This is a genomic window from Parafrankia sp. EUN1f (assembly GCF_000177675.1).
GTDB lineage: Bacteria > Actinomycetota > Actinomycetes > Frankiales > Frankiaceae > Parafrankia.
Genome location: NZ_ADGX01000034.1, coordinates 1 through 56,643, shown reverse-complemented (window position 1 = coordinate 56,643; position 56,643 = coordinate 1). Strand labels below are relative to the sequence as shown.

Annotated in this window: 51 protein-coding genes and 3 pseudogenes (1 of these 54 only partly in view); 39 read left to right on the top strand and 15 right to left on the bottom strand. The window is 69.9% G+C overall.

Annotated features, from left to right (window positions below; all coding sequences use genetic code 11):
- Nucleotides 1-668: the 5' portion of an acyl-CoA dehydrogenase family protein gene (locus FREUN1FDRAFT_RS12995; RefSeq protein WP_006540512.1), read on the bottom strand. The gene continues 544 nt to the left of window position 1, outside the view; only the first 668 of its 1,212 coding nucleotides appear in the window; the start codon lies at nt 666-668; the stop codon falls past the left edge of the window.
- A gap of 165 nt (nt 669-833) precedes the next feature.
- Between FREUN1FDRAFT_RS12995 and FREUN1FDRAFT_RS12990 the strand changes: the two genes are divergently transcribed.
- From FREUN1FDRAFT_RS12990 to FREUN1FDRAFT_RS12980, 3 genes are all read left to right on the top strand, one after another.
- Complete coding sequence (locus FREUN1FDRAFT_RS12990) at nt 834-1,778, top strand: alpha/beta fold hydrolase (protein ID WP_006540511.1); 945 nt, start codon at nt 834-836, stop codon at nt 1,776-1,778.
- A gap of 83 nt (nt 1,779-1,861) precedes the next feature.
- Nucleotides 1,862-2,530 (top strand): hypothetical protein, encoded by a 669-nt coding sequence (locus tag FREUN1FDRAFT_RS12985; RefSeq protein ID WP_035951431.1) that lies wholly within the window; start codon nt 1,862-1,864, stop codon nt 2,528-2,530.
- A gap of 347 nt (nt 2,531-2,877) precedes the next feature.
- Entirely contained in the window at nt 2,878-5,484 is a 2,607-nt protein-coding gene (locus FREUN1FDRAFT_RS12980) for an ATP-binding domain-containing protein (protein ID WP_006540509.1), read from the top strand.
- On the opposite strand, the gene FREUN1FDRAFT_RS12975 is transcribed toward FREUN1FDRAFT_RS12980, so the two are convergent.
- A complete protein-coding gene (locus tag FREUN1FDRAFT_RS12975; protein WP_369809792.1) occupies nt 5,453-7,723 on the bottom strand; it encodes an ATP-binding cassette domain-containing protein in 2,271 nt (756 codons plus the stop codon). The two genes, FREUN1FDRAFT_RS12980 and FREUN1FDRAFT_RS12975, sit on opposite strands and share 32 nt — an antisense overlap.
- A 419-nt stretch (nt 7,724-8,142) precedes the next feature.
- On the opposite strand from FREUN1FDRAFT_RS12975, the gene FREUN1FDRAFT_RS12970 reads away from it, so the two are divergent.
- The 4 genes from FREUN1FDRAFT_RS12970 to FREUN1FDRAFT_RS12955 all read left to right on the top strand — a co-directional run bounded on the left by FREUN1FDRAFT_RS12970 (nt 8,143) and on the right by FREUN1FDRAFT_RS12955 (nt 12,421).
- On the top strand, nt 8,143-9,423 hold the full coding sequence (locus FREUN1FDRAFT_RS12970; RefSeq protein ID WP_006540507.1) for an ABC transporter substrate-binding protein: 1,281 nt from the start codon (nt 8,143-8,145) through the stop codon (nt 9,421-9,423).
- A 442-nt stretch (nt 9,424-9,865) separates the two neighbouring features.
- Nucleotides 9,866-10,465 carry a molybdopterin-dependent oxidoreductase gene (locus FREUN1FDRAFT_RS12965; protein WP_006540506.1) on the top strand — a complete coding sequence of 200 codons (600 nt, stop codon included), beginning with the start codon at nt 9,866-9,868 and terminating at the stop codon, nt 10,463-10,465.
- Nucleotides 10,435-11,226 (top strand): ferredoxin reductase, encoded by a 792-nt coding sequence (locus FREUN1FDRAFT_RS12960; RefSeq protein ID WP_006540505.1) that lies wholly within the window; start codon nt 10,435-10,437, stop codon nt 11,224-11,226. Before FREUN1FDRAFT_RS12965 ends, FREUN1FDRAFT_RS12960 begins: the two co-directional genes overlap by 31 nt.
- A 115-nt stretch (nt 11,227-11,341) precedes the next feature.
- Nucleotides 11,342-12,421 carry an acetamidase/formamidase family protein gene (locus tag FREUN1FDRAFT_RS12955; protein ID WP_006540504.1) on the top strand — a complete coding sequence of 360 codons (1,080 nt, stop codon included), beginning with the start codon at nt 11,342-11,344 and terminating at the stop codon, nt 12,419-12,421.
- Between the two features lie 403 nt (nt 12,422-12,824).
- Here FREUN1FDRAFT_RS12955 and FREUN1FDRAFT_RS12950 read toward each other — a convergent pair whose 3' ends face one another.
- From FREUN1FDRAFT_RS12950 to idi, 3 genes are all read right to left on the bottom strand, one after another.
- The gene (locus FREUN1FDRAFT_RS12950; protein ID WP_006540503.1) at nt 12,825-14,021 is read right to left on the bottom strand and encodes an acyl-CoA dehydrogenase family protein; all 1,197 of its coding nucleotides are present in this window, start codon (nt 14,019-14,021) and stop codon (nt 12,825-12,827) included.
- Nucleotides 14,022-14,164: 143 nt separating this feature from the next.
- Entirely contained in the window at nt 14,165-14,635 is a 471-nt protein-coding gene (locus FREUN1FDRAFT_RS12945; RefSeq protein WP_006540502.1) for an acyl-CoA dehydrogenase family protein, read from the bottom strand.
- 579 nt (nt 14,636-15,214) lie between these two features.
- The gene (gene idi, locus FREUN1FDRAFT_RS12940) at nt 15,215-15,865 is read right to left on the bottom strand and encodes an isopentenyl-diphosphate Delta-isomerase (protein WP_050795852.1); all 651 of its coding nucleotides are present in this window, start codon (nt 15,863-15,865) and stop codon (nt 15,215-15,217) included.
- Nucleotides 15,866-16,531: 666 nt separating this feature from the next.
- Between idi and FREUN1FDRAFT_RS12935 the strand changes: the two genes are divergently transcribed.
- Entirely contained in the window at nt 16,532-17,695 is a 1,164-nt protein-coding gene (locus FREUN1FDRAFT_RS12935; protein ID WP_006540500.1) for an alkaline phosphatase PhoX, read from the top strand.
- Nucleotides 17,696-17,915: 220 nt separating this feature from the next.
- Nucleotides 17,916-18,788 (top strand): hypothetical protein, encoded by an 873-nt coding sequence (locus FREUN1FDRAFT_RS12930; RefSeq protein WP_006540499.1) that lies wholly within the window; start codon nt 17,916-17,918, stop codon nt 18,786-18,788.
- A gap of 78 nt (nt 18,789-18,866) precedes the next feature.
- On the opposite strand, the gene FREUN1FDRAFT_RS12925 is transcribed toward FREUN1FDRAFT_RS12930, so the two are convergent.
- Nucleotides 18,867-19,748, bottom strand: coding sequence for an LLM class F420-dependent oxidoreductase (locus FREUN1FDRAFT_RS12925; RefSeq protein WP_006540498.1), 882 nt, complete (start codon nt 19,746-19,748; stop codon nt 18,867-18,869).
- Nucleotides 19,749-19,848: 100 nt separating this feature from the next.
- Nucleotides 19,849-19,971, bottom strand: a pseudogene (locus FREUN1FDRAFT_RS43760) (aldo/keto reductase); the annotation flags it as partial.
- A 206-nt stretch (nt 19,972-20,177) separates the two neighbouring features.
- Here FREUN1FDRAFT_RS43760 and FREUN1FDRAFT_RS12920 point away from each other — a divergent pair.
- The 6 genes and pseudogenes from FREUN1FDRAFT_RS12920 to FREUN1FDRAFT_RS12905 all read left to right on the top strand — a co-directional run bounded on the left by FREUN1FDRAFT_RS12920 (nt 20,178) and on the right by FREUN1FDRAFT_RS12905 (nt 24,147).
- Complete coding sequence (locus FREUN1FDRAFT_RS12920) at nt 20,178-21,089, top strand: helix-turn-helix domain-containing protein (RefSeq protein WP_006540496.1); 912 nt, start codon at nt 20,178-20,180, stop codon at nt 21,087-21,089.
- A gap of 168 nt (nt 21,090-21,257) precedes the next feature.
- Nucleotides 21,258-22,355, top strand: a complete 1,098-nt coding sequence (locus tag FREUN1FDRAFT_RS12915; RefSeq protein ID WP_006540495.1) for a phosphotransferase — start codon at nt 21,258-21,260, stop codon at nt 22,353-22,355.
- Between the two features lie 551 nt (nt 22,356-22,906).
- Entirely contained in the window at nt 22,907-23,173 is a 267-nt protein-coding gene (locus FREUN1FDRAFT_RS41410; protein ID WP_006540494.1) for a hypothetical protein, read from the top strand.
- Nucleotides 23,128-23,343 (top strand): annotated as a pseudogene (locus FREUN1FDRAFT_RS46225) (5'/3'-nucleotidase SurE); the annotation flags it as partial. The gene FREUN1FDRAFT_RS41410 and the pseudogene FREUN1FDRAFT_RS46225, both read left to right, overlap by 46 nt.
- 59 nt (nt 23,344-23,402) lie before the next feature.
- The gene (locus FREUN1FDRAFT_RS46220) at nt 23,403-23,564 is read left to right on the top strand and encodes a hypothetical protein (protein ID WP_232295172.1); all 162 of its coding nucleotides are present in this window, start codon (nt 23,403-23,405) and stop codon (nt 23,562-23,564) included.
- Between the two features lie 82 nt (nt 23,565-23,646).
- On the top strand, nt 23,647-24,147 hold the full coding sequence (locus FREUN1FDRAFT_RS12905) for a hemerythrin domain-containing protein (protein WP_006540493.1): 501 nt from the start codon (nt 23,647-23,649) through the stop codon (nt 24,145-24,147).
- 35 nt (nt 24,148-24,182) lie between these two features.
- On the opposite strand, the gene FREUN1FDRAFT_RS12900 is transcribed toward FREUN1FDRAFT_RS12905, so the two are convergent.
- Both FREUN1FDRAFT_RS12900 and FREUN1FDRAFT_RS41405 read right to left on the bottom strand, forming a co-directional pair.
- Nucleotides 24,183-25,463 carry a PP2C family protein-serine/threonine phosphatase gene (locus FREUN1FDRAFT_RS12900; RefSeq protein ID WP_232295169.1) on the bottom strand — a complete coding sequence of 427 codons (1,281 nt, stop codon included), beginning with the start codon at nt 25,461-25,463 and terminating at the stop codon, nt 24,183-24,185.
- Between the two features lie 73 nt (nt 25,464-25,536).
- A pseudogene (locus FREUN1FDRAFT_RS41405) lies at nt 25,537-25,800 on the bottom strand (LLM class flavin-dependent oxidoreductase); the annotation flags it as partial.
- Nucleotides 25,801-26,130: 330 nt separating this feature from the next.
- On the opposite strand from FREUN1FDRAFT_RS41405, the gene FREUN1FDRAFT_RS12895 reads away from it, so the two are divergent.
- Complete coding sequence (locus FREUN1FDRAFT_RS12895; protein WP_157474719.1) at nt 26,131-26,649, top strand: hypothetical protein; 519 nt, start codon at nt 26,131-26,133, stop codon at nt 26,647-26,649.
- 342 nt (nt 26,650-26,991) lie between these two features.
- On the opposite strand, the gene FREUN1FDRAFT_RS39745 is transcribed toward FREUN1FDRAFT_RS12895, so the two are convergent.
- Nucleotides 26,992-27,342: a CBS domain-containing protein gene (locus FREUN1FDRAFT_RS39745; protein ID WP_006540489.1), complete on the bottom strand. Its 351-nt coding sequence runs from the start codon at nt 27,340-27,342 to the stop codon at nt 26,992-26,994.
- Between the two features lie 246 nt (nt 27,343-27,588).
- Between FREUN1FDRAFT_RS39745 and FREUN1FDRAFT_RS12885 the strand changes: the two genes are divergently transcribed.
- Complete coding sequence (locus FREUN1FDRAFT_RS12885) at nt 27,589-29,376, top strand: thiamine pyrophosphate-requiring protein (RefSeq protein WP_006540488.1); 1,788 nt, start codon at nt 27,589-27,591, stop codon at nt 29,374-29,376.
- A 171-nt stretch (nt 29,377-29,547) separates the two neighbouring features.
- Here the strand turns inward: FREUN1FDRAFT_RS12885 and FREUN1FDRAFT_RS12880 are convergent, their stop codons facing one another.
- Entirely contained in the window at nt 29,548-30,003 is a 456-nt protein-coding gene (locus FREUN1FDRAFT_RS12880; protein WP_006540487.1) for a ChaB family protein, read from the bottom strand.
- Nucleotides 30,004-30,083: 80 nt separating this feature from the next.
- On the opposite strand from FREUN1FDRAFT_RS12880, the gene gvpO reads away from it, so the two are divergent.
- The 11 genes from gvpO (at nt 30,084) to FREUN1FDRAFT_RS12825 (ending at nt 38,385) form a co-directional block, all read left to right on the top strand.
- Nucleotides 30,084-30,545, top strand: coding sequence for a gas vesicle protein GvpO (gene gvpO, locus FREUN1FDRAFT_RS47990; protein WP_369809791.1), 462 nt, complete (start codon nt 30,084-30,086; stop codon nt 30,543-30,545).
- Between the two features lie 87 nt (nt 30,546-30,632).
- A complete protein-coding gene (gene gvpJ / locus FREUN1FDRAFT_RS12870; RefSeq protein WP_006540485.1) occupies nt 30,633-31,154 on the top strand; it encodes a gas vesicle protein GvpJ in 522 nt (173 codons plus the stop codon).
- Complete coding sequence (locus tag FREUN1FDRAFT_RS12865; RefSeq protein ID WP_006540484.1) at nt 31,135-32,517, top strand: GvpL/GvpF family gas vesicle protein; 1,383 nt, start codon at nt 31,135-31,137, stop codon at nt 32,515-32,517. The genes gvpJ and FREUN1FDRAFT_RS12865 overlap by 20 nt, the downstream gene beginning before the upstream one ends.
- Entirely contained in the window at nt 32,510-32,908 is a 399-nt protein-coding gene (locus FREUN1FDRAFT_RS39740) for a gas vesicle protein (RefSeq protein ID WP_050795848.1), read from the top strand. Before FREUN1FDRAFT_RS12865 ends, FREUN1FDRAFT_RS39740 begins: the two co-directional genes overlap by 8 nt.
- Nucleotides 32,905-33,297 carry a gas vesicle protein K gene (locus FREUN1FDRAFT_RS12855; protein WP_006540482.1) on the top strand — a complete coding sequence of 131 codons (393 nt, stop codon included), beginning with the start codon at nt 32,905-32,907 and terminating at the stop codon, nt 33,295-33,297. Before FREUN1FDRAFT_RS39740 ends, FREUN1FDRAFT_RS12855 begins: the two co-directional genes overlap by 4 nt.
- On the top strand, nt 33,294-33,728 hold the full coding sequence (locus tag FREUN1FDRAFT_RS12850) for a gas vesicle structural protein GvpA (RefSeq protein ID WP_006540481.1): 435 nt from the start codon (nt 33,294-33,296) through the stop codon (nt 33,726-33,728). The genes FREUN1FDRAFT_RS12855 and FREUN1FDRAFT_RS12850 overlap by 4 nt, the downstream gene beginning before the upstream one ends.
- A gap of 3 nt (nt 33,729-33,731) precedes the next feature.
- Nucleotides 33,732-34,619, top strand: a complete 888-nt coding sequence (locus FREUN1FDRAFT_RS12845; protein WP_006540480.1) for a GvpL/GvpF family gas vesicle protein — start codon at nt 33,732-33,734, stop codon at nt 34,617-34,619.
- A 56-nt stretch (nt 34,620-34,675) separates the two neighbouring features.
- Nucleotides 34,676-35,305, top strand: coding sequence for a hypothetical protein (locus tag FREUN1FDRAFT_RS12840; protein WP_006540479.1), 630 nt, complete (start codon nt 34,676-34,678; stop codon nt 35,303-35,305).
- A complete protein-coding gene (locus FREUN1FDRAFT_RS12835; protein ID WP_006540478.1) occupies nt 35,302-36,300 on the top strand; it encodes an SRPBCC family protein in 999 nt (332 codons plus the stop codon). Before FREUN1FDRAFT_RS12840 ends, FREUN1FDRAFT_RS12835 begins: the two co-directional genes overlap by 4 nt.
- Before the next feature lie 96 nt (nt 36,301-36,396).
- Nucleotides 36,397-37,176, top strand: a complete 780-nt coding sequence (locus FREUN1FDRAFT_RS12830; protein ID WP_006540477.1) for a hypothetical protein — start codon at nt 36,397-36,399, stop codon at nt 37,174-37,176.
- Nucleotides 37,177-37,446: 270 nt separating this feature from the next.
- Nucleotides 37,447-38,385: an iron-containing redox enzyme family protein gene (locus FREUN1FDRAFT_RS12825; RefSeq protein ID WP_006540476.1), complete on the top strand. Its 939-nt coding sequence runs from the start codon at nt 37,447-37,449 to the stop codon at nt 38,383-38,385.
- Between the two features lie 18 nt (nt 38,386-38,403).
- On the opposite strand, the gene FREUN1FDRAFT_RS12820 is transcribed toward FREUN1FDRAFT_RS12825, so the two are convergent.
- Complete coding sequence (locus FREUN1FDRAFT_RS12820) at nt 38,404-41,067, bottom strand: ATP-binding cassette domain-containing protein (RefSeq protein ID WP_232295168.1); 2,664 nt, start codon at nt 41,065-41,067, stop codon at nt 38,404-38,406.
- A 247-nt stretch (nt 41,068-41,314) separates the two neighbouring features.
- Here FREUN1FDRAFT_RS12820 and FREUN1FDRAFT_RS12815 point away from each other — a divergent pair, with 247 nt between their 5' ends.
- Both FREUN1FDRAFT_RS12815 and FREUN1FDRAFT_RS12810 read left to right on the top strand, forming a co-directional pair.
- Nucleotides 41,315-42,091, top strand: a complete 777-nt coding sequence (locus tag FREUN1FDRAFT_RS12815) for an ABC transporter ATP-binding protein (protein WP_006540474.1) — start codon at nt 41,315-41,317, stop codon at nt 42,089-42,091.
- 89 nt (nt 42,092-42,180) lie between these two features.
- Nucleotides 42,181-43,389, top strand: coding sequence for an ABC transporter substrate-binding protein (locus FREUN1FDRAFT_RS12810; RefSeq protein WP_006540472.1), 1,209 nt, complete (start codon nt 42,181-42,183; stop codon nt 43,387-43,389).
- A 163-nt stretch (nt 43,390-43,552) separates the two neighbouring features.
- On the opposite strand, the gene FREUN1FDRAFT_RS47665 is transcribed toward FREUN1FDRAFT_RS12810, so the two are convergent.
- Nucleotides 43,553-44,428 carry an expansin EXLX1 family cellulose-binding protein gene (locus FREUN1FDRAFT_RS47665; RefSeq protein ID WP_304412144.1) on the bottom strand — a complete coding sequence of 292 codons (876 nt, stop codon included), beginning with the start codon at nt 44,426-44,428 and terminating at the stop codon, nt 43,553-43,555.
- 751 nt (nt 44,429-45,179) lie between these two features.
- Here FREUN1FDRAFT_RS47665 and FREUN1FDRAFT_RS41395 point away from each other — a divergent pair.
- The 7 genes from FREUN1FDRAFT_RS41395 to FREUN1FDRAFT_RS12775 all read left to right on the top strand — a co-directional run bounded on the left by FREUN1FDRAFT_RS41395 (nt 45,180) and on the right by FREUN1FDRAFT_RS12775 (nt 52,750).
- Complete coding sequence (locus FREUN1FDRAFT_RS41395) at nt 45,180-46,088, top strand: protein NO VEIN domain-containing protein (RefSeq protein WP_006540470.1); 909 nt, start codon at nt 45,180-45,182, stop codon at nt 46,086-46,088.
- 426 nt (nt 46,089-46,514) lie between these two features.
- Nucleotides 46,515-47,480 (top strand): STM4015 family protein, encoded by a 966-nt coding sequence (locus FREUN1FDRAFT_RS12800; protein WP_006540469.1) that lies wholly within the window; start codon nt 46,515-46,517, stop codon nt 47,478-47,480.
- Nucleotides 47,477-48,562, top strand: a complete 1,086-nt coding sequence (locus FREUN1FDRAFT_RS12795) for an STM4014 family protein (RefSeq protein ID WP_006540468.1) — start codon at nt 47,477-47,479, stop codon at nt 48,560-48,562. Before FREUN1FDRAFT_RS12800 ends, FREUN1FDRAFT_RS12795 begins: the two co-directional genes overlap by 4 nt.
- A gap of 21 nt (nt 48,563-48,583) precedes the next feature.
- A complete protein-coding gene (locus FREUN1FDRAFT_RS12790; protein ID WP_006540467.1) occupies nt 48,584-49,402 on the top strand; it encodes an STM4013/SEN3800 family hydrolase in 819 nt (272 codons plus the stop codon).
- A complete protein-coding gene (locus FREUN1FDRAFT_RS12785) occupies nt 49,399-50,715 on the top strand; it encodes an STM4012 family radical SAM protein (protein WP_006540466.1) in 1,317 nt (438 codons plus the stop codon). Before FREUN1FDRAFT_RS12790 ends, FREUN1FDRAFT_RS12785 begins: the two co-directional genes overlap by 4 nt.
- Nucleotides 50,715-51,575: an STM4011 family radical SAM protein gene (locus FREUN1FDRAFT_RS12780; RefSeq protein WP_006540465.1), complete on the top strand. Its 861-nt coding sequence runs from the start codon at nt 50,715-50,717 to the stop codon at nt 51,573-51,575. The genes FREUN1FDRAFT_RS12785 and FREUN1FDRAFT_RS12780 overlap by 1 nt, the downstream gene beginning before the upstream one ends.
- A 2-nt stretch (nt 51,576-51,577) precedes the next feature.
- The gene (locus tag FREUN1FDRAFT_RS12775; RefSeq protein WP_035951426.1) at nt 51,578-52,750 is read left to right on the top strand and encodes an acyl-CoA dehydrogenase family protein; all 1,173 of its coding nucleotides are present in this window, start codon (nt 51,578-51,580) and stop codon (nt 52,748-52,750) included.
- 60 nt (nt 52,751-52,810) lie between these two features.
- On the opposite strand, the gene FREUN1FDRAFT_RS12770 is transcribed toward FREUN1FDRAFT_RS12775, so the two are convergent.
- Complete coding sequence (locus tag FREUN1FDRAFT_RS12770) at nt 52,811-53,203, bottom strand: hypothetical protein (protein WP_157474713.1); 393 nt, start codon at nt 53,201-53,203, stop codon at nt 52,811-52,813.
- Between the two features lie 297 nt (nt 53,204-53,500).
- On the opposite strand from FREUN1FDRAFT_RS12770, the gene FREUN1FDRAFT_RS12765 reads away from it, so the two are divergent.
- Complete coding sequence (locus tag FREUN1FDRAFT_RS12765) at nt 53,501-54,013, top strand: hypothetical protein (protein WP_006540462.1); 513 nt, start codon at nt 53,501-53,503, stop codon at nt 54,011-54,013.
- Between the two features lie 1,027 nt (nt 54,014-55,040).
- Here the strand turns inward: FREUN1FDRAFT_RS12765 and FREUN1FDRAFT_RS43755 are convergent.
- Complete coding sequence (locus FREUN1FDRAFT_RS43755; protein ID WP_157474711.1) at nt 55,041-55,178, bottom strand: hypothetical protein; 138 nt, start codon at nt 55,176-55,178, stop codon at nt 55,041-55,043.
- Between the two features lie 292 nt (nt 55,179-55,470).
- Here FREUN1FDRAFT_RS43755 and FREUN1FDRAFT_RS12760 point away from each other — a divergent pair.
- Nucleotides 55,471-56,643: LLM class flavin-dependent oxidoreductase (locus FREUN1FDRAFT_RS12760; protein WP_006540460.1), on the top strand; the 1,173-nt coding region annotated here is incomplete at its 3' end.

Genomic DNA, 56,643 nt, shown 5'->3' with positions numbered 1-56,643 from the left:
CGGACGTCGTCCAGGAAGACGTCGGCGGTGTGGGAGGCGCGCAGGCCCAGCTTCTTGATCTTCCGGGTGGCGCTGAGGCCGGGAGTGCCCGGGGGGACCACGAACGACGCCTGGCCGCGCGCCCGCAGCGCCGGGTCCACCGAGGCGACGACCACGTGCACGTTGGCGATGCCGCCGTTTGTGATCCACGCCTTCTGGCCGTTCAGGACCCATTCGTCGGTGGCCTCGTCGTAACGGGCCCGGACCCGCATCGACGAGACGTCGGAGCCGGCGTGGGGCTCGGAGACGCAGTACGCGGCCACCTTCGGATCGGCGGCGTCACCGAAGCAGGCGGGCACCCACTCGCCGACCTGCTCCAGCGTGCCCGAGGAGGCGATCCCGGCGACCGCGAGGGAGGTGCCCATGATGGACATGCCGATTCCCGCGTCGCCCCAGAACAGCTCCTCGGAAAGGATCGGCAGGGACAGTCCCGTCGGCTCGAACCAGAGCGTGGACAACGTGTCGAAGTTGTAGAGGCCGATCTTCGCCGCTTCCTGGATGATCGGCCAGGGAGTCTCCTCCCGTTCGTCCCATTCGGAGGCGGCGGGCCGCACCACCTCCGCTGCGAAGCCGTGTACCCACGATCGCAGCTCGGTCTGCTCGTCGGTGAGGTCGAGACTGAAGCTCATGGTGTCCCTCCGCCATCCCGGCCGGCGTTCCGGCGCGCCCCGGATCGACACGTCAAAGGCCCGACAGGTCCTACATTCTCTTTGAACTCCTTGAACCTACCGCCGGGTAGCCTGCGCGGCGATTCCCGGCGACCGAACTGACGGTGACGAGAGCGAGGCGGGAACGTGGCGGATGCGCCGGGTGTCGAGCACCCTGATGCCACCATCGACTACGACGAGTTCGGGCTGCTCCACGAGAACGCCGAGGAGCTGGGTCTTCCGCACCATGGTCGGCCGGACGTCCGCCGCGGTCACCTCGAGATCGAGCCGGGGCGCCGGCTGAGCTACCTGCGGTGGGGCTCGGCCGAGCCTGAGGTCGTCTTCCTGCACGGCGGTGGGCAGAACGCCCACACCTGGGATTCGGTGGTGCTGGCGCTCGGCCGCCCGGCGGTCGCCTTCGACCTGCCCGGGCACGGACACTCCTCCTGGCGCCAGGACCGGGACTACGGGCCGTGGGCGAACGCCGACGCGATCGCGGCGGGCATGCTGGCCGTCGCGCCGAAACCCCAGCTCGTCGTCGGGATGTCATTGGGCGGCGCGACCGCCATCCGCCTTGCGGCGATCCGGCCGCAGCTGTGCCCACGGGTGGTGCTCGTGGACGTCACCCCGGAGTCGGCCGCCAGGGTCCAGGCGATGAACACGGCACAGCGTGGAGCGGTGGCACTCGTCGGCGGCCCGCCCACCTACGACTCGTTCGAACAGATGGCGCAGGCCGCGATCAGCCTCAGCCCGCACCGCCCGGCCTCGGGTGTGCGCCGCGGGGTGCGCCACAACGCCTACCAGCGGCCCGACGGCCGGTGGGCGTGGCGCTACGACCTGGGCAATGCCAGCACAGGGAAGAACAGTCTCCTCGACATGGGGCGGCTGTGGGAGGAGGTGGGCGCGATCACCGCTCCGCTGCTGCTCGTGCGGGGTGGCGAGTCGCCGTTCGTGCACGACGAGGACGTCGAGCAGTTCCGTCGCCGCCTGCCGTCGATGCGCACCGTCGTGGTGGCCGGCGCGGGGCATTCGGTGCAGAGCGACCGGCCGCACGAGCTCGTCCGGCTGATCGAGGACTTCTGGGCCGGCTGAGACGTCCGGGCTGGCCGGGGATCGGGGCCACCTGGGCTTGACAGCCGAGAGTCGGCCGGCCTGACGGCGGGTAACCCACCCTCATGGCTGGAACAGACCCCGAGGTGGTCGTGGGAGAGCTGCTCGCGCGGCACGGTCGCACCTTCGCCGACGAGCTCGGTGTGGACGTCCCCGCCGACACGGCCGAGGCGATGTTCGAGCTGCTGGTCTTCGCGCTGCTGGCGAGCGCGCGGATCCGTACGTCGATCGCCGTCGCCGCCTTCCGGGCGTTGCGCGATCAGGGCTGGACCACCACGGCTGCCGCGATGAGTGAGACGAGCTGGGCCGACCGGACCCGCGTGCTCAACCAGAGCGGCTACGCGCGCTACGACGAGAGCACCTCGCGCATCCTCGCCGACGCGTGCGGCTATCTGCTGGACACCTACGACGGCGACATCCGGCGCCTGCGGGACGAGGCGGACCACACGCCGGAACGCGAGCGGCTGCTGCTCCAGAAGATCAAGGGGATCGGGCCGGTGGGCGCGGACATCTTCCTGCGCGAAGCCCAGGCGGCCTGGGACGAGCTGGTGCCCTATGCGGATCAGCGTGCGCTGCAGTCGGCGGGCGATCTGGGGCTGCCCAGAGACGTCCGGACACTGAGCGCGCTGGTCGAGCGCGAGGACATCCCGCGGCTGGTCGCGGCGCTGGTGCGTACCCGGCTTGAGCACGACGCCGAGGAGGTGCGCAGGCAGGCGGCCTCCCATGGAGGATGAGGCCGGCGGATGAGGCCGGCGGATGAGGCCGGGCGGGCGTCCGGGAGAAAACGTTCATCGTCACGTCTTCCGTCCGTCCCCCGCCGACCGGACGGACGTAGCGTGTGTGGTGGGACGAAAGTCGCGTCCGCGGCCGCGCGTCGATGCCTCGCCCCGCGGTGGTCGGTGTGTCGGTGTGTGGGGTGCTGGCCTGGGCGGCCGCCTGGCGGCGGTCGGGCTCCAGGACACGTCCTGGCCGGGGCGTCGTCAGACGGGATGATCTGAGTGTGGTGGGCTGTACGGGCCCACCATCGGCCATCCGCCGCCCGTTTCGACCTCGGCCAGCCAGCCGTGGGGAAGGAAATAAGGTGCCGACGACACGTGACGCGGAGCTTGCGCGCGAGCAGGCCTACGTCGACACCCTCTACACGCGCCTCGACGAGATCCGCGAGACCACGCGTGCCCAGCTCAGGCAGGTCCTGATGGAGGCCGGCACCGGTACTCCGCAGTCGATCGTGGAGCGCGACGTGTTCGCCGCGACGCATGCCGACCGGCTTTCGCGGCTCGATGCCGCCGAAGGGCGGCTGTGCTTCGGAGCGATGGACAACGTCGACGGGGGCCGTACCTACATCGGCCGGATCGGGCTTTCCGACCAGGAGCAGGAGCCCATCCTGGTGGACTGGCGTGCTCCTGTCGCGACCGCCTTCTACCAGGCGACGATCGCCGACCCGCGCGGGCTGGTGCGTCGGCGCCATCTGCGGACCCGCGGCCGGCGGGTCACCGGCATCGCGGACGATCCGCTGGACCCGCAGGCGTTCATGGCCGCCGCGAGCACCGGCGCCGGAACCGGCGCCGGAACCGGCGCCGGAACCGGTGCTGGAACTGGTGCTGGAGTCGGTGCTGGCAGCGACGTGCCCGAGTCGGGGGACACGATGCTGCTGGAGGCGCTGTCCGCTCCCCGCACCGGACGCATGCACGACATCGTCTCGACCCTGCAGGCGGAGCAGGACCGGATCATCCGTGCCGACGCGAACGCGGTGCTGGTCGTCGACGGCGGACCTGGCACCGGAAAGACCGCGGTGGCTCTGCACCGGGCGGCCTACCTGCTTTACACCCACCGCGACCGGTTGCTGCGTTCCGGTGTGCTCGTGGTCGGCCCCAGCCCTGTCTTCCTGCGATACATCGATCAGGTGCTGCCTTCCCTCGGTGAGACCGGGGTGATGTTCGCCACGCCGGCGCGGCTGTTCCCCGGAATCGAGGCGACCGGCGAGGAACCGGTCGCGGCGGCCGTGCTCAAGGGCGACGAGCGGATGGCCGCGGTGATCGCCGGCGCGGTCCGGGACCGGCAGCGAGTCCCCGGCCGCGGGCTTCGGCTGCGCCACGGTGAATACGGGCTCCAGCTCGATCGGGACACCATCGCCCGGGCCCGGACCAGGGCCCGCCGCAGCCGCCGCCCGCACAACTCCGCCCGTGGGATCTTCCTGCGCGAGCTGCTGAACGTGCTGACGAACCAGGTCGTGACCCAGCTGCCGAAGGGGTTGTTCGACCAGGAGGAGCGCGGCGAGATCCGGTCGGACCTGTGGACGGACCGCGAGGTGCGCCGGGCGCTGAACGCCCTGTGGCCGGTGCTCACCCCTGCCCGGCTGCTGGCCGACCTCTATGCCTCGCCCGACCTGCTCGGTCGCGCCGCGGGCACCCATCTCACCGCGGCCGAGCGTGCGCTGCTGCGCCGAGCCGATGCCGAGGAGGTCCGCTGGACCCCGGCCGACGTTCCGCTGCTCGACGAGGCGGCGGAACTGCTCGGCGACCTCGACGAACAGGCCCGCCGGGCGGAGGAGCGGCGGGCGGAGGCGGAGCGCACGGCGGAGCGCGAGTACGCCCACGGGGTGCTGGAGATGCTCGGCCTGAACGACAGGGTCGACGCGGACACGATCGCGCAGCGCTGGACGGCACCGCGGCAGCGCCGTGCCGCCGCCGAGCACGCGAGCGGTGATCGCTCCTGGACCTTCGGGCACCTCATCGTCGACGAGGCGCAGGAGGTCTCGCCGATGCTGTGGCGCCTGCTGTGGCGGCGGTGCCCCGGCCGGACGGCGACCCTCGTGGGCGATCTGGCCCAGGGTGCCCGCCCGGGGGCCCCGACGAGCTGGGGCGAGCTGCTGGGCCCGGCGGTGACCCACTACGCCGTTGAGCGGCTCACCGTGAACTACCGCACGCCCAGCGAGATCATGGACGTCGCGGCCGACGTCCTGACCGCCGCCGACCCGGCCGCCGTGGCGCCGCGCTCGGTCCGTTCGGTGGGTCGGCGCCCCCGCGTCGTGCGGATCGCCGTGAGCGCGGGGGAGGTACCGGCTGGGAGTTCCTCGGTAGCGGCGGGTGGTTCGGCGGCCGAGGGCGAGCTTGTGCGCGGCGTGGTCGTGGCCGCCACCGATGCCGCGGCGGAGGTGACCGGCGGGCGGGTCGCGGTGATCAGCGCACCCGGGCGGGTCGCGGCCCTCCGGGCGGCTCTGCGCGACGCGGCACCGGCGCTCGCGACACCGGGCCAGCCAGACGAGCCCGAGGCAGACGAGTCGGGCCACGCACGTGCAGGTCGGGCCCGACCGGAGCCCGACCTGCTGGACGCCCCGGTCGTGGTTCTCACCGTCGCCGATTCCAAGGGGCTGGAGTTCGACGCGGTGGTCCTGGTCGAACCGGCCGAGATCGTGGCTGGGCCGACGCGGGGCCTGGCCGACCTCTATGTGGCCCTGACCCGGGCCACCCGGGCTCTCACCGTGGTGCATGCCCAGGACCTTCCCGAGGTGCTGCACAGTCTGTCGCCCTGCGCCCCAACCCCGGGGTCGGGGCCGGGCTTGGGGTCGGGGCCGAGCGGAAACAGCGTGGCGACAGCGACCGCGGCAACCGATCTCGGGCGCGTGGCGCCGGCGGCCGAAGCGGGCGAGGAGACCGTCACGGGACGCCAGCTTCATCTGCTCTGGTGACATCGTCGGCTCTGGTGACATCGTCGGCTCTGGTGACATCGTCGGCGGCCGCGTCCGCATCTCCGCGGATCTGACGGTTGTACAGGCGCGCGTAGGCACCGCCAGCCTGAACGAGATCGACATGGCGGCCCTGCTCGACCACCGAGCCGTCGCCCATGACGTAGATGCGGTCGGCGTCGACGATGGTGGACAGGCGATGCGCGATCACGATGCGGGTGCGCCCGGCCCCCAGCCGGCCCAGCGCCTCCTGGACGGTGTGCTCGGTCGCCGCGTCGAGCTGCGAGGTCGCCTCGTCCAGGATGAGCACGGGTGGGTCGGCGATGAGCACTCGGGCGAGGGCCAGCCGTTGGCGTTCACCGCCGGAGAGCTGATAGCCCCGAGCCCCGACCTTCGTGGCGATGCCCCTGGGCAGCCGGGTCAGCAGCGGACCGAGGCCCGCGTCGGTGACGGCCGCGGTGATCTCCTCGTCGCTCGCGCCCAGCCGCCCGTAGCGGACGTTCGCGGCGATGGTGTCGTTGAACAGGTGCGGATCCTGGGGAACGACGCCGATGGTCGCGCGGAGCTCGCCCCAGCTGAGTTCCGCGAAGTCGGCACCGTCGCGCAGCAGCCTCCCCCGGTCGGGTAGATGCACTCCGGACAGCAGGTAGCCGAGGGTTGTCTTGCCGGCACCGCTCGCTCCGACGATCGCCGTCTTCTCACCCGCGCGAGCGGTCAGGTGCAGATCACGCAGCGCCCACCGGACCTCGTCGCCGGCCGGCTCCTCTGCCTCGGCATCCGCCTCGTCCTCATCCTCGACGTACCACCAGCGGCGCCGCACGTCTCGCCCTGCCGCGGACCAGGCATTCTGACGGCCACCGAGATAGCGGAACCACACCCCGTCGACGGTGATCTCCGGTGCCCGCAGCGCCGGGCCGGTGGGCTCGGAATCGCGTGGTGCCGGGCTCCGGCTTCCCGCACCCGGCATCGCGCCTGGATCCGGCACGGGTGATCGACCTGGTGCGGCCCGCTGCTCGCCGAGCGGCGTTCGCACCCGCGGCGTCGTCGTGGCTCGCGGGGCCGGAACCACGTGGCCACCCACAGCCGCACCCGAACTCGAACCGGCCGCCGGAGGGCCGACGGCCCGCCTGCCCGGTGCCGCCGGGTCGGCGCGCCGCCTGGGACGGGCAGGGGCGACCGGGCCGCCGCCGGTGGTAGTTGTGGTCGGCAGATTCCGCAGGTCAGGTCGCAGGTCGAGCAGGCCGAAGATCCGGTCGAACGCCACGCCGGCCTCGAGGAGATCGGCACGGCTCTCAGCCAGACCGGTGACCGGGCGGTAGGCGAACAACAGCGCGCTCGCGAAGGCGACCAGGGTGCCGACGGTCGTGCGGTCGGTGCTGACGAGCCAGATCCCGACGCTCATGACCGCGACGATGGCCGAGGCCGCACCGCCGGAGGACATGAGCTGTGCCTTGGCGGACACCTTGATCCGCTCCAGGGCGACCTGGCTGGTCTGTGCGGCGATGCCGGCAAGGCGGTCGGACTCATACAGGCTCCGGCCGAACAGCCGCACGTGCAGTGCCCCCGACACCCCCGTCGTGTCGGTGATCACCGCGAAATGCGCTGACCGCAGCTTGATGTGCTCTCGCGTGAGTTCGCGACCTCGCCGCCGGCCGAGCGTCATCAGCCCGAAGACCAACGGCGAAAGACACACGGCGACCAGAGCGAGGCGCCATTCGAGCACCGCGATGCTGACCAGCCCGACCGCTGCTGTCACCGCCGCGCTGATCGCGCGCGGAACCGACAGCGACACCGCGCTGCGTACCTCCGCGATGTCGTTCCCGAAAAGGGTGAGCACGTCACCGTGCCGCTGGCCCGGAAAGAAGGAGAACGGGAGACGGAGCAGGTGGTCATGAACAGCGACGGTCGCCCGCATCGAGACCCGCTCGCCCACGCCCGCGCCGACCAGAGTCGAGGCCGCGCTCAGGGCGGCCTGGAGGAGAAAGGCAAGCAGCAGCAACGCGACCTGCCCGACGAGCGCCGCCCGGCCCTGCGTGGTGCCGTCCTCCAGCAGGCCGTCGTCGACGACGGTGCGCAGGACGAAGGGCGCGACGGCCATCGACAACGCACCGACCAGGTCGAGCCCGACGATGGCGAGCAGCCGGCCGCCCTGGTCGTCGAAGAAGCGGACTCCGCGCCGGGCGCTGCGACTGGCGGTGAGGCGGGCCAACAACAGAGCCATCAGACGTGGTGCCAGGGGCACGCCGCGGGGTTCCTCGCCGCGACCACCGGTGGGCGCTGGTGAGGTTCGGCTGTTCATCGCCGCTGCCCTCCTACCTGCCGTGGCCGATGGGGCGGACTGCCGCAAACGACATGATCACTCCTTGGGAGATCCAGTCGATCAGCTCTCGGAGATCGTCCCCTGCGGGTGCGACAGAAATCGGCGTAGCGCGACGACGACTACGAGCGGACACATCCCACGCGGAGCCTTGCCGAAGGGTTGCGTCACATATGGCCTGATAGTGGAAATTCACAGATAACACGGATTGGCGCAAGGCGGTGACGTTGGTGGGTCACTGTGGTGCTGTGCGTACCAGACCTGGGACGAACCGTGCCGATGCCTCGGCCGCTGTGACGGCCGGGTCCGGACCATGCGGTCCGCTGCCGCGAGCGCGTGACCGGATGCCGCGAGTCCGCGCCCGGGTGCCGCGAGTCCGCGGCCGGGGGGCCCGGGCGGTGCTGGCCGCGCTGCTCGCCGCGGTCCTGTGCGGCTCCGCCGCGTCGTGCGTTCTCGGCGCGAGCAGCGCGCAGCCACCGTCGCCGAGCGGCACGGGCGCCGCCTGCCCGGGCACCCCGGGCGTGACTGCGGACGAGGTGCGGGTAGGGCTGCTGTATCCCGACTCCGGCAACGCGGCCTCGCTGTTCGCTCCGTTCCGCGCCGGCGTGGAGGCCCGTCTCGGCGTGGCGAACAGCGCCGGCGGTGTCCAGGGGCGCCGCGTCACCTACCTGCGCCAGGACGACGGTTCACAGCCCGCCGCGAACCGCGCGGCCGCCCGGACGCTCGTCGAGCAGCGTCAGGTCTTCGGGATCATGGAGTCGACCACGGCATCCGCGGGCTCCGCCGAGTACCTGCACAGCAAGGGTGTCCCGGTCACGGGGACGTCGCTCGACCCGGCCTGGACCGTCTACGACACCATGTTCAGCTATTCGAACATGATTGCGGACGGTAGCTCCGTCTCCACCTGGGGGGACTTCGTCGCGGAGCAGGGCGGCCGGACGGCGCTGATCGTGGTGACGAGCCTTTCCGCCGCGTCCGGCGAGTTCGCCGAGGAGCTGAGAGCGAGTCTGGAGATCGCGGGCGTGCGGGTCGTCGGCACCGTCGACGCGACCGGCCCCATCAACCTTCGCGCGATCGGGGACCAGGTGCGCGACAGCGGGGCCGACACCCTGGTGGGCGCGGTGACCGGCGCGGCGTTCGGCCAGGTCGTGCTGGGAGCCCACGCCGCCGGGGCGAAGCTACGGGTGATCCTCACGCCGTCCGGCTACGACCAGAGCATGCTCAAGCTCTTCGGGACGATCCTGGCCGGGGTCAATCTGTTCGTGGATTACCAGCCGTTCGAACTGGAGCTGCCCGGTCATCGGGCGTTCCTGGAGGCGATGGCCCGTTACGCGCCCTACCTGCCGACGGCGAACCAGCAGGCGGCGCTGTCCGGGTGGATCACGGCCGACATGTTTATCCGTGGTCTTTCAGTGGCTGGTCCGTGCCCGACCCGGCAGCGCTTCGTCGAGGGTCTGCGTGCTGTGCGTGACTATTCCGCGGACGGCCTGCTGCCCGAACCGATCGACTTCGCCAAGTCGTTCGGCGAGCTCGGGCGCTGCTACACCTTCATGCGGGTGAGTTCGGACGGCACTCGGTTCGAGGTGCTGCGGCCGGCGCCGCGCTGTGGGACGCTCGGGAGCTGATTTCTGCGTCGCGTATCGACTATCAGAATCAAACAGCGGCCTTCATGGGACCTACAGAAGGTCGACCGGGGACCTTCGTCCTGGGACTAACGTCCTAAGGTAGTGGGATCGCACCTGTCTGTCATTGCCGATGCGCCCTCGGTGATGAAAAGATCGAGACGTCGCCCGGGGACCCCCGACCCCGGGCGACGCGACGGGTCTCATCCCGAGCGTTGACCGGCTCCCGAGCGTTGACCGGCAGCCGGCACGCCCCGCGCCGCGGCCCGGTCGGATCAGAGGTCGACAACCTCATCAGAAGGCCGGCAATGCCGTCGACAACATCACAGTGGCTCGAGCGGCACAGTGGCCTGAGCGGCACAGTGGCCTGAGCGCCGCAGTGGCCCGCGTGACAACGCCACAGCGGCCCGAGCTCGGGTGCGGGTTGCGTGATAGGAGTCCTGAGGTGGGAATCGTGTCTCCGGGCTTTCAGGGCCGACCTCGCTCCGCCGGGGCGGTGCTGCCGCCCGGCCAGTACATTGCCGAGGACTTTCCCGTGCTGTCCGCCGGGCCCACTCCCCGGGTCGAGCAGGCCGCCTGGGAGTTCACCATCACGACGGAGACCGGCGTCGAGCACCGCTGGGACTGGCCCGCCTTCCTGCGGCTGCCCAGCCAGTCGCCGACGGTCGACATCCACTGTGTGACCCAGTGGACGAAGCTCGGCACCACCTGGGAGGGCGTCAGCCTCGACACCCTGCTCGGCGGCGTGGAGACGGCCGCGGAATATGCGCTGGTGCACTCGTACGGTGGGTACACCACCAACCTCCCCCTCGCCGATCTTCTCGACGGGCAGGCCTGGGTGGTGCACCGCTACGACGGCGCCCCGCTGGCACCCGAGCACGGTGGCCCGGCGCGACTACTCGTGCCACACCTGTACTTCTGGAAATCGGCGAAGTGGGTGCGCGGCATCCGCCTGCTGGATCGGGACGAGCAGGGCTTCTGGGAGCTCGCCGGATACCATGATCGAGGTGATCCGTGGCTGGAGCAGCGCTACCAGGGGGACTGAGCGAGCGTCTCGCCTGGCGGGTCGCCCGCCTCGTGGCGGTCCGGTCGGAGACCGACACCGCCCGCACCCTCGTTCTGGAGGCGCCCGGGTGGCCGGGGCATCTCGCGGGCCAACGGGTGGATCTGCGCCTCACCGCCGCCGACGGCTACAGCACCCGTCGCAGCTACTCGCTGGCCGCACCGGCCGACGGTGATCGCCTGGAGCTGACGGTGCAGCGGGTGCCGGGTGGCGAGGTCTCCCCGTACCTGACGGAGATCTACTCCGTCGGTGACCCTGTGGAGCTGCGTGGGCCGATCGGCGGCTGGTTCGTCTGGCGGCCCACCGACACCGCGCCGGTGCTGCTGGTGGCGGGCGGCTCAGGCCTGGTGCCGCTGATGGCCATGGTGCGGGCGCGCCGCGCCGCCGGCAGCAGGAGTCCGTTCCGCCTGGTCTGCTCCGTCCGCACACCGAGCGATCTCTACTACGCGGCCGAGCTGCGCGCGGGCGCGAGCCGTGATCCCGGGCTGGATGTGACCATCGCCTACACCAGGGCCGTCCCCGAGCACTGGACGTCGCCGCCGCGCCGGCTGCGCGCCGAGGATCTGGTGGCGGCCGGCTGGCCGCCGGAGTTCGAGCCGACCTGTTATGTGTGCGGCCCGACCGGCTTCGTCGAGGCGGTCGCTGACGCACTGGTCGAGATAGGCCACGCATCCGAACGGATTCGCACCGAACGTTTCGGGCCGAGTGGTTCGAGCGCCGGGACCGGACCCTCCAAGGTGTGAGACGGGGCGCTCATATGGGACGTGACGTGCGGTTTCCTGGTGGGATTGGGTGGATCGACCGTGGTCGGTGAGCCTGTGCTCCGAGCCCGGACGAGCTACTAGGGAGCGCGTCATCATGTCCGTACTGCAGTGTGGAACCGGGGAATGGCCGGGGCAGCACTACCTGCCTTCGTCGCCGAAGACGGTTACCTGGGGCCGTCTGCCAACCGCGGCGACCGAGCCGGTGCTGCAAGTGGCCTCCGGTGCCACGATCACCATCGACACCCTGTCCCATGAGGGCCTGATGGAGGACCAGGGCCGGGACCCGAAGGCCTTCTGGGCGGGTCATGATGTGGCCGGCGACGCCGTGCTCCAGGACGCGATCGACATCGCCAGGGAGGTCGAGCACTACCGCGGGCTGGACGGCCCGCACGTGGTGACCGGGCCGGTTCACATCGAGGGAGCACGACCCGGCGACGTCCTCAAGGTCGAGTACCTGCAGCTGACCCCGCGGGTTCCCTACGGGCTCGTCTCCAGCCGGCACGGCCGGGGCGCGCTGCCCGGTGAGCTGCCCATCGACGACAACGGCGTCCTCACCGACCGCTACAGCCAGTTCTGCGACGTGGACGTGGCGGCTGGCCGGGCCGTGATGCGGTACGGCGCGGGGCGGCAGATCTCCTTCCCCGTCGCGCCGTTCATGGGCCTCACCGGCGTCACCCCGGTGGGGGAGAAGGCGCTCAACACGGTTCCGCCCGGTCCGTTCGGCGGCAACCTCGATGTTCGCGACCTCGTCACTGGAACGGCCCTCTACCTGCCGGTCCAGATCCCGGGCGCGGGCTTCTACACCGGTGATCCGCATTTCGCCCAGGGGCATGGAGAGGTCTCCCTGACCGCCCTGGAGGCATCGCTGCGCACCACCGTGCGCCTCACCGTGCTGACCGGTGACGAGGCGGCACCGTTCGGCGCGGGGGTGAGTGGGCCGTTCGGTGAGACGCCCGAGCACTGGATCGCCGTCGGCCTGCACACCGACCTGGACGAGGCCATGCGGCTGGCGGTCCGGGAGGCGCTGCGGGTGCTCAGCCAGGTTCGGGACGTGCCGGTGATGGTCGCCTACAGCTATCTTTCCGCCGCCGCCGACTTCATGGTGAGCCAGGTGGTCGACGACGTGAAGGGCGTGCACTGCCTGATCCGCAAGCGAGACTTCCCCGCCTGGTAACCGCCGAGCGAACCGGATCGGGCCCGCCATCTGATGGGTGCGAAGAGAAGCATCCGACAGTTGTCTCCCGGCCGAATTTTTTGGAAGTCCGCCGGGCAGCGTTCTCTCGATTCTTTTCGGAATTGTGGTGCTCGTGGCGACGTCCAGGGCGTTCCGACTTTTCTTCGAGATGCGGCGGCTGCGCCGTCGGGGTTTTGTCGCGGAGGCGCTGGTCGTCGGAGTCGATATCGAGCGGGATACCGATTCCGTCGCCTGCACCCCGTGGGTGAGCTTCGTGACCGGCCGTCGGGCTGCCGGTCCCCAACCTGTCCTTCCTCGTCCCGCCCGACGACCTCGACGCACGGCCGATTCTCACCGTCCAGCCCGCGTCGTACTGACAGCTGCTGGCAGGCGATGACTCCCGCTAGATCTCGAGCTCGTCGGCCAGCAGGCCCCGGTGATGCACCGGGTCGCCGAACAGCAGCTCCGAGGTCTTCGCCCGCTTGAAGTACAGGTGCGCCGGATGCTCCCAGGTGAAGCCGATGCCGCCGTGGATCTGAATGTTCTCCGCGGCGGCCGAGAAGTACGCCTCGCCGACGTAGGCCTTCGCCATCGCCGCGGCGCGGGCCAGCAGCCGGGCGTCACCGGACGCGGCGACCTGCGCCGCGTGGTACGCGGCCGACCTGGAGCCTTCGACCGCGACCAGCATGTCGGCGCAGCTGTGCTTCACGGCCTGATAGCTTCCGATCGGCCGCCCGAACTGGACGCGCTCGCGGGCGTACCGCACGGCCTGCGCCAGGACGGCTCGGGCGCCTCCGGTGCTTTCGTTCGCCAACGCCACGCAGGCGAGCCGCAGAACTCGGGTCAGGAGCGGCCCGGCGTCCCCCTCGGCTCCGATCAGCCGGGCCGGTGTCCCGCTGAACGTCAGATCGGCCTGTTTGCGGGTCAGATCCATCACCGGCAGCGGTGACCGGATCAGCCCCGGTGCGTCACCGCTGACCGCGAACAGGGACAGGCCCCCGTCGGCCCAGGCGGTGACCAGGAGGAGGTCGGCCACCGCGCCGTCGAGAACGAAATGCCTGGTCCCGCGCAGCGTGTAGCCACCGTCGCCGGAACCGGAACGGGTGGCGACGATCAGCGGCCCGCCGTGCCCCGCGGCCTCCGCGGACCCGGTGGAACCACCGCCCGCCGTCGTGGCCGGTGCTGGTGCTGGTGCGGTGTCCACGCGTCCGGTCGGGCCGGCGAAGGCGAGCGTGCCGATGGACGAGCCGTCGACGAGCCCGGGGAGCAGCTCCGCGCGTGCGGCCGGGTCAGCCGCGTCCAGCAGGGCGCCGGTCGCGAGCACCGCGGAGGCGAGGAACGGCGCGCACAGCAGGAACGCGCCCATCTCCTCCAGGACGATCCCGAGCTCGACGAACCCGAAGCCGGAGCCGCCGTACTCCGCGGGCACGTGCAGCCCCTGCAGCCCGAGCTGCTCGGCCATCTGGCGCCAGACCGCAGGGTCGTAGCCGTCGGCGGTCTCCATCAGGCGACGGACCTCGGACTCGGGCGAGGTGCGTTCGAGGAAGGACCGCACGGTGCGGCGCAGCTCCTCCTGCTCGTCGGAGAACACGAGGCCCACGGTGCTCCTCCACAGGTCTGATGAGTTCGTCGTTCGGGTTCGTTCGGGGCTCGGTGTCGGGCGCGGCTCGGTAGGGGTCGCCGAGGCGGCCGCGGCAGGCCGAAGACGTCGCGGTAAGCGGGGGGTGCCCGTGAGGGCTGAGGTCAGCGGGGGACGTCGCGCCAGGGCACGCCCTTGTCGACACCGACATCGCCAGGCAGGCCCAGCACCCGCTCACCCAGGATGTTGCGCAGGATCTGCGACGTTCCGCCCTCGATGGTGTTCGCGCGGGAGCGCAGGAACGTCTGGGCGGCGTCACGCGGGCCGTCGCCGCCGAGCGGCAGGGCCGGACGTGTCATCCGGTACTCCGGGACGAGCGCGCCCCCGTTGCCCAGCAGATCGAGCAGGTAGGCCGCCGCGCGCCTGCTGTGCTCGGTGCCGGTCAGCTTCAGCACCGATCCTTCGGGCCCGGGGCGCCCGCGGCCACCGCCGTCGCGGCCGACCCAGACCCATGCGAGGCCGGCGTCGAACCGGGCGCCCAGGAACGTGCGCGGGTCCGTGGCCGCCGGTGGATGTGTGGCCAGGAGATCATCGACGATGCTGGTCAGGCCCTGCGCTGTCATGGTCTGGGACACCGCGCGCTCCTCTCCGCCAGCCCGGAACCTAACCGGTCCGCCGCGGTGCGGCAATCAGTGCCAACCGGGCCGTGGCCTCGGCGTTGCCCGCCGTCACCTGCCGTGGGGCGAGGTCAGCCGGCCGGCTCTGTTACAAATGGTCGGCGTTTACTCGCTCTGAGTGCTGGCACTTGGTCGCGCAATGCCCGTCCGGGAGACCTGAACGACCTGGGTCCCCGGACGGGCGACGCCGTGCGCGGCGGAGGTAGGGAGCTACGGATGAGCGGGTCTGGCGGGAGACGGCGGTATCGGCCCGGGTGCGCCTGGTGCGGATCGGGTCGACCGCGGTGGCCGGTGTCCTCACGGTCGGTGCGCTGGCCGGGGAAGAAGGGCGCTCGCACGGAGGTCGTCGCAGGCAGCTGTGATCGCGACAACGGTGCCTGGCTTTTCGACGGCCTGGTGAAGAACCAGGGCAAGGTGCCTACCGGATCGTCGTTGATTTCGTGACCGACGACGACAGCACCGTTGTCGACTGAGCCTGATCCGACGCCGGTCGGGGTCGGATGGACTATGGCACCCGACCCCGACCGCTGTCTGTCGTCAGCTGGCGAGGCTTGCGGTGTTCTGGCGGGCGGCCGGGGGCAGCTCCTCGTCGGGAGCGGACGGCCAGTTACGCGGTGAGGGGCCCAGCGCGCGGAGCTGCTCGACCTGAAGCCGCGCCCAGGGCGAGATCGCGAGTGCGCCGCTCATAACGTCCTCGACGAAGTTCGACCAGGGGAACCAGAATGCCTCAGCCACTTCTTCGGGGTTGATCTGGAAAGGTCCGGAAGTGCGGGTGAAGAACACCGGGCAGATTTCGTTCTCCACCATTCCGTCGTCCATCACGCAGCGGTAGCGGAACTTCGGCAGTGCCAGGTCGATGCGCCCCACCCGCAGGCCGAGTTCCTGCACGAGCCGGCGTGTGATGGCCTCGCGGAAATCCTCGCCGGGGGCGGGGTGCCCACAACAGGTGTTGGTGAGGACTCCCGGCCAGGTGGTCTTCTCCAGCGCTCGCCGCGTGACGAGAAGACGGTCGAGGTCGTCGAACACGTAGGAGGAGAACGCGAGGTGCAGCGGAGTCTGCGGCCCGTGGACGGTGGCTTTTGGGGTGGTACCGATGATGTCGCCGGACGGGCTGAGCAGGATGACGAGTTCCGGCGCCTTTACTGCCGCCCCGCCCGACCTGTGTGAGTCACGTGGACGAGAAATCATGTCCTGGGAACCAGGATGATTCGCGGTAGCCATGGGGGCATGTTATCCAGGTCATGCTGTGAGGGCGCGTGATTTTCCGCACCGAGGTCGGGTGAGGGTTCGCCAATTATGGTTCCGGTGGCGGTCCGGCTGCCGTGCGCCAGCGTTTCGCCGCCGGTGCGGCGGCCTCATTCCGCGGGGCTCGTGCCGACCTGTCCCGAATCGCCTTCCGCTGCGGTGCCCGGGTTGTTGCCGACCGAGACATCGAACTTGCGCTGGTGACCGCACCTGCACTCACGGCGACGCGCCGGCCTTCCGAAGCGGTGTTCCGGCGGCGGTGCGGCACCCGGCTGCCGCCGACGGGCGCCAGCGCGCGCCGGCGTGTCTCGGTGGCCTGTCCTTCCCATCCGCCGCCCTGGTGCCAGCTGGGAAGGGGGGTGTCGGGTGGAAGACAGTCGGTCGCCGGCACGGTTTCGCGGCTCGCGTCGGCGCCCGGCCACGCCTCGGCCGCGCGGAGTAGGTGAACTCGGTGTGTGCTGGTGATTAGCGTGATGTTTCAATGGATTTTCGTTGAGGCCGCCGAATGTTCACCAGGCGGTGGCTGGTGGCGTGATTGCGGGGTGACTATCGTCCCTCGGGCGGCCCGGAGTTTTGTGAACAAGCGCTGCCCAAAATCCAGGAGGATCGATGGTCGACCGGCGGTCATTCATGCGTTCCGCATTTGTCGGTGCGGGCGTTATGGCCTTCTCCGGAACTGCTTTGGAGGTCGCCATGGCGGCCCCCGCGCAGCCCGGAACGAGCCCTTACGGAGCTCTGCTCGCGGCGGATGCCAATGGTGTTCTGCTACCGTCCGGATTCACCAGCAGAATTGTCGCGAGGTCCGGCCAGACGGTGACCGGGACGAGCTACACCTGGCACAACGCTCCGGACGGCGGTGCCTGCTACACGAATGGCACCGGCTGGATGTACGTGTCGAACTCGGAGGTCGGCAGCAGCGCCGGCGGAGCGTCGGTGCTGCGCTTCAACTCGTCCGGGACCATCACCTCGGCCCAGCGCCTCCTTTCCGGCACGAGCAGCAACTGCGCCGGTGGCGCCACCCCGTGGGGCACCTGGCTGTCCTGCGAGGAGACCTCCACCGGGCGGGTGTGGGAGACCTACCCGGCGACCGGTGCCACCGCTGTCGCCCGGCCGGCCATGGGCCGCTTCGCCCACGAGGCCGCGGCCTGCGACCCCGTCCGCCAGGTGATCTACCTGACGGAGGACAACACGAGCGGCTGCTTCTACCGGTTCCGGCCGACGACCTGGGGGAACCTGTCGAGCGGGACCCTCGAGGTGCTGTGTGCCTCGTCCGGAACCTCGGGCACCGCGACCTGGCAGACCGTCCCCGACCCGGACGGCTCGCCGACCGCGACGCGCAACCAGGTCTCCGCCGCCAAGCACTTCAACGGCGGTGAGGGCGTCCACTATGCGAACAACACCGTGTGGTGGACCACCAAGGGTGACAACCGGGTCTGGAAGCTGAACTGCGCCACCAACGCGTTCGAGCTGACCTACGACGACTCCCTGGTGACCGGCGGAAGCGCGCCGCTGACCGGCGTGGACAACATCACCGGTTCCAGCTACGGCGACCTGTACGTCGCCGAGGACGGCGGCAACCTGGAGATCTGCATCATCACGCCGACCGAGGTCGTCGCGCCGATCCTGCGCCTCTCCGGCCACGGCTCGTCGGAGATCACCGGCCCGGCGTTCTCCCCGGACGGCACCCGGCTCTACTTCTCCTCCCAGCGCGGCACCACCGGATCGTCATCCGGTGGCATCACCTTCGAGGTGACCGGGCCGTTCCGGACCTGAGCCCGTGATCTGAGCCCGTGATCTGACGACGGTGCCGTGCCACGCCGGCCGCGCGGCACCGTCGTCCTCCGGCGTCCTCCGATCTCGCGGGGACGGATCAGCCGTCCCGGCGATGCCACCTTTCGTGGGCTGATGTGTCGAAAAGGTGACAAACTAATCTGCGGAAGGTGACCAAAAATATCCTCTCAGTGCCCGTACTGCACATAGAGGGGTTCCAACGGTGCGACGCCACACCTTCCTGCTCGTCCTGCTTCCGGTTCTCGCCACCGGCCTCGTCGCGTGCGGCTCCGACGAACCGCGGCTGACACCCGACGCCTACCAGGGCGTTCTGACGGATCTGGACAAGGCCCTCGACCCCGCCTTCGACGGCGTCGGGGCGGCGCTGACGCCCGAGGACCTGTCGACCGCGCTCACCGCCACCGCCATGAGCCTGACCAGCCAGGCCGACAAGCTCGCGGAGGTGCGCCCGCCGGAGAGCGTCGACGCCGCACACGGGAAGCTGCGCACGGCGCTCGACGAGCTGGCCGCAGACCTCACCTCGCTGTCCCAGGACGCGCAGGACAAGAAACTGTGCACGGGTGGTTCCGGGCTGCCGAGGGCGGCCAGCGCCGACGGCGCCAACCAGGTGCGCCAGGCGGCGCAGGAGCTGACCACCGCCGACTCGGGTCGGAGCTTCACGGTCGGCGCGTTCCTTCCCGTCGGCACGCCGGACCAGACCCGTCGTCCCGCGAACGGCAGCCTGCCCGGCGGGCGCGGAGGTGGCGGCGGTGAGCTGACCGTCAAGGCGTCGTCGGACGCGGACGCGGTGGTGAAGCTGACCCAGGGCACCGAGGTCATCCGCAATGTGTACGTGCAGGCGGGCGGATCGACGACCGCCGACGGGATCCCCGACGGCAACTACGAGGTCTTCTACACGGTCGGGACCGACTGGGACGACGCGAACGCCCGCTTCACCCGCGACTGCGACTTCAGCAAGTTCGACGAGACGCTCTCGTACGACCGGTACACGAGTTACGAGCTGACTCTGTACGGCGTCATCAGCGGCAACGCGTCGACGAGCTCCGTCGACCCCGGTGCGTTCCCCGGCAGCTGACCCACGACCGCGACCCCGCTCGCCGACCTTCCGCCAAACAGGTGGAAGGTCGGCGGTTCGACCCCGCATCGGTGGTCGTCACGACAGGTTGAGCGCGTCCGCGACCGCGGCGAGATATTTGATGTGGCCGTCGACGGACTGCAGGCCGAGGCCCATCGTGACCACCGAGACGTGGGTACCACCCGCCTCGCGCCAGGCGTCGATCTCCGCCGTCAGGCCACTGACCCCGCCCTGTGGGAGCGCCACGTACTCCGCGCCGAAACCGTCGACCGACCTACCCAGACCGGTCACGCGATCACGGAGCCGTTCCCAGTCACCGATGACGTGGTCGACGCCGCCGCCACCGAAGAAGATGAAACCATCCGCGAGCCGGGCGGCCCGGTCGAACGCGGCTTCGCTCGCCCCACCGAGCCAGATCGGGACGGGCGACGCCGGTTTCGGCACGAGCGCGGCCCTGTCCACTCGGTCGAAGCGGCCCGCGAAGTCGACGACAGGTTCTTCGAACAGCCGGCGCAGCAGTTCGATCTGCTCCTCCTGCCGGGCACCGCGGGTACGGAAGTCCTGGCCGAGGGCGTCGTACTCGACCGGGTTCCAGCCGACCCCGACACCGAGGCGCAGCCGACCACCGGACAGCAGGTCCACGTCGGCGGCCTGCCGTCCGACGAGGGCCGTCTGGCGCTGCGGAAGGATCAGGACCCCTGTGGCGAAACCGATTCGCTCGGTGATACCCGCGAGGTAGGCGAACATCACGAACGGGTCGTGAAACGGGTCATGCTCGGTGTAGGGGCCTGTCAGCGGAGGCGTCCGACCGGCGTGGACGGCACCGAGCACGTGATCGTAGGCGAGGAGATGGTCGAATCCCAGTTCCTCGGCGGCCCGGCCCACTCGCCGGACGGCGTCGGGATCGCCTCGAAGTTCGTTCTGCGGATAGACGACGCCGATCTGCACGCGACTACTCATCACTTTTCTCCTGTCGGGCGCGGGACTTGATATAAGCACCGGGCCTACGCCCATTTCGGGTGGTTCGACGTCCGCGCGACATCATCGAGATTCTGCCTGGGTGGATCGCGCGGATCGACTCGGCGTCGTCGAGACCTCCGCCGCTGGTGTAGGTGCCGGCCATGGTCATCGCTCCCAGGCCGATCCGGGAGACGTCGAGACCCCCGAGAGATACGTGCTTCATCAATGGCTCCTTCTTACATTTCTTGCATTTCTCGCGTTTTCTGCAGAACGCCGCCATTGGCGTGCAACGCCCGAAGTCGGTATCCCCGTGGCGGCCCAGGGGCGGCGAACTGATGCAACCAGGCCGGGGGCATGCGAAGAAGGTGCTGCTGGCAGGTGTACCGGCAGCCCACTCCTCGAGTCCGGGATCGCGCCTAGCCTGGCCTGGTGGGCAACCGTGACGAGGTCAAGGCGTTCCTCACCTCCCGCCGGGCGAAACTCACCCCCGGTCAGGCCGGGCTGACCGCCCACGGCCGGGGCAGGCGGGTACCGGGACTGCGGCGCAGCGAGGTCGCAGACCTGGCCGGCGTCAGCGTCGAGTACTACGCCCAGATCGAGCGCGGTGACCTCGCGGGCGTGTCGGACAGCGTGCTGGACGCCGTCGCCCGCGCCCTACAGCTGGACGAAGCCGAGCACGCTCACCTGCTCGATCTGGCCCGTGCCGCCGGCCCCGCCGCCCGAACGCGCCGCCGGCCCTCGACCCGGCGGGTGCGACCCGGCCTCGAACGTCTTCTGGATCTGATGGTCGAGATCCCGGTGATCGTGAACAACGCCCGCCTGGATGCCGTGGCCGCCAATCCCTTCGGCCGGGCGCTGTTCGCGCCCGTCTACACCAGCCCCGTCCGCGCGGCAGGCCAGCCGGTCAACCACGCCCGGTTCACTTTTCTCGACCCCCACGCCCGCGACTTCTGGCTCGACTGGGAACGCGCCGCCGACGACAGCGTGAGCACGCTGCGCACCGAGGCCGGGCGCGATCCCCATGATCGGGGACTCATCGATCTGGTCGGGGAGCTCGGTACCCGCAGCGATCCCTTCCGCGTCCGCTGGGCGGCCCACGACGTCCGGCTGCACCGTACCGGACGCAAACAGATCCACCATCCGGCCGTCGGTGATCTGCATCTGGACTTCGAGGTGATGGAGCTACCCGCTGACCCTGGGCTGTCCCTGATCGCCTTTTACGCCGATGCGGGCTCGCCCGACGCGGACGGCCTGCGGCTCCTGTCTAGCTGGGCGGCCACGCAAGGCCCGGCCATCGACGCTCGGACAGCGGCGCCGGAGAAGCCGCAGGCGAACCACTGAGCCCTGACGGCGGACGAACAGGACAAAGTGCGATCGCGGAGCAGGCAAAGGCGACGTAACGTGCCCGCTCCGCGGCGCCGGCCCCGCCCAGCCGCTGGACGAGCCGGCGCCGTCGGCCCGCATGAAGGCACGGTTGACCAAAGGTAAGTGAGCACATACTTTTCACGTATGTCGCTCAGAGATGCCGATGCCTCGAACGGAGCCGTCCCGTTACGGATCCCTGCCGACTGGGCCGAGGCGACGCCCGGGTGGTTCACCGCGGCGCTGGCCGAGAGCTGTCCGGGCGCGGTTGTCGAGGACGCCACCCTGGCGGCACGCGACGACGGCACCAACCGCCGCGCACGCTTCGACCTGACCTACGCGGCGGGCTCCGGCCCCAGCAGGGTTTTCCTCAAGGCTGAGGGCATACACCGGGCCATTCACGCCCGTAACGGCAACCTGTTCAACGAGGCTGATCTGTTCGCCTCGGGTGTCCCGATTCCCGTTGATCATCCACGTGCCTTCAAAGTAATCATCGACCGCCCAGGGCTCGACTACCTCATCGTCATGGAGGACGTGACCAGGCGAGGTGGCGACCCACGGGACTCAACGCGTCCCATGACGGTGGACCAGGTCGCCAGCGGCCTACGTGGACTGGCGCGTCTTCACAGCCGCTACTGGGGCTTCTCCGCCGTCACCGAACCACATCTCGCCTGGGTCCAGACCTGGGCGCCGACCCAGGGATTCCAGTCGGGGCTGCGGACCTACACACCGAGAGGTCTCGAACGCGGCGCGTCCCGCCTCCCTGCCGCGGTCACCGCGTACGACGGCGACGGCCACGTCGACCTGTGGGCTCGCTACGTCGCCACGCTGAACCGCGGGCCGGTGACCTTGCTGCACGCCGACGCCCACATCGGCAACACCTACGTGCTGCCCGGCGACGACGTGGGCTTCCTCGACTGGCAGGTCGCCCGCCGCGGCGCATGGTCGCAGGACGTCGGCTACTTCCTCACAGGCTCGCTGACCGTCGAGGACCGGCGCCGCGCCGAGGCCGACCTCATCAACGAATACCTCACCGCGCTCGACGTACCAGACCGCCCAGCCCCCGACGACGCGTGGCTCCACTACCGGGCCTCCGCCGCCTACGGGCTCACGATCTGGCTGTCGACCCTCGGCACCGACGGCTACCAGAGCCACGAAGTGGCCCTGGCCCTCGCGGAGCGTTACGCGGCCGCCTTCGTCGACCTGGACACCGAAGCAGCCCTGGCCACGATCGAACAGTCCTAACCCCACTGAGGAGACCGCAGCGGTCCTGTTGCGACAGGCTCGTGGCGGACGTGTCGCCGGTGAAACCGGCCGAGGTCGTTCGGACGGATCGCAGCTGTGGCTCCAGTCCGTCTGGCGACGGTGGCCGGCCCGGACATCGGCGTGCCGTGGGCCCGGGACGTCGGGCCGCGCGCCGTGCTCGGAGCGCGGCCCCGTGCGGGTCACCCGGCAGTGGCAGCCGGTGCGTGGGTGGTGGACGTACGACGGTGTGACCGCGCGTTTCCAGTGGTAGGCGGCCCGTCTATTCGATCGGGGATGGAGATCGCGGGGGCGGGATCGTGGGTTGGCGGTTCGGGTTGTGCCCGGTTCTGTCCACCATGACCTGCGGAAATAGCGGGATTTTTCCATCATCGGATGATCGTTTTATGGCAACCGGTGTGGCAACGGGGCCGTGCGATCTTGACGGTGATCTGTCCTGGACCCCGGTTGGGCCCGCTGTGGGCGGGCAACCTCAAGGGGGTGACGGCATTTGTCGTGGAGTGTTCGCGACCGGGCATGCCGGTGGGCGAGGCGTGTGGATCGCGCATCTTCTGGCGATCATGGACGTGGAGGCCCGGCTGTGCGCGCCGTTTGGAGGAGAGGCGGGGGCGGTGCTCCCGACGCTGGTCAGGCGCAGTGGCATCGTCGCCCGGCCGGTCACGGTGAGCGGGGAGAACGGAGGCTATGTGCACGACCGGCGCGCCGAGCGGCGGGAGGTCGTGGCTACCACGCCGCAGCCGCGGCTCTCGGCCACATCGCAGACGCGGCGGCTCTTGCCGCCGACGCATCCCCGGCGCTGATTGTCTTCGTCGGCGTCCGCGGCGCGTTCGGGCCGGCTCCCGACCTCGTGCTGTCCGGAATCAATCACGGGCCGAACGCCGGGCAGGCCGTACTGCACTCCGGCACGGTCGGAGCGGGTCTCACCGCCGTCACCCACGGACTGCCGGCGATGGCGGTCTCGTCCGTCGCGACGGACCCCTCTCACTGGGAGTCCTCGGTGATGGTCGCCGGCCGTGCCATCAGTGGCTGGTGTCGTACGGCGGGCCACCGTTTCTGCTCAATGTCAATGTGCCCGACCTGCCGCCCGAGCGGCTGCTTGGGCTGCGGCCCGCGAGCCTGGCCACATTTGGCGCGGTGCAGGCTCGGATCGGCGAGCGGGGACGCGGCTATGTCACCACCGGGCGACGCTGATGCCTGACGTGTCGCGCGACGTTCCCAAGGCCTTGGGAACGGCTGCGCGGAGCTCACTTCGTCAAGATTTGGAGGAGATGAAATGTCGACAGACGCCATCGTGCTCCTGAAGGAAGATCACAAGGCGATCAAGGCTGCGTTCAAGCGTTTCGAGGAGGCGGGGAAGAACGCTCACGCTACGAAGGGCAGGCTTGTCGATAAGATCATCGAACTGCTCACGGTGCATACCTACATCGAGAACGAGGTCATGTATCCGGAGGTGTGTGGTCTGCTGCCGACGCTGGAGGACGACATCCTTGAATCGTACGAGGAGCATCACGTCGCGGACCTCCTTGCCGCGGAGCTGGCCGCGCTCTCGCCGGAGGCGGAGCGTTTCGATCCCAAGGCGGCGGTTCTGATCGAGAACGTGACCCGCCACATCGACGAGGAAGAACGGGAGTTGTTTCCCCGGGTTCGGGAGGCGCTTGGCCGCAAGCAGTTGTCCGAGATCGGGGAACGGTTGCTGGAAGCGAAGAGGAAGGCTCCGGACAGCCCGGCCCAGCCGAGCGCCCTCAAGAAAACTGTCGACGCCATCATCAAGTAGTAGCCCTGCCGCTCCAACCGCGGCCGATGGTGTCGTCACCGTTCGGGGCCGGAGGCGCGTTTGGGGTCGGCCCCGCTGGAGACCCGGCGCGATGGTCCGCTGCGTTGGTGCCAGTCCAGGCACATGACTGTCGCGTCGTCCTGGAGGTCGCCGTCGCAGGCGTCGAGGACGAGCCTGGCAAGGTGCTGGACGAGTTCCCGGGGGTGCAGGTGGCTGTTCGCCGAGAGTTGTGCGGGCAGGTCGATCCGGGCGGCGTTGCGGTCGATCATTCCGTCGGTGACGAGAAGGAGGCGGTCGCCTGCGCGCAGCTGCAGATGACGGACGGCGTAGGCGGTTTCCGGGAACATTCCGAACGCGGGCTCCGGCGGCCAGCCGATCTGTTCGACCATGCCACCCCGCATGAGGTAGAAGGGAATGTGGCCGGCGTTGACAGCGCGCAACGCGCCGCTGGGCAGGTCGATGTGGAACAACAGGCCGGTGACGAACTGCTCCAGGTTGGAGTGTTCCACCATCAGGGCGTTCACGTGGTCTGCCATGGCCGCCAGATCCCGCGGGGCCGGTACTTGGCGGATGTTGCGCAGACCGTTGACCGTCACGGTGGCCAGGAGGGCGGAGGCCAGCCCATGACCCATCGCGTCCGTCAGCGACAGGTACAGGTCGGCCGGTTCGAAGGAGTAGTCGAAGGTATCCCCTGCGACCGCGGCTGATGGTTCCAGCCAGCCGGCGATCGAGGCCTGCGCGCTTTCACAGGTGAACGAGTCCGGCAGCAGCCTGCGCTGGATCTCTGCCGCGAGTTCGAGGGGTACCGAACGCCGTCCCCATTCGAACAGGTCAGTGTAGCGGCGGTTGAGGACGACCGTGTAGGCGAACAGATGTGCGGCCTGGGAGATCTCGGTCGTCAGGTGGTCGAGGTGATCCGCGATGGTGGTTCCGACGGGCGCCGCACCGGCGCCGTCTTCGGCCGCGGGCGCGGGGAAAACGACCTCGATCACCCCGATCGCCTCGCCACGACCGGTGACCGGCGCGACGATGAGGAGCCGATCACCGTCGAGGTCCGAGGACGGGCGCTGGGTGCGCAGTACCCGGCCCTGCAGGGTGCCGTGCACGCGTACCTTCTCCATGACCATCGCACCGTCGCGGGGGCTGGAGAACCTGGCGAGGATGTCGCTGGAGTAGTCAGCGATCAGGAACGACGCGCTGAGGGCTCCCAGGTCCTCTTGGAGCCGCGTGGTGAGTACATCCGCGGCGTCGGCCGGTGCCGCCCGCTCGATCGCGTCCAGCAGCGCCATCGCGTCAAAGACCCCATGCTCACTCACTGCATTCAGCATAGGCGAGTACAGTCACGCCGGGCCGTGGCGGGATGGTCTCCTCGAAGCTGTGTGCCGTCCGGTCGTATGACTGGTAGCCGCCGCCACTCCACAGCAGGCGGATGATGTCGATCGCCTCGCGCAGCATGGCGTGCCGCTGTGTGATCGCCTGATACTCCGGCCCACGACGTGCTTCGTTGAGCCGCTCGCCGGAGCCGAGGCCGAGGGTGAAGCGGCGGTCGCTGAGCTCGCCGAAGTCGAAGCCCGCCTCCTCGGCCGCCACGGCCTGTCGGACAATGTCTTTTGGCCCGAAGGCCTCCGTCGTGAGCTTGTAGCCGATTCGCATCGCCACTCCCTGCTCGTTCCGCGCCGTTGCCGCGCTGCTCGTTCCGCGCAGTCAGGCGGTCCGCCGGTTCCCTTCCCGCCGGGAGCCTGCCCGGCCGGCATGCGCGAAATCGGGCCGAGGTCACGCCGGGGCGAGACGGGTTCTACCTCGCTGCCTGCTCCAGTCGGGTACGGGTGAAATGGAGGATGTCGGAGCCGGCGACCGCCGTGAGCACCGCGGCGGCGAGCCGTTGCCCGGGCGGGTCGCCGCACCAGTCACGGGCCCCGCCCGCCGCGGCGGCGGAACAGGCTCCGGCGGCTTGGGATGGCGGCCAGCGGGCAACCCGAGGGCATGGGTCATGTGACCAACGAATCGGATCCGCGACTGTTGGGTACCTATCTCAATGATCACCTCGCTGGTGCCGGCACTGGCGTCGATCTCGCGCATCGGCTGGCGCGGGTGCACCACGGCACTCCAGCCGGTCCCGCGCTGGCACGCACGGCGGCCGCGGTCGAGCAGGATCGGGCGACCCTGCTACAGATCATGGGGATGCTCGGAGTGCCGCGACGGGGCTACAAGGAGCTGGCCGGGCGTGTCGCGGAGAAGGTGGGCCGGCTCAAGCTGAACAACCGGCTGCTGAGGCGCTCGCCGATGAGTTCGGTGATCGAGCTGGAAACACTGTGGCTCGGCGTGAACGGCAAGTCACGACTGTGGCGGACGCTGCGGGCCGTCGCGAACCGCGACGCGAGGCTGAGCCCCGAACTCCTCGATCATCTCCTCGATCGCGCCCGGGAGCAGGCCGACGAGTTGGAGGACCTTCGCGGGCACGCCGTCAACGAGGCGTTCGCCGCACAGCCTCACCGCGTCTGACGGCCCTCTCCCCCTACTGCGAGGAGCCGCTGGCTGGTCCGGAACCACGCTTCCATCCCGCATGAATGCCGTTCAGGTGGAAACGCGGAACGTGTTGCGAAACGATGTGATACCGAAACGCGGAATGTGATACCTCGGTGCCTGCCGCCCGCGTGAGCGCGGCCGACGAGCTACCGAGGTCGAGGTCCCGGTGCGTCCTCTTCCGGCAGCCTCTGTCCGATTCCGAGTAGTAGCAGCATCTGTTCGACCAGGTCTGCCCGGCCGGCTCCGTCTCGGTGATCCGCTGGATTCCCGGAATCCAGCCAGAAACTCTCTTTACCTGGGCTGCCCTGTTGCATTTCTCTACCGTATTCCGTGTCGCGCCGACGATCGCCGCAGTGAACAGGTCCGGCGGGTCGGGGCCGGACATGGCCGTTGTGCCCAGCAGCCGGGGGAGGCCCGCCCGCTCCAGCATTGGGCGGGGGCGGACGGTCCGGTCTCCTCGTCCCGGGTGAAAGCGAGGTCGCCGAGGCTGATGATGCCGACGGGCTGAGTGCCTTCCACCACGGGCAGCCGCCGGACCGCGCGCACGTCAACGACGAGGACGTCGCCGGCCTCGGTCTCCCGCGTCGCCCGTGCGGCCTCGGCGAGGGTCTCGTCCGGCCGGACGATGGTCGGCTGTCGGGTCATCACCCCTGCCACGGCGGTAGCCATTCCGATCTCCTCTCATCCACACGATTTATCCGGTCTGCCCGGCTTTGACATCCGGGGTCCAGCCCGACTGCCGGAGGAAAACCGCGGTATCGCCCTGTCGGCGGATGCGTTTTGGTACCCGCGGTCCGGGGACGGCCGTCGAAGGCGGGCGATGCCCGCCGGGAGCACGTCTGTGTCGGTGCGCGCCCGCATGCGGAACCAGCGGGCCGGAACAGGAGACCGGAACCAGAGAGAGGACACCCTGGGATGAGCCAGACCGTCGGAGACCATGTCCTCGCTCGTCTGTGCGAGTGGGGTGTCGAGCAGGTGTTCGCATATCCAGGTGACGGGATCAGCGGATTGCTGGCGGCGTGGGGCCGGGCCGGGAACCGTCCGCGTTTCGTACAGGCGCGGCATGAGGAGATGGCGGCGTTCGCGGCGGTCGGGTACGCGAAGTTCTCGGGGCGTGTGGGGGTTTGCGCGGCGACGTCGGGGCCGGGGGCGATTCACCTTCTCAACGGGCTGTACGACGCGAAGCTCGACCATGTTCCGGTGGTCGCGATCGTCGGCCAGACCGATCGCTCGGCGATCGGTGGGTCATATCAGCAGGAGGTGGACCTGCTCAGCCTGTTCAAGGACGTCGCCAGCGAATACGTGCAGATGGTGACCGTCCCGCAGCAGCTGCCGAACGTGCTGGACCGGGCTTTTCGGGTTGCGCTCGCCGAGCGTGCGCCGACCTGCGTGATCATTCCGGCGGATGTCCAGGAGCTGGCCTATTCGGGACCGTCGCACGAGTTCAAGATGGTTCCCTCCAGCCTGGGTGTCCGCTGGCCGGAGGTGTCCCCGGATGACAACGGGGTGCGTGCCGCGGCGGAGGTTCTCAACGCCGGGCAGCGGGTCGCGATGCTGGTGGGGCAGGGCGCCCGGGGTGCGCGGGCGGAGGTGGTGGAGGTCGCCGACCTGCTGGGCGCGGGGGTGGCGAAAGCGCTGCTGGGCAAGGATGTGCTTCCGGACGACCTGCCGTTCGTCACCGGGGCGATCGGCCTGTTGGGGACCCGGCCGAGCTATGAGCTGATGCGGGACTGCGACACGCTGCTCACGGTTGGGTCGAACTTCCCGTACACCCAGTTCCTCCCCGAGCTGGACCAGGCCCGGGCGGTGCAGATCGATGTGGACGCGAAGTACATCGGGATGCGGTATCCGTACGAGGTGAATCTGGTCGGTGACGCGGCGGCGACTCTGCGCGCGCTGATTCCGCAGCTGCGGCGGAAGGAGGACCGCGGCTGGCGGGAGACGGTGGAGAGCAACGTCGCCCGCTGGTGGGAGACCGTGGAGCGGGAGGCGTTCGTCGAGGGAAAGCCGATCAATCCCATGCGGTTGTTCTGGGAGGCCTCGTCGCGGCTGCCGCACAACGCGATCCTCGCCGCGGACTCCGGTTCGGCCGCGAACTGGTACGCGCGTGACCTGCGGTTCCGCGGGGAGATGCGGGGATCACTGTCGGGCACGCTGGCGACGATGGGCCCGGGCGTGCCCTATGGCATCGGGGCGAAGTACGCCCATCCCGACCGGCCGGTCATTGTCTTCGAGGGTGACGGGGCGATGCAGATGAACGGGATGGCGGAGCTGCTCACCGTCGCCCGCTACTGGCAGGAGTGGGCGGACCCGCGGCTGGTGATCGCGGTGCTGCACAACAACGACCTGAACCAGGTGACCTGGGAGATGCGGGCGATGCAGGGCGCGCCGAAGTTCCCCCAGTCCCAGACGTTGCCCGAGGTGTCCTACGCGGACTTCGCCCGGTCGATCGGGCTCGACGGGATCGCCGTCGACGAGCCGGGGCAGATCGGCAGTGCCTGGGACCGGGCGCTGGCGGCCCGGCGGCCGACCGTGCTGGACGTCCGCACCGATCCCGACTTCCCGCCGATCCCCCCGCACGCCACGTTCGACCAGGCGCGGGACGCCGCCGCGGCCCTGCTCAAGGGCGACGAGAACCGCTGGGGTGTGCTGTCCGCCGGTTTGCGGACCAAGGCCCAGGAGCTCCTGACCCGGCGGGGCTGATCCCAGACGGAACCAGCGATACGGCCGGAACCGAATGACACGGTGCGGGCGCCCAGGGCCTCGGCGAGCAGCTGGCTGTCGACCACGGGCTTGGTCGCGATGTTGAACGCTCCGTGGACGTTCCGCGGCGAGGGCGAGCCGGTAGGCCTCGCCCTCGACTCAGCTCAGGCGTCACGAGCCGCTGCGGCGGCGGGCCGCTGCGGTGGCTCGCCGGTTCTCCTTCCTGATGGCCGCGATGAGGTCCGCCTTCCGCATTGTCGAACGACCTGGTATTTCAAGATCTCCCGCGATGTCGCGCAGGTGTGCGACGGAGGCGTTGGCGTCGACGCCTTCCGCCGTCGGAGACGGATGACTGAGCGCCTGCCCGGTCGGCTTCGCCGCCTGCTCGTCCGATGGGCCGGCAGCTGCCTTCGGCTGCCAGTGGTCGCCGGCCTTCTCATGGGTGTGCTTGAGGGAGGCGAATGCCGCTCGGTGCGCCCGCTCTCCCTCCCCGTACGTCTCCACGGCCGAATCGTGGGTCTTCTTCCAGGTACGCACGGCTTTGTCATCCGAACGGGCCACTGTCGACGGGACCTCGGAGCGAGCCTGTTGCGCCTGCTGCTTCTTGTTGGTCTTCTTGTTGGTCATGAAGTACCGATTCCTCTCGCCCGACTCGTTAATCCGGCACCACCACCACCGCTGGCTGCGCTGAGCGCCCTGGACGTGCCATGAGGGGGTCCCTCCGCTCTCGCGGTCGCAGGGAGGCTGCGCCGCGAACAGCACGTTTGCGCCGACATCGAGTGGGCATGGGAACGCACGCAGGGGTGTTTCGGGTCGACCTGCCCTCCACGGACCCGAGAGGGGTCGACAGACCTCATGTAGGAGCCATGCCAACCGACGATCCGGCGGACGGGCGACGGGCATCGCAGATGGCCGCGGGCAGAGGGCTTGCCACTGTCGCAAGTCGTTGCCTTGAGGAGTTCGGAACGCTGGTGGGCCAGGCTCCCGAGCGGGTCACCGGGGCACGCAGGACAGACTCCGGGTGGTCGTTCCTGGTCGATCTGATCGAGCTGGAGCGCATACCGTCGACTACCAGCGTGATCGCCACCTACCGACTCGACGTTGACGACACAGGCTGCCTGATGGGCTACGAGCGGCTGCGGAGGTTCGTGCGTGGCGCCACCGACTAGCCGCCGACCCGCCGCGGGAATGCGGTCCAGGCCGGATGTCGTGTTTGTTTGACCCGGGGTCGCATGACCCTCGGAAGATCGTGAGTCATGACGATAGATCGCGCTCCTCTCGCAGGCTCCGCGCGGCTGCGCACGCTGAGCGGGCGGCACTCGGACTCTCTTGCTGACGTGCTGGAGAGGGTGCTCGACAAGGGAGTCGTCATCGTCGGTGACGTGGTCATCAGTGTTCTCGACGTGGAGCTCCTCACGCTCAAGCTGCGCCTTTTCATCGCATCCGCCGACACCGCCCGCGAGATGGGCCTGGACTGGTGGACCACCGACCCGTTCTACAGCCGTGAGGCACGGTCGTTGCAGCAGGAGCAGGAGCGAGAGCTGCGCGAGGAGACCGTACGGGCGCTGCACGCGGAGAACGATGAACTGCGCTCCAGGCTCGCCCGGTTGGAAGGCTCGGCCGGCCAGGCTCGTCCCCACCGGGAACCGGAGGCGGTCGAGTCCTCGATGCGGCCGCTCGCCGGGCGCCGGGCGGCGGCGGTCCGCCGGGACGAGTCGCGGCCGTTCTGGGAGGAGGACGGGGGAAGGAGGTCTGACCGTGGACGCGGCGGACGCTGATCTCGGCTCTTTCGACGAACTGGCGGCCCGGCTCGCGCCCGCCGTGCTGGCCGACGCCGTGGCTGAGGCCCGCGAGGTCGCGCGTGCGCAACTCGCGCAACTCCTGGCCCAGGAGATCACCAGAGTCGCCTGCGAGCGAACGGCCGCAGGCCCGCCCTCCGCTGCAGAAGGTGCGCTCTCGTCTCCCGCGGGCCCGCCCTCGGCCGGGGCGTCCCGCGCATCGGTGTCCTGCCCTGCCTGGCCGGAGTCCCGCGGCGACCACCGAGCCACCGGCGACCGCCTCGCCACACCTCAGCCTGGAGGCCGCGACGAACCCAGGTGGGCCAGCGGTCGCAGGTGGGCCAGCGGTCGCGACGGCCGGCCAGTGGGGAGCGAGCGGAATCGGGCGCTGTACGCCTATGGAATCGTCCCTGCCGGTACCGATGTCGACGACCTGCCGGGCCTCGCCGCGGACACCGATGCCCGTGCCGTCACGCGTGGCGGGGTCTCGCTCGTGGTCTCGGCCATCGACCCGGCGCTGCTGAGCGACATCGAAGAGGACCTTTCCGAGACGGGACGTCTCGCCGCCTTGGCGCGCGGCCATGACCAGGTTCTGCGGGAGCTGCAGGACCGCGCCGCGGTGCTGCCCCTCCGGTTCGGGACCGTTCTCGCCGGCGAGCGTGAGGCCATGGGCGTCCTCGACGATCCCGAGGCCGAGCTGACCGGCGCGCTCGACGCGCTGCGCGGCGCGCGCGAGTGGGGCTTTCGGATCGACGCCGATCGCTCGACCGCACCTGACCCGGCCGGCCTCGCCGCGGACGAGTCGGTCCCGACCCCGACCGGCTATGCCGACGCGGCGGAACTGGCGAGAGCGGGATCGACCGGGGATGGCGACACCACCACCAGCCCGGGCGCGGGTACCGCGTACCTGACGGCCCGCCGAGACGAGCTGTGCGAGGAGGAACGACGGCGCGAGGAGATATCCCGCCTCGTGGACCGGACGCGCCGGGAACTGCTCGCGCACGCGCGTGACGTCGCCCGCCGCCCGAGCCGGCCGGACCGGATCCTCGACTGCGCCTACCTCGTCAACCGCGACGAGGAGGAGGAGTTCCTCGACGCGGCCGAGCGGCTGGCCCCGCCGCTGGCGGAGGTCGGTTACGCCGCCGTGGTGACAGGGCCGTGGCCGCCTTACTCCTTCGTCCATCTGACCCTCGGCGGGGACGGGATGTCCGGTGCTGGAGCCGGACCCGGGCCGGGAGCCGGACCGGGTTCGGCGGAGGCTTCCGGCGCGGCGGAAGCGAGGCGATCCGACCGGTTTGCCGTCCCGCACGGCGGGTGGCCGGATGACGGTTCACTGCACGAACCAGGTGAAGAGCGTGACTGATCAGCGATTCGTCCCGACACCGCGGTACCGCGGCGGTGACGCCGGTGCCCGGCGACAGCCACGGGGCCGGGTGGGAGGGCCGCCAGGAACGGGTGAGCCGGGGCTGGAAGGGCTCCCGCGGCTGGAAGGGCTGCCGCAGCACTACCAGGGACCTGCCCGCCGCTCAGCGCGCGGAACCGCCTCGGCGCCCTCGCGCCGCCCGGGGCGCACCGCGCGGACCTCGGCGCAGCCGCTCGCGGACCTGTTGGACAGGCTTGTCGACACCGGCGCGGTCGTCAGCGGCGACGTGGTCGTCGCGCTCGCCGGGGTGGACCTCCTCCGGGTTGATCTCCGCCTGCTTCTGGTCGGCGTCCAGACCGCGCTCGAAGGAGCCGGCGAGGTCCGGCCATGACGACCGCCGGGCATCGTGACGGCCAGCGCCTGCGACTCGACGCGGACCCAGAGGACGTCGGGCGCGGGCTCGGCCAGCTCGTGGTGGTCGTCCTGGAGCTGCTCCGGGAGGTCCTGGAGCGGCAGGCCATCCGCCGGATGGAGGGCGGTGGGCTGACCGCCACGCAGATCGACGATCTCGGCCGTGCACTGTTGGAGATCCGCGCCAGCCTGGTGCAGGTACGTGAGTCGCTGGGCCTGTCGGAGGAGGAGGCGCAGACCGCCGTCGCGCGAGCTGGCCGGCTGCTCGCCGCGGACGACGGCTGGCCCGGCCCGCGGGCCGCGGCCGATCCCTCCTGGGAAAACCCCCGGGGCGCTGGTTCCCGGGAGAAGGCGAGGACTGTGCCATGACCGTCGCCAGCTATCCCATGGGACGGGCACCCAGACCGAGTGGACTGGCCGACGTCCTCGACGTCGTGCTCGACAAGGGCATCGTCATCGACGCCTACGTGCGTGTCGCGCTGGTCGGTATCGAGATCCTCACGATCGACGCGCGCATCGTGATCGCCAGCGTCGACACGTACCTCCGGTTCGCAGAAGCCGTGAACCGGCTGGACATCCAGCCGAAGGAGCAGGTGGAGGGGCTGCCGGGACTCATGCGGGAGGTGACGGACGGCACGTCCCGCAACCGGGTCAAAGGAGCCCTGGGCGGGCTCAAGGAAACCGCCGAGGACGTCGCCGAGGTCCTGCGCGGGACGCCGTCCGACTCCGGCGTCGACGCGCGGGACCTGCCCGCCGGGCGATCCGCTCCGGCGGAGCGCCGAGGTGGCCGGGGAGGCTGAGCCATGCCTGTCGTGCTCTACGGAATAGTCCGGGCGGACCATCCCTTCCCGGTCCAGAAGCGGGACACGGGACCCGGCCCTGCACTTGGCATCGGACACCCGGCGGCGTCGCTGCGCCTGGTGCGCTCGGGGCCGCTCGCCGCGGTCGTCAGTGAGACGTCGGACGTCGGCGAGCTGGGCGAACAGGAAGCCATAAGGCATCTGGAGATCCTCCAGCGGCTGCTCGCCGACGGCCCGGTGCTCCCGGTGCGGCTGGGAACGGTCGCCCCGGACGACGAAGCGGTCCGCACCGAGGTCCTCGAACCCGTCCAGGACGGCCTGCCCGAACAGCTGGACGCGATCGACGGCCTGGTCGAGCTGTATCTCGACATTGAGGAGTCAGAGCAGACCGAACTCGCGGAAGCGGTGGCCAGGACCCCGCTGGCGTACGCTCCGCCTCCGGATGACCTGGACGCCCGCATCCAGCTCGGCCAGCGGATCGCGGACCTCGTCGTCGCGCGCCGGACCGCGCAGGCGGAGGAGATCCTGGATGACCTGCGTCCGCTGGCACGCGCGGACCGGCCGCGCCGGCATCACGGCGGCCCGGAGGATCCGGCGCTCAGCTGGGCGTTTCTCGTGCCTGCTGACAGGTTGTCCGATTTCGACGCGGCCGTGGAGCGCGTACGGGCGGCTCGTCCGTCTCTGAAGGTCGACTACGTCGGACCGCTGCCGGCGGTCGACTTCGTCGACTTCCCGGCCCACGTCCGCACCACAGCGCCCGCCGTGGACACCACCGGCGACACCTTCGGCGGTTCGGGCCGATGGGGCTGGGGCGGGGAAGGCGAACAGCGGAACACCCGCGAGCCCGCCGACCGCGCGGGCGGCGGCGGCACGCGCGACGACCGGGAGTGAGACGACCGGGAGTGAGACGACCGGGAGTGAGACGACCGGGAGCGAAAGGAGCCCTGATGAGTAACGTCAAATGCGCCCTGGCACTGATAGGAGGCTATGTCCTTGGCCGGACGAAGAAGGCCAAGGCCGCCATCAGCCTGGGCATGTGGCTTTCCGGCCGCAACTACCACGCGAAGGACATCCTGCGCGACCAGGTAGGCCGACTCACGCGCTCGACCGATGGCGAAAAGTTGATCAGTCAGCTCCGGGGCCCGGCCACCGAAGCCGGTCGGCGTGCCGCGGTCGCGATGTACGAGGCCCAGATCAACCGGCTTTCCGACACGCTGGCGCAGCGAACCGAGCGGCTGACAGCCACACTGGGCGGCTCGGAGAAGCTCGCCCGCGACGAGGGCGAGGCAGTGCGCGGCGCCGTGGAGGACGTCGCCACCTCGGTGGTGCCAGGCACCAGCCACAACGGTGACAGCGGTTCGCCGCGCCGCGGCGACGACACGAGCACGACCGGCCAGAGCGAGGCAGGCCAGAGCGAAGCAGGCCAGAACAAGGCAGGCCAGGACCGCAGCGCCGGCGACGGCCACGACGCCGCCGACCGCAGGGTTCCCGACAGGTCTGGCGGGCAGCGTAGGGATGCCCTCCGTGGCCCGCGCGAGCGGACGGCGCAGGCATCGACCGGTGGAGGTTCGCGATGACGCAGCCGACGGAGCAATCGAACGGGCTGACCGGAGTGCTCCTGCACAACCCGGCAACCAGAAGGCTCGCCGACCAGGTGCAGGACCTTGCGAAGGCGGGCGGCAGCCGGCTGGCCGGCAGTATCGGCGAACGTCTCGCCTCCGGCACGGACAGACTCAATCACCTGAGCGACTCCGACGGGCAGACCTCGTCGCTCATAGACGGCGCGAGACGCCTGGCCGAGGGTCAGTCTCCATTCAGGGCGGCGGCCGGGTCGGTCATGTCGAACGTCAAGGACAAGGTGAAGGGGGCTCTCGGCTCACTCAAGGGCCGGGCCGGCGGAAAAGGCGGCCCACCCAAGGCGACGAACATCGAGGAGTCGGTGGACATCGGCGTCCCGGTATCCGTGGCCTTCGACCAGTGGACCCAGTATCCCGAGTTCGCCAAGTTCATGAAGGGTGTCGAGGCGGTCGAAGCCAAGAGCGAGACCGAGCAGAACTGGCGGGTCAAGGTCTTCAAGTCCCGGCGCAGCTGGCAGGCAAAGGTCACCGAACAGGTCCCCGACCGCCGGATCGCCTGGACCTCCGAAGGAGCGAAAGGCTCCGTCAAGGGCGCGGTCACCTTCCATCCGCTTGCCGACGACCTGACCCGTGTGCTGCTGGCCATGGAGTACTACCCCAGCGGCTTCATGGAGAAGACCGGGAACATGTGGCGCGCGGGCGGGCGGCGAGCCCGACTGGATCTGAAGCACTTCCGCCGCTTCATCACGCTCCGCGGCGAGGCCACCGGATCCTGGCGGGGCGAGATCCGCGACGGTGAGGTCGTGCGCTCTCCGGACGACGACTCCGAAGAGGGCGGGGAGGAGACGGGGAACCTCGAAAGCGCACAGGCCGCCCACGACGAGAACGATCAGGTACCGGCGACGTCCGGCAGCCAGGGCGGCGGTCCGGAATCCAGTGACCAGAACTCGGAACTCGACGAGCAGGCCGGTGCCGAGGAGCCCGTCCGCGCCTGACCGAGATATGACGGCCGGGTGTTACCGCCCGGTTCCCGGGCAGGCCTGCGGTACGGGTGCGCGCCGTTGCGGGTGTGCGCCGACGAGGGGGCAGGCATGTTCTATGACCCGGTCGAGTCCACCTTTTATGCCTGGTGCGTCGAACGTCTGCTGAGGTCAGCATCGGCAGCTCCGTACCTGCGCGACGGTGTTGTCGAACTCGGGGCCGGGTCGGGCCTGCCGATCGTCGAGGCGCTGCGGCGCTGCGAGGCTCCGGTTCAGGTCCGCGGCTTCGAGCGCGATCCGGAATCATTCCGGATCGCCAGCCGGCTGGTGGCGCTGAAGGCGCCGCCCAACTACTCCGTCGAGCCAGGTGACTTCTTCGACCAGGGTTTCGATGGCCCGGAGCGGGTCGCGATCGCCAACCCGCCCTACCTGGCCGCCCCCACGGGTGACACCTCCGCCCCTGAGCTGTGGGGCGGTGAAAGCGGTGCGGAGGTGACGTGCCGGCTGCTGTCCGGACCGTTTGACGTCCTCATGCTGATGATGGCCTCGATCGCGGACCCCCTCGGGGTGATCGACCACGCCGCGCGCTTGGGCTATCTCGTCGTCGACTGGTGCGCCCGGCCCATCCCCTTCGGCCGCCACAGCCGTGAGCCGGCTGTCCACCGGCGGCTCGGGGAGCTGCACGCCGAGGGTCGCGCCTTCAGCTCCGAGGCCGGCTACCTCCTGGCCGGAGTCACCTTGCTGCGTGCCCGTCAGCGGGGCAGGCCCACCAGCGCTGGCCGGGAATCCGGCCCGGATGGCTCTGACCCGGACGCAAACGCCTTCGACCCGAACGCGGACGTCCTGCGCGGGGTCATGGCCGCCGGCGCGAGCGTGCGGAGGGACCCGTGACCCCGGCTGCCGCCAGCCCCCGGGGCGGGGACCGCCCGCGGTCGGGAAGTCGGTGGCGCCGCGGCGGCCGGCATCGACGACGCCCCGCCAGACAGCGCATACGGAACCGTGCCGCGGCCGGAAGATCTACGGCCCGGCCCGCTGCCACGCCCCCGAGGTCCGCTCAGCGCCTTCGTCACGGGCACTCTTCGACAGCCGGCGCGAGCAGGCGCGGACATCGGTCCGGTTCCACGGCCCGGCGACGATCTCCTTTACGGCGAGGACGGGGCGTTGGCCCTCTACTGCCTCTACGAGCTGCACTACCGCGGTTTCGCCGGGGTGGACGAGCGCTGGGAGTGGGCGCCCGGGCTGCTCACGCTGCGCCATGAGCTGGAGGACGAGCTGGAGTCCCGGATCCGCCAGGAAGCGGCGACGGTTCCCGCGCCACAGTGCGACAGCCGGGACGCCGATGCCATTCCCGCGGCGCTTCGGGAAATCACCACGGCGCCGTCCGGCCCGTCGTTGTCGCGTTATCTCGCCGACGACGGCACCCTTGACGATTTCCGGGAGTTCGCCATCCACCGTTCGCCCCTGCAGCTCAAGGAAGCCGACCCGCATTCCTGGGCCATTCCCCGCCTCACCGGACCGGCGAAGGCTGCTCTGGTCGAGATCCAGGCCGACGAGTACGGCAACGGCGCCACCCGAGACATCCACCAGATTCTTTTCGGCCTGACGATGCGCGGGCTCGGCCTGAGCGCCCGCTACGGCGCCTATCTCGACCGCGTGCCCGGTCCGACCCTCGCGTCGGTGAACCTGGCGTCCTACTTCGGCCTGCACCGCCGGCTGCGCGGCGCGCTCGTCGGACATCTCGCTGTCTTCGAGATGACCTCTGTCGAGCCGATGGCGGCCTACGACGCGGCCCTGCGTCGGCACGGCCTCCCGGCTGGCACTCGACATTTCTTCGCGGTCCATGTCGTGGCCGACGCACATCACCAGACCGTCGCCTCGCAGGAGCTGGCGGCTGGCCTGGTGCGCGCTGAGCCGGCGCTCGGCGCCGACGTGCTGTTCGGCGCCCGCGCCATCATGGCGATCGAGGGTCGGTGCGCAGAACAAATCCTCACGGCGTGGCACCATGGGCGTTCCTCCCTGCTTCCGCCTACAGACCCCGAATCAGCGGAACAGCCGGTCCGGCCGGCGACGTCGCCGGCCGCCGGTCGGCGGTCGCCGTGAAGAATGCGTGGTCGCGCGTCAGGCCAGGGACGGATCCGGTACCGGGTCCGCTGGTGCCGGGTCCACCGATGCTGGATCTGTCGGGTCACCCAGGTACGCCTCCCGGACCGTGGCGTCGGCCTGGATCTCCTCGGGGGTGCCCTCGGCGAGGACCCGTCCCTGGTGCAGCACGACGATCCGGTCGCAGGCCGACATCACCAGCGCCATGTCGTGGTCGACGACCAGCACGGTGAGCCCGCAGTCGTGGGCGAGGTCGCGCAGGTGGGCGGCCAGCTGGCTGATCTCGGTGATGGACAGGCCAGCCCCCGGTTCGTCGAGGAGCACCACCGCGGGATTGCTGGCCAGGGCCCGAACGATGCCCACAAGGCGCCGTTTCGCCATCGGGAGCTCGGTGGGCAGCCGCGGCAGGTCCGCGGTCAGCCCGAAGCGCTCCAGGGCTGCCCGGGCCGGTGCGGTCAGCCGTCCGTCGGTACCGCCCGCGTTCTCGGCCGCGACCCGCAGGTTCTGCGCGACGGTCAGGTCCTCGAACAGCTCGCCGGCCTGGAAGACCCGGCCCAGCCCGCCGCGGGCCCGAGCGTCGGCGCCGTCCGCACCGAGGGGCCGGTCGCCGAGCAGCACCTGGCCGCCGCTGGTGGCCGCGAAGCCGCCGATCGCGTCGAGCAGGGTCGTCTTGCCGGCTCCGTTCGGGCCGACCAGGCCGGTCACCGTACCGGGCAGGGCACGAAGGGACACGTCGCTGACGGCCGCGACACCACCGAAGCGCACCGAGACGTCCGCGGTGACCAGTGCGGTACCGGCCCGCGCCGGCTGTTCACCCGGCGGGATCGGTGCCGGGTCATGCTGGAAGCTGCGCCGCCAGGCCACGCCGTTCTCGTGCAGGAGCACCGTGACGACCAGCGCCGCACCGAAGATCGTCGCGTAGTTGTCCGTGACGAAGCCGATGTGCAGCTTGGCGATGACCAGGTAGACCAGGCCGCCGAAGGCGAGCACCCCACCGAGCAGACCGCCGCTGACCGCGGTGACGCCGGCGATGACGGCGAGGCTCACCAGGTTGATCGACTCCAGGAACGAGAACTGGGTGAACGTGACCGATGAGCTGCGGAAGCCGAGCAGCACACCCGCGGCGCCGGCCATCGCCGAGGAGATCACGAAGGCGGACAGCTTTGCCCGCGCGACACTGATCCCGACGGACGCGGCGGCGCGTTCGTTGGTCCGCACGACGAGCAGCCGGCGCCCGAGCCCCGAGCGCCGGACGGCGACCACCACGCCGGCCGCGACCACCAGCCAGAACAGTGCGACGAGCCCGTACCGGTCGGGATGGCGCGCCGCGTCCACGTCGAGGCCGAAGAGCGTCGGTGGATGTGGCTGCGAACCGGCGATGCCGCCGGTGTAGTGGGTGCTGTCGAAGAGCACTCCGGAGACCGCGACGGCCAGGCCCATGGTGAGGATGGCGAGGTTGATGCCCCGGACCCGCAGCGCGGGAAGGCCGACGACGAGGCCGGCGACGGCTCCGACCACGGCACCGGCGACCGGGGCGAGCACGAACGGCAGATGGATGTCCAGATCGAGGCGGACCGCGGCGTAGGCGCCGAGACCGGCCACGGTCATCTGCGCCAGGCTGATCTGGTTGGCGTAGCCGATCAGGACGACCAGCGACAACACCAGGATGCCGAAGACCACGGAGAGGATCGCCGCGTCCTGCCACTGGGCGCTGCCGAACAGCAGCACGGCGACCGCTCCGGCAAGCGCGATCACCGCCGGGACGGGCCGGAACAGCCCGGCGGCGACCGGAGCCGCCGGCACCGCGGGCAGCCGGTTGCTCGCGCCGTCCCGGCGCAGCACGAGGATCGCCATGACTGCGACGAACGGCACCGTCTGCGGCCAGCCCAGCTGGAACTGGCTCGGCACATGCTCCGCCACCAGGTGCGTCACCACGCTCTCGCCGACGCCGAGCGCGGCACCGCCGGCAAGCGCCAGCCCGAAGCTGTCGAACCGCCCGAGCAGGGCCGCGGCCAGCGCGAACGCCATCACCTGGAGCATCGCGGTGTCGAACTGCCCCACGATGGGCGCGACGAGGATGCCGCTCGCCGCGGCCAGCGCCGAGCCGAGCGCCCAGTTGAGGCTGCCCAGCAGGTGCGGTGACGCGCCGAGTGCCTGGGCGGCGGACTCGTGTTCCGCCATCGCCCTGGTCATGAGCGGCAGCCGGGCGCTCGCCGACCAGGCCGCCAGCCCCAGGACGACCACCACGGCGATCAGGAAGATGATGATCCGTTCGTACGGGATCTTCTGGTCGAACACATCCACCCCGCCGGAGGGGAAGGCGCTGTCGGGCACCCGCGGGGCGTTCTCGAACAGGGTGTGCGCCAGGCCGATCAGCAGCCCGAGCAGACCGAGGGTCGCGACCATGCGGGACAGCTGCGTCCGGTGCCGGACGAATCGTATGACGAGCAGGTAGACCCCGGCGCCGAACAGCGCCGCCGCCAGCAGGGTCAGCACGGCGGCCGGAATGCTTGGTATGTCGTGGCTGTCGCGCATCCAGTAGAAGAGAAGCGCGCCCCACAGCGCGATGCCGCCGTGCGCGAAGTTGATTGTTCGTGACCCGCGGTGTATCGCCACGATTCCGACCGCGCTGACCGCGTAGACGCCGCCCACGCCGAGGCCTAATAACGCGAACTGCAGCATGGTCCGCGGATCCATGACACCCCCAGGGCTCGGGAACGAGTGGCGGCCGGCCGGCCGCGCGCATTCGGCTGGCCGGCCACCACGAAGGCCATTGCGGACCCCTGTTTGGCAGCGTAAGGTCGTGAGCATTCACTCGCAAGACCCCGTGGGATGCGGCGGTGGGCGGATGTCGACGGCCCGGCAGGCCCTTTCCTCGGGCTTTTGGTGTCGGCGCTGCCACTTACTCTCAGAGTACGGAGGATGACGGATGGGTGATGGTGGTCCGGGTGGCGGCCGCGGCGGAGGCCGCGGTGGCGTGTCGACGATTCCCGGGAAGTCCCAGGCGGATTCAGCGCAGTCCGGACTTTCGGCCGCGATCGAGGCGCGCGGGCTGTCGGCCGGCTACGGGCGGGTGCCGGTTCTACACGACATCGACATCGAGGTGCGCCCCGGCGAGGTGGTGGCGCTGCTCGGCCCGAACGGCGCGGGCAAGACCACCCTGCTGCGCACGCTGGCCGGGTACAGCAGGCCGACGAGCGGGGAGATCCGCCTGTTCGGGGAGCCGTGCAACCGGGTTCCCGTCTATCGGCGCGCCCGCCGGGGCGTGTCCTTCATGGGCGAGGAGCGCCATGTCTTCCCGGGGCTGACCGTCCGTCAGTCACTGCGGCTCGTCCGGGGCGGCGCGGAGTCGATCGAGCTGTTCCCGACGCTCGCGGACCGCTCCCGGCACCGCGCCGCGCTGCTGTCGGGTGGCGAGCAGCAGATGCTCGCCCTCGCGCTGGCGCTCGCCCGCGCTCCGCGGCTGCTGCTGATCGACGAGCTGTCGCTCGGCCTCGCTCCGCTGATACGTGAACGCCTACTTGACACCGTTCGGGAGACGGCCGACCGCGGCGTCGCGGTGGTCGTCGTCGAGCAGAACGCACGGTCAGTGCTGAGCCGAGCGGACCGGGCCTATGTGATGCGCCGCGGCGAGATTGTCGACGAAAGCCCCGCGAGCCGGTGGCTCACCGACCTCGACGGCCTGGCCGCCCTCTACCTCTCCTGAAGCACCTCACCCGAACCATCTCTGCTGAACCACCTCGCTCGTCCACAAGAATGGGGATAGGAATGCTCGGAAGAAGCGCGAGGACGCCCGTGGCCGCGCTCGCGGCGGCGCTGTCACTCGTGGCGGTGCTGGCCGGTTGCGGCGGCGGAGGCGGCGACGAGGAGAAGGCCGACTTATCCGGCGGCCTCACCGGTCAGCCGATCAAGATCGCCGCCATCGGGGGCCTGAGCGGCGGGGTCAGCAGCAACCCCGAGTACGCCACGGGCGCCCGGGCGGCGGTGGCGGCGATCAACAAGAGCGGCGGGATCGACGGCCGCCCCCTCGAGCTGAAGCTCTGCGACAACCACCAGAACGCGACGGACTCCGCGAACTGCTACCGCGAGATCCTCGCCGACAAGGACATCGTCGCGATCGCCGGCGGGTCCGACAACTACCACGACGCCACCAAGGCCCAGATCGAGGCCGCCCAGATGCCGATCATCGGGCAGTACCCGGTGTCGGGCTTCGACCTCACCAACTCGCTCGCCTTCAACGTCAACGGCGCGGTCGTCGTCGGCTTCCACGGCCTGGCACAGGACGTCGTGAAGAGCGGGGCCAAGCGTATCGGCCTGGTCACCCTGGACATCCCCACCGCTGACGTCATCCGCAAGACCGTCAACGACGTCTTCAGCAAGGCGGGCGTCGAGGTGGTCAACAACGTCCAGCTCGCTCCGTCCACGGCGGATCTGAGCGCACCGGCCCAGCAGGCCACCCAGAACAAGCCGGACGCGGTGGTCTGGCTGACCTTCGCCGCGCAGACGAGCGTGGCCGTCAAGGCGCTGCGCGCCACCGGGTACGAGGGAACGGTCGCCTTCGCGGGCAGCGCCTTCGACCAGGATCAGCTCAAGACCATGGGCACCGACGGCCCGGCCACGATCGGCCTGGTTCTCCCGCCGGCCTGGGACACCTCCACCCCGTACGGCAAGCAGTTCAACGAGGACATCAAGGCCTATGAGCCCGACGGGAAGGTGGACGAGCTCAGCCTGAACAGCTGGCTCGGCGTGAAGATCTTCGCGCAGGTGGCGTCCTCGGTCGAGACCGTGGACAGAGCGTCCATCCTGGCTGGGATCAAGAAGCTCAGCAAGGTCGAGACCGGCGGGCTGACCGCACCCGTCGACTTCACCGCCAAGAGCACGCTGCCCTACGCCGCGATCTACAACCCCGCCTACACCACCGCCCACGTGAAGGACGGCAAGATCACCTGGGACGGCAAGCTCCGCGAGTTCGGTACCGGCAAGGAGCTCACCCCGTCCACCTGAGGTGACACCCGGCACGAACCATCAGCCGGCGCTGGGAAAGGCGGTTCGACCGCATCTCCCAGCGCCGGCCCGATGGTTCAGGTGGTGGTTGCTCAGTGAGCCTTTTCCATCTCACGGTCCACGGTCAGCGATGCCGTGAGTCCGAGCCGACGATGGAAAAGGCTCAGTGCCGGGCGAACTGGCCGGTGGCCTGCTGGGTCGTACCCGGCGACAGATTGACGGTGTGGACGAGCCGCTCACCGAAGACATCGGTGATCCGGACGGTGAACGGCCCCGGCCCAAGCCCGTTCGGCGCGATGAAGTAGTTCCACATCTCGCGCCGCAGCGGCGTCCACGTCCCGTTCACCCGCACCTCCAGCGAGGTGACCAGGTTGCGGTGCTGACGGACCTGGAGGGCGAGCCAGTAGGCCGACGAACCCTCCTTCACCTTGTACTGCACGGCCCCGAGGCCCGACGGGCTGGCCAGGCGCCAGGTGACGTCCACCTGCCCCGGCACGCCGCCGGCGATGCGGGCGAACGCCTGCTCGCTCAGGTCGAGCTGCCCCGGAGCGCATTCGGGGCAGCGGTCGGTCACCTTGACCACCACGCTTCCCCCGGGGCCGGTGACCTGGATGTAGGCGCCGCAGGCGCGGGCGGTCTCGTAGTCGGCCTCGTTCATCGCCACGGCCGGCATCGCCGGGTCGGTCAGCCGGTCGAACATGCAGTTGCCCCCGCCGTCCGCGCCGTAGTGGGTCGTGCGGCCCCGGTAGACGGTGCCCGGCTGGATCCGCCCGGCGGCCGGGGCGGCGAGCGGCTCGGCTGTTGGCTGGTCCGGAGCCTGGGCTGGTGGTCGGGCCGATGGCGCGGCTGAGGTAACGACGGAAGGCCGCCCGGCGGTCGAATCAGACGCTGTGGGCCCGGCCTGTGGAGCTGCCGGGCGATTCGAACCGAGCGCCGGATTGGAGCGCGGCGAGGTTATAAGCCCGTCGGTGCCGGCGGCTGCAGGGCTCGGAGCCCGCGCGCCGGAGCCGGAAGGGGGCGCTGTGCCAGCGGCAGTCACGGTGGTCGTAGCGCTTGGACCTGTGCCAGCCGCACGGGGACCGGCGGAGGCACCCTCATCGACGGGCCAGCACCCGGTGATCACGAGGGCGGTAGCAGCCGTCACGGCGGCACAGATTATGGTGCGGCGAAAGAGCGCGACGGTGGATGGGGAAGAACGCACTAGGGAGGAACCTCCGTGATCGCGGTGCCGAGACGACTCGGCGCGTCGGGACCCCTCCCGGAACCGGAACAATAGCGGTTTACGCAAACTCCGTCGAGCACCACCGGTGCCTGATCCAGCGCTTTGGGTGACCGCCCAATTCGGTCAGTGCCGAGATGCAGTGCCAGCAGCGTCCTCCGGGCCCGCGACGTCCTGGGGGCGAGCGTTGTCCAGCCGCAGCGTGAAAGGCGGTTCGAAGTCGGGCCCCTAGGGGCTGGCGATCGGCTTCCACAGATGCGGGACGTCGCGTGGCGTGCTGTCGATGTCGATTCCGCTTCAAGGTCGTGGCCGGTCGGGCCGTTCATTTTTACTTTCTGTAACGAATCGTTACCTAAGGTCACAGATCGTCTGGGTCAATGTGCATTGGTTGTGGTGGCACAACCTGCGATCGCCGTGTGGATGGGCTCCCAATCCGCCTGTCGGGCGGTCATGGGGTGGGGGTGCGGGTGGTGGTCGATGTTCTGGGTGGCAACCCTAGCTGCAGATCGTCTGCTGATATGATTCGTCTACATCAGTCGCGAGATTGGGCGGATCAACGTTGCCTGCCACGATGTTCATCTACTTGGGTGAGAGGGCCCTGGGCAACTTGGCGCGAGGCCTCGAGGCTCAGACCTGGGGTTTCAAGGATAAGTATCGCGATGCTGATGTTCGACCTCAGTTTGTGATCTTTGGTGCAAAGCGCACTTCGCTGGGGCCTCGCGCCAAGGCGGAAGCGTGGCTGGCTGGCACCCTCTATCTCTACATCTGCCGGTTCACCGGCGACTTCTACACTGGGCGGGCGCCGCTCTGGGACGACGAGGTCGAATCGAGCACGGTGATCTATCCTGTCCGCTTCGGAGTTGAACCTCTGTTTGATCTCTCTGAGGTGGCTGCGAGCAATGATGGCCCGCTAGGCGCTCGTGCAAGCGACGCGATGCGTCGGTCCGGCGTTGATGGAAGCCTCGGGAAAACCATCGACTACGATCCAACCCCTTTGTTTGCTCTGAGGGGGCTCCCTGGGTCACAGGTTGCGTTCGCTGCTACGCGAGGTATTGAGCCTGAGAGTATTCCGAATAAGACCCGTCGGCGCGGAGCGGCGCGCAGTCAGGATTCCCGACTGACGGCTGCTGTCGAGGCGCATGCCGTCGAAACTGCTCGGCAGCTCTTGATCGATGAAGGCTGGACCAAAATCGAGATCGTCGGCAAGCCCTATGATCTGAGCTGTGAACGCGACGGCACTATCCTCCATGTCGAGGTGAAGGGCAGCACCGGTGCTGCCACGACCGTTTTTCTCACCCGTAACGAGGTTCAGCATGCCAGGGATTTTCAGCCCACCTGGCTCATTGTTGTCAGTGACATTGTAGTTGATAGAAGTGAATCTCCGTACAAGGCTTCCGGTGGAAGGGTGCACGTCTACAAAGACTGGGAGCCCGCGCCGGAAGATCTTCGAGCTACGCAGTATGAATATGCCATTCCCTGACTAGATGAAACCTCTATCTCGTCCTGGTGCTGCTCTGAATGTGATTTTGAACGGCGTTTCTGGGTTCCTGGTTGTGTTAGCCCCCTGTGGCCTCGGTGTTCCGTGCACAGCAAGTTTTTGTGTCACATACCGTCGCTCCCCCTGGAAGCGCACCATGGTCGGTGTCGCCGTGTTCGGCTGTCCGCGCCCGACGTGGCCCCGCCGGTCCTCCCGCTCCACCAGCTCGAGCGGGTTGGCGCCCTGATCCCCGCCCTCCGGGCACCAGCAGATCACGAATTCGGATCCGAGGTGTTCTGAGTGTCCGCGGGACTGTGCCGGTGACCTCGGCTTCGAGCCTCAGACGGGGCTGCCGGGGCGGCCGGCGGCCCGATCATGTCGGCGGTAGCTGATAGGACGGTTCCCGACAGTCACCGCGAAGGGGGCCAGATGACCATCAACGAGCACCTCACCGAGCTCGCCGGCAAGCCGGTGGTCGATTTTCGGCACGAGCACGAAGGCGAGTCGTCGGATCGGTACTTCGGGTCAGGCGACTCGGGCACGCGGGCTTCGCCCGGTGACGTCGCCTGGCGGGTCAGAACCTGGTTCGAGGGCCCCGGCTTCGGCGACGTCTTCCAGAAGTTCCTGGCGGAGGTCCCGCCCGCGGAGGTGACCCATCTGGTCATCGGCTACTGGGGCGCGTCCTACGACACGAAGAACACCGTCGATCCGGTGGACCTGCTGGTGGGTGCGGCCGACCGGCTGCCCGCGCTGCGCGCGCTGTTCCTGGGCGACATCGTGCTGGAGGAGGCGGAGATCTCCTGGATCGAGCAGTCCGATGTCACCCGCCTGTTCGGCGCCTTTCCCGCGCTGGAGTACCTGGGGGTCCGCGGGAGCGACGGGTTGGCGCTGCGCCCGGTCCGCAGCAGCACGCTGAGGACGCTGCGCTTCGAGACGGGCGGGCTGCCCGCCTCGGTGGTGCGGGCCGTCGGCGGGAGTGACCTGCCCGCCCTGGAGCACCTCGATCTGTGGCTGGGTACCGACAACTACGGCGGCGACGCGACCGTGGCCGACCTCGCCGGGATCCTGGGCGGCGAGCGGCTGCCCGCCCTGCGGCATCTGGGCCTGGAGAACGCCCAGATCGCGGATGAGGTCGCCGCGGCTGTCGCGGGCGCGCCGATCGTCGCGCGGCTGACGTCGCTCAGCCTGGCCCTGGGCACCCTCACCGACCGGGGAGCCGAGTCGCTGCTGTCCGGCCAGCCGCTCACCCACCTCGAGCGGCTCGACCTGCACCATCACTTCCTGACCGACGCCGCGATGAACCGCGTCGGCGCCGCGCTGCCCGGCGTCGAGATCGACCTCGGTCAGCAGGAGGAGGCGGAGGACGACTGGTTCTACACCGCGGTCTCCGAATGATGTTCACCGTGGTGGGGGCACCGGGCGACCGGCGCACCGAACTGTTCACGGCCGCGTGCCGCTCGGCGGGCCTGGCCGCGCCCCGGGTCGTCGGCTGGGCGCAGGTGCTGCACGGTGGCGAGCTGCCGATCGTGCCCGGCTCGCTGCTGCGGATCGACTCGCCGGGAGGCGACCCCGAGGTGGACAGGCTGCTGCGCGGGCCCGGTGATCCGACCCGGGTGGGCGGGGGAGCGCGGTGGTACGCGTCCTTCACCGCGGGGCTGGGGCGCGTCGCCGCCGCCGCCGCGGCCACGGCTTCGGGCGCCCGGCTGCTCGGCGACGTCGACGAGATCGCCGTGATGTGCGACAAGAGGCGCTGCCACGCCCGGCTGCGGTCGGCGGGTGTGCCCGTCCCGGAGGCACTGCCACCCGTCCACGACTATGCCGACCTGCGGGCGCGGATGGCGCAGGCGGGCATGGACCAGGTGTTCGTCAAACCGGCGCACGGCTCGTCCGCATCCGGCGTCGTGGCGCTGCGGGCCGCGCGCGGCGGGCGGGTCAGAGCCGTCACCTCCGCCGCGCGCACCGGCACCGGCCTCGTCAACGCGCTGCGGGTCCGGGCCTACGAGACCGAGCCCGAGGTGGCCCAGCTGATCGACGAGCTGGCGCCGGACGGGCTGCATGTGGAGCGGTGGCTGCCCAAGGCCGCGCTCGGCGGGCGTGTCCTCGACCTGCGGGTGGTGGTGATCGCCGGCGAGCCGACTCATGTGGTCGTGCGGACGAGCCGCTCCCCGATGACCAACCTGCACCTCGGCGGGGCGCGGGGCTCGGTCGGCGCGGTGCGCGACGCCCTCGGCTCCACCGGCTGGGAGCGTGCGCTCGACGTGTGCGCGCGGGCCGCCGCGTGCTTTCCCGGCAGCCTCATGGTCGGTGTCGACCTGCTTGTGCAGATCGGCTGGCGGCGGGTCGCGGTCGGTGAGGTCAACGCGTTCGGTGATCTGCTGCCCGGCATCACCGGGCTGCCGGGCACCTGGGCCGAAGGCCTGGATACCTACGTCGCCCAGGTACACGCAGCCCTGGCGGCACACGCGGTGGCGGCATGAGCAGCCGGGGGCGACGCCGGTATGCGTGACATGAACGAGATCATCGGCACCCATGATCTACTGCTGATCACGCTCGACACCCTGCGCTACGACGTCGCGGTCGAACTCGCCGCCTCCGGGCAGACACCCACCCTCCGCAGCCTGCTGCCCGGCGGCCGCTGGGAACGCCGCCACACTCCGGGCAGCTTCACCTACGCGGCACACGCCGCCATGCTCGCCGGTTTCCTGCCGACCCCGGCGCTGCCCGGCCCACACCCGCGCCTGTTCGCGGGGCAGTTCCCCGGCAGCGAGACCACCGTACCCGGCACCTGGGCGTTCGACGCCCCCGACCTCCCGGCTGGCCTGGCGAAGATCGGCTATCACACGGTCTGTGTAGGCGGTGTGGGCTTCTTCAACAAGCTCAGCCCGCTCGGCTCGGTTCTGCCGGGCCTGTTCACCGAAAGCCACTGGGAGCCCCGGTTCGGCGTGACCGACCCCGACTCCCTCACCCACCAGATCGACCGGGTCGGCGAGGTGATGCGGCGCCTCCCGCCCGACCGGCGGCTGTTCCTTCTGCTCAACGTGGCCGCGCTGCACCAGCCAAACTGGTTCTACCTGGCAGGTGCCACCCGCGACCACGATGCCACCCGCAACCACGGTGACTCGCGCGACTCCCACGCCGCGGCGCTGCGCCACGTCGACCGGCAGCTCGGCCGCCTGTTCGCGCTGATGCGCCGCCCATGCTTCGTGATCGTCTGCTCGGACCACGGGACCGCGTACGGCGAGGACGGCTACAACGGCCACCGCCTCGGCCACGAGGTCGTCTGGACCGTCCCATACGGGGAGTTCGTGCTGGCATGACAGGCCCACACCAGCAGTACACCGGCCCATACCAGCAGTACGTCTACGCGTACCCGCACAAGACGGCCTACCGGCCGCTGTCGCCGCGCCCCGCGCTGCGGGACGTGTGGGCCGCGCAGGACCGGTCCGCGCTGTTCCTCTACCTGCACGTCCCGCTGTGCGAGATGCGCTGCGGCTTCTGCAACCTGTTCACCCGCACGGGAGCATCCGAGGAGTTCACAGGCGCCTACCTGGACGCGCTCGAACGCCAGGCCGTGGCGGTCACCGGCGCACTGGGCGACGCCGCGTTCGCCACGGTGGCCTTCGGCGGCGGCACACCCACCTACCTGACCGCCCCCGAGCTGGAACGGCTCTGCGACATCAGCGCCCGCCTCGCACCGCTGGGCGGCATCCCGTTCGGGGTGGAGACCTCGCCGGCCACCGCGACCGCCGACCGTCTCACCGTGCTGCGTGAACGCGGCACCACCCGCATCTCGATCGGCGTGCAGAGCTTCCTGGACGTCGAGGCCCGCGCGGCCGGGAGACCCCAGCGGCGGGCCGAGGTCGAGGCAGCCCTGGAACGCATCCGCCGAGCCGGTTTCCCCACGCTGAACATCGATCTCATCTACGGAATCGACGGCCAGACCGCGACCACCTGGCTGCATTCCCTGGACGCGGCACTGGCCTGGCGCCCGGAGGAGCTCTACCTGTACCCCCTGTACATCCGTCCCCTGACCGGCCTGGCCCGGCGCGAGACCGACTGGGACGACCAGCGCACCCGGCTGTACGGCCTCGGCCGCGACCACCTGCTGGCCCACGGCTACGAGCAGGTCTCCATGCGGATGTTCCGCCGCCCACCCGGTCAGCAGCCCGCGCCGGGCCGTGCGTCGGGGCCGGAGTACTGCTGCCAGACCGACGGTATGGTCGGCCTGGGCTGCGGAGCCCGCTCCTACACCTCGGATCTGCACTACTCGTTCGAATACGCGGTGGGCACCCGGCAGGTGCGCGCGATCCTGGACGACTACCTGCACGAGGCGGACTTCACCACTGCCCGGGTCGGTTTCACCCTCACCGGCGACGAGCGCCGCCGGCGCCATCTGATCCAGTCGTTGCTGCAGGCCGAGGGCCTGGACCGCATCGCCTACCGGGAGCGTTTCCACACCGACGGCACGGCGGACGTCGACCTCACCGCCTTCGCCGACCGCGGCTGGTTGGAGCAGACCCCGACCACCCTCCGGCTGACCCCCGAAGGCCTCGCCCACTCCGACGCCCTGGGCCCGGCGCTCTTCTCACCCCGGGTCCAGACCCTGATGGCCAGCTACACCCCACGCTGATGAATCTGACGATCCTCTACCGCGGGCCGCTGGCCAGCTGCGACTACGACTGCTCCTACTGCCCGTTCGCGAAGCGCCGCGACACCGCGGCGCAGCTGCGGGCGGACCGGGCGGCGCTGGAGCGTTTCACCCGCTGGGTCCGGGAGCAGAAACACGGCGTCTCGGTGCTGTTCACGCCGTGGGGTGAGGGCCTCACCCGCTCCTGGTACCGGCGGGCGCTGGTGGAGCTCAGCCACCTCCCGCATGTCGAGCGCGTCGCGATCCAGACCAACCTCAGCCACCGCGTCGACTGGACGAGCGAAGCTGATCTGTCCCGGCTCGCGCTGTGGGGCACCTACCACCCGAGCCAGGTGCCATACGAACGTTTCGTCGGCCGGTGCCTCGACCTGGCCGCGCGCGGGGTGCGTTTCAGTGCTGGCATCGTGGGGCAGCCCGAGCACCTGGACGCCGCGCGCAGCCTGCGCGCGGATCTGCCCCGGCATGTGTACCTGTGGGTGAACGCGGCCAGCGGCCACACCTACACCGACACCGAGGCCGCCCACTGGACGCGGATCGACCCGCTGTTCGCCTACAGCCGCACCGCGCATCCCAGCCGCGGCCTGCCCTGCCGCACCGGCGAGACCGTCGTGTCCGTGGACGGCGCCGGCACGGTCCGGCGCTGCCACTTCGTCCCGACCGTGCTGGGGAACCTGTACGACGGCTCGTTCCGCCCAGCGCTGCGATCCCGGACGTGCCCTCTGGACGTCTGCGACTGCCACATCGGTTACGTCCACCTGGAGACGCTCGATCTGTACCGCACCTTCGCCGGCGGAGTCCTGGAACGCATCCCCACCCTCTGGCCTCAGGGCACCATGATGTAGAGGTGCCTGACCTGGTCGTGCCCGATCTCTCGCCGGAGGCGTTGGCGGCTGTGACGGCCCAGATCGCCGGTTGCGCTGCGGAGTACGACCGCACGGGGGCGATTCCGGTACGCGGGTTGGAGGTGGCGCATCAGGCCGGACTGCTGACGGGGACCGTTGCCGCACGCTACGGCGGGCCGGGCCTCGGGCCCCTGGAGACCGTGCGCATCCTGGTCGCGCTCGGGGAGGGGGACGCCTCCGTCGGGCTGCTCGCAGCCAACAACCTCATCGTCCATCAGCGGCAGGCGGCGGCCGACAGCTGGCCGGTGGCCTCCTACGCCGACCTGCTGTGGCGCAGCGTCCAGGGCCCGGCGTTGGCCAATGCCGTCCGTTCGGAGCCGGAGCTGGGGTCACCGTCCCGCGGCGGTCTGCCGAGGACCACGGCGAGCCGCCACCCCGACGGTGGCTGGGTGCTCAACGGCCGCAAGACGTACGCCACCGGTGGGGCGGCGCTGGCGTACCACGTGGTGTGGGCGGTGGCGGACGAACCCGGCGGTGACCCGCGGCGGCCTCGGGTCGGTCAGGTGATCGTCCCGGCGGAGCTGCCCGGCATCAGCTGGAGTGACAGCTGGGACCATCTGGGCCTGCGGGCGTCGAACACCCACGATGTGGAGTACGTCGACGTCCGGCTGCCGGCCGACGCGTTCGTCGAGATCCCGCGCGGGCCCGACGGTGTCTACCGGGATCCGTCGACGACGACCACGCTGGGGAACTTCGCCTATTCGGCGATCTACGTCGGGGTGGCGCGGGCCGCCCGCAGTGCGTTCGTGCGGTTCGCGCGGGAGCGGGTGCCGGCCGCGCTCGGGCGTCCGATCGCGACGACCGAGCGGATCCAGACGGCGGCCGGCGAGATCGACGCACAGATCGCGCAGGCCGAGACGCTGCTGTTCGGGGTGCAGCTGCGGGCCGAGGCCGGCGAGACAGCCCACCTGCCGCAGCTGCCGTTGGTGAAGGTCCAGATCGCGCGGTCGGCGATCGCCGCGGTCGAGACCGCGGTCGCTGTGCTGGGGAACCCGGGCCTGACCAGGCATCTCCCGTTCGAGCGGCTCCTGCGGGACGTCCTGTGCGTGCGGGTTCATCCGCCGCAGGAGGACACCGCGCTGTCGGCGGCGGGCCGCCGACTACTCGGCCAGTAGGGGTGTACCTGGTTTCCGGCCAAGGCCCCGACCCTGCGCTCACGTGGGGGAGGAGGTTCGTCAGGTGCTCGAAATCCTGGCCTGGAGACGCTCGCTGAGGACGACCTCATACGGAAGGTCCCGAAGAGCCCCCGGGGTCGTGTCGACATCCTGAGCACGTAGGCGCTCCGCCAGCAAGGCCCAAGGGTGCGCGTCGGTCGTCTGGTCGCCCTCGTCCGGCCCGACCACGACGAGCACCGTCTCCGTGACCTCCGCGAGGGTCAGAAAACTCCACGCGTCGTCAGTGGTGGGGCTGCCCACGAGCGAGCTGCTCCAGCCTCGGTCCGCGGTCAACGTCAGGCGGCGCCCGTCGGAAAGGACCGCGAACTCCTCGACCTGGAAGCGTAGGACCCGGGGATCGCTTTCGGGTACGTAGTCGCACCAGGCTCCCAGGCCTATCACCGTCGCGTTCACCGTGTCGACTCTAGACCATTTGGTCTGCTGATACCCGGTGGCGGGTCTCACCGCGGTGCTCTCGTCCGTTCACCTGGCGTTCGACGGAATTTTCCTGGCGTGGCACGGAAAGTCGTCGCGGCGAATTCGGTCTACTCGATTCGTAGTCCGTGCACTGAATTTGCCCGCTTGACTATCGTAGAGCTCTCGCGAAATGATGCCGACATCGAAAATTCGCCGCGGAATTTGAATTATGTTCCTGTGTCCGATGAAAAATGGCGGCCGCGCCGTCTGGGCGGGTCTGGGAAGAGGTAGATCTTGAAACACTTTTTCCGTAACCTGTCGATCCTGGCGGCAGTGGCCGTGGTTGTGTTGCTCGGAACATCGCCGGCGGCGGCGAACGCGGCTGCTGCCGCCCCCGCGCCCGCGCCGACCGGCGGTGGCGGCACCGACATCGTGAACGAATCAACGATTGTTGACGGCGGCCGCTCCATTATCTGCCTTTTCGAAACGCGCGGTGACTGGGTCCATGTCACCGCCGGTGAGGCCTCCGGGCACGGCTGGTGGGTCAACCGGAGCTGCAAGGCCACCAGGGCGGTCGTCACAATCCAGCTGCAGGAGTTCTACAGCGACGGAAAATGGCGGAACGTGGGTGGCCCCGTCAGCGCCACGCTCGCCTCCGGTACCTACCGGCGGGCGAACAAGCGTGCCGGCTGCATCACCACCGGTCTGACCGGATGGCGCAGCATCGTCGAGGTCGATGTCATCGGCGTTGCCGACGACGCGCGCAAGCTCACCACGACGGCCGTCAACATCAACTGCCGGCGATAACTCTGGGGATTTTGCCTGCGGGAGAGCGTGCAGCAAAGTCCCGAGCAGCGGTGGATCCGGGGCCGCCGATATTGGCTGGTGGTCCGTGTCGCTCGCCACAGGGCCACCCACCGGGGATCCCGCGCCGTCGCGCAGCGCGAGCAATTCCCCTCAAAGGGACAAAAGGGGCGACGAGTCACTTGGCAATCCGCAAGTGTTGAGGATCGTGGTCGCGAGAACGACCACGATCCTCAACACTTGCCTGGCAGCAGCAGCAGCAGCAGCAGCCGCCGCCGCCGCCGCAGCAGCAGCAGCCGCCGCAGCCCGAGGCTTGAGACTTCGCTACGCGCTCGCGAACGACCAAAATTCTCAACTCTTCACCGCGACCAGCTCCAACCGGGCCGCGGGCACCCCCGGCGTCCGACACCCTCGGCTTTTGCGGTGCCCAGGGGACCCCCTGTCTGTCCGTGGCGCCACGACGCCGAAGTCGATCACACCCGCAACCTCGACTGTCATCTCGCTCCACAGCCGGAAACCGCCCCCGAGGTCCTACCAGCGGCCACCCGACATCACGCACCGTGACCAGATGTGGAAGAGGAACTACTGAGGCGTACCGCCAGGGGCTGGGGGGTGGGGCTGGATGGTGTTGGGGTTGGTCGGCGGGCGGTGGGGTCGGTTGGCAGTGTGGCCCGCGGGTGGCGAGGCCCGCGGGTGGCGAGGCCCGCGGGTGGCAGGCCCGCGGGTGGCGAGGCCCGCAGGCGGTTGGGTTCGCTGACGTTTGGGCTCGCGGGCGGTGAGACCGGCGAGTGCCGCCGGCGACGGGAGTCGAGCTCCCCGTGAAACGATCTATCACGATTCCTTATCGGTGTGATCAGCAATCCGATCTCGACACCGCAGATAATTCCCACCATTCTGGTGGACATGGTGGGGAGCTCTGGAGGGGAAACGCACAGGACGCGTCGTGCGTGTGCTGCCGTCCATCGTCCGACAGGTCCGGCGGTTGCCGGGCGGGTGCTGACCCGGCGGCGGTTCGTCGACTTCGGAATTCTCACCTCGGCCTGCTGTCGTCCCCGCTGAGCGGCCAGGCGGGCCGGCCGCCGATGCCGCGCACACCGAACGCATCGACCTCGTCCGCCACTATCTCGCCCGCCACCATCGCTCGTCCGCCGCCATCGCTGGAGTGCACCCGGCGATTCGCCGCTGACGGGCCGAGGCCGAGGGTCCGGACGCGGGCCCAGGCCGCGAAAGCCGCGTGAGTCAGGCAGGCCGGTGCGCCCCGGGAGCCGATCGGGCTGCCTCGCGGCCGAAGCCAGGCCGGTGCCTGCCCGCGTCCAAGCGTGTCCGACTTCCGGTCGTTTCTTCGCCAGCCCGTCTCCCCCTCAGCCCTAAGCCCTGCGCCCTCAACCCTGCGCCCTCAGCCCTCGCTTCTGGCAGTCAGTCCAGGCGTGGACGCCTGTCCCGCCTCGCGGAGGTATTTCGTGACCGTCGAGTTCATCAGCGCCATCAACGTCAATCCGTCCAACGAGCTGAACCAGCTTCGGTTGAGCGGGCTGGACCCGTCCTATCTGAAGCGGTACGCCAGGCTGCTCGACGAGGGTGGTTTCGACTACACGCTGGTTCCTTACCACTCGGCAGGCCACGACCCCTTCACGGTGGCGGCGGCGCTCACCCAGTTCACCGAGCACATCAAGCCGATCATCGCGCTGCGGCCGAACACCATGTACCCGACCGTCGCCGCCAAGCAGCTGGCGACGATCGACCAGCTCAGCGGCGGCCGGGTGGTGGTGCACTTCATCGCCGGCGGAAGCGACCAGGAGCAGGCCCGCGAGGGTGACCGGCTGAGCAAGAGCGAGCGTTACCTCCGGCAGGCCGAGTACATCGAGATCCTGCGCAAGGCCTGGAGCTCGACGACGCCGTTCGACCACGCCGGCACCTATTACTCGTTCGAGGATTTCGTCTCGGCGGTCCGCCCGACGAACGGGACGATTCCTGTGTCCGTCGGTGGCTCGTCCGCGGAGGCGTACCGGGTCGGTGGCGCGCTGGGCGACATCTTCGGCCTGTGGGGCGAACCGTTGCGGGAGACGAAGGAGCAGATCGACGCGGTCGGCGAACAGGCGCGCCTCGCTGGGCGCACCGACCGCCCGCGGATCTGGGTGACCTTCCGGCCGATCATCGCCGCCACCGAGGAGCTGGCCTGGGAGAAGGCCGCCCGGGTCCTGGACGCGCTGCGGACCGCCAGCCGGCCGCGGACGCCCGGGCTCCGGCAGAACCTGAAGGAGCCGCCGCCCAACGTCGGGTCACAGCGGCTGCTGGCCGCGGCCCGCGCCGGTGACCTGCACGACCGGGCGCTGTGGACGGCGCCGGCGATCGCCACGAACGCGGGCGGCGCTTCGACGGCCCTGGTCGGCACGCCGGAGACGGTGGCCGCGGCGATCCTGGACTACGTCGACCTTGGCGCGGACCTGATCTCCATCCGCGGCTACGACAACTTCAACGACGCGCTCGACTACACCCGCCACATCATTCCGCTCGTCCGCCAGGAGCTCGCGCACCGCGAGGCGACGGGACGGCGCGGCGAGATCGTCCCCACCGACGCCGGCTACGACCGCGCGCCCGAACTCGCCGCCGCGGCCGCCGCGCCCGCCGCGCCC

Coding starts and splice junctions, on each gene's coding strand:
- FREUN1FDRAFT_RS12985 (WP_035951431.1), top strand. CDS start 1,862: ATGGCTGGAACAGACCCCGAGGTGGTCGTGGGAGAGCTGCTCGCGCGG.
- FREUN1FDRAFT_RS12970 (WP_006540507.1), top strand. CDS start 8,143: ATGCCGCGAGTCCGCGCCCGGGTGCCGCGAGTCCGCGGCCGGGGGGCC.
- FREUN1FDRAFT_RS12955 (WP_006540504.1), top strand. CDS start 11,342: ATGTCCGTACTGCAGTGTGGAACCGGGGAATGGCCGGGGCAGCACTAC.
- idi (WP_050795852.1), bottom strand. CDS start 15,865: ATGATTTCTCGTCCACGTGACTCACACAGGTCGGGCGGGGCGGCAGTA.
- FREUN1FDRAFT_RS12935 (WP_006540500.1), top strand. CDS start 16,532: ATGGTCGACCGGCGGTCATTCATGCGTTCCGCATTTGTCGGTGCGGGC.
- FREUN1FDRAFT_RS12925 (WP_006540498.1), bottom strand. CDS start 19,748: ATGAGTAGTCGCGTGCAGATCGGCGTCGTCTATCCGCAGAACGAACTT.
- FREUN1FDRAFT_RS12915 (WP_006540495.1), top strand. CDS start 21,258: ATGTCGCTCAGAGATGCCGATGCCTCGAACGGAGCCGTCCCGTTACGG.
- FREUN1FDRAFT_RS12905 (WP_006540493.1), top strand. CDS start 23,647: ATGTCGACAGACGCCATCGTGCTCCTGAAGGAAGATCACAAGGCGATC.
- FREUN1FDRAFT_RS12895 (WP_157474719.1), top strand. CDS start 26,131: ATGGGTCATGTGACCAACGAATCGGATCCGCGACTGTTGGGTACCTAT.
- FREUN1FDRAFT_RS39745 (WP_006540489.1), bottom strand. CDS start 27,342: ATGGCTACCGCCGTGGCAGGGGTGATGACCCGACAGCCGACCATCGTC.
- FREUN1FDRAFT_RS12885 (WP_006540488.1), top strand. CDS start 27,589: ATGAGCCAGACCGTCGGAGACCATGTCCTCGCTCGTCTGTGCGAGTGG.
- FREUN1FDRAFT_RS12880 (WP_006540487.1), bottom strand. CDS start 30,003: ATGACCAACAAGAAGACCAACAAGAAGCAGCAGGCGCAACAGGCTCGC.
- gvpO (WP_369809791.1), top strand. CDS start 30,084: ATGAGGGGGTCCCTCCGCTCTCGCGGTCGCAGGGAGGCTGCGCCGCGA.
- gvpJ (WP_006540485.1), top strand. CDS start 30,633: ATGACGATAGATCGCGCTCCTCTCGCAGGCTCCGCGCGGCTGCGCACG.
- FREUN1FDRAFT_RS12855 (WP_006540482.1), top strand. CDS start 32,905: ATGACGACCGCCGGGCATCGTGACGGCCAGCGCCTGCGACTCGACGCG.
- FREUN1FDRAFT_RS12850 (WP_006540481.1), top strand. CDS start 33,294: ATGACCGTCGCCAGCTATCCCATGGGACGGGCACCCAGACCGAGTGGA.
- FREUN1FDRAFT_RS12845 (WP_006540480.1), top strand. CDS start 33,732: ATGCCTGTCGTGCTCTACGGAATAGTCCGGGCGGACCATCCCTTCCCG.
- FREUN1FDRAFT_RS12840 (WP_006540479.1), top strand. CDS start 34,676: ATGAGTAACGTCAAATGCGCCCTGGCACTGATAGGAGGCTATGTCCTT.
- FREUN1FDRAFT_RS12835 (WP_006540478.1), top strand. CDS start 35,302: ATGACGCAGCCGACGGAGCAATCGAACGGGCTGACCGGAGTGCTCCTG.
- FREUN1FDRAFT_RS12830 (WP_006540477.1), top strand. CDS start 36,397: ATGTTCTATGACCCGGTCGAGTCCACCTTTTATGCCTGGTGCGTCGAA.
- FREUN1FDRAFT_RS12820 (WP_232295168.1), bottom strand. CDS start 41,067: ATGCTGCAGTTCGCGTTATTAGGCCTCGGCGTGGGCGGCGTCTACGCG.
- FREUN1FDRAFT_RS12815 (WP_006540474.1), top strand. CDS start 41,315: ATGGGTGATGGTGGTCCGGGTGGCGGCCGCGGCGGAGGCCGCGGTGGC.
- FREUN1FDRAFT_RS41395 (WP_006540470.1), top strand. CDS start 45,180: ATGTTCATCTACTTGGGTGAGAGGGCCCTGGGCAACTTGGCGCGAGGC.
- FREUN1FDRAFT_RS12800 (WP_006540469.1), top strand. CDS start 46,515: ATGACCATCAACGAGCACCTCACCGAGCTCGCCGGCAAGCCGGTGGTC.
- FREUN1FDRAFT_RS12795 (WP_006540468.1), top strand. CDS start 47,477: ATGATGTTCACCGTGGTGGGGGCACCGGGCGACCGGCGCACCGAACTG.
- FREUN1FDRAFT_RS12790 (WP_006540467.1), top strand. CDS start 48,584: ATGCGTGACATGAACGAGATCATCGGCACCCATGATCTACTGCTGATC.
- FREUN1FDRAFT_RS12785 (WP_006540466.1), top strand. CDS start 49,399: ATGACAGGCCCACACCAGCAGTACACCGGCCCATACCAGCAGTACGTC.
- FREUN1FDRAFT_RS12780 (WP_006540465.1), top strand. CDS start 50,715: ATGAATCTGACGATCCTCTACCGCGGGCCGCTGGCCAGCTGCGACTAC.